Origin of the sequence: Weissella minor, from assembly GCF_001437425.1 — a bacterium.
GTDB classification, from domain to species: Bacteria; Bacillota; Bacilli; order Lactobacillales; family Lactobacillaceae; genus Weissella; species Weissella minor.
Genome location: NZ_JQCD01000031.1, coordinates 1 through 57,671, shown reverse-complemented (window position 1 = coordinate 57,671; position 57,671 = coordinate 1). Strand labels below are relative to the sequence as shown.

Annotated in this window: 50 protein-coding genes and 1 pseudogene (1 of these 51 running past the window's edge); 26 read left to right on the top strand and 25 right to left on the bottom strand. The window is 39.1% G+C overall.

Translation table 11 applies throughout. The annotated features are described in order from the left end of the window. Nucleotides 1-498: the 3' portion of an amino acid ABC transporter permease gene (locus IV67_RS07770; protein ID WP_057788745.1), read on the top strand. It extends 195 nt beyond the left edge of the window; only the last 498 of its 693 coding nucleotides appear in the window; the start codon falls outside the window, past its left edge; it ends in the stop codon at nt 496-498. 11 nt (nt 499-509) lie between these two features. Further along, the gene (locus IV67_RS07765; protein ID WP_057788743.1) at nt 510-1,244 is read left to right on the top strand and encodes an amino acid ABC transporter ATP-binding protein; all 735 of its coding nucleotides are present in this window, start codon (nt 510-512) and stop codon (nt 1,242-1,244) included. A 118-nt stretch (nt 1,245-1,362) separates the two neighbouring features. Here the strand turns inward: IV67_RS07765 and IV67_RS07760 are convergent, their stop codons facing one another. After that, on the bottom strand, nt 1,363-1,704 hold the full coding sequence (locus IV67_RS07760; RefSeq protein ID WP_057788742.1) for an ArsR/SmtB family transcription factor: 342 nt from the start codon (nt 1,702-1,704) through the stop codon (nt 1,363-1,365). Between the two features lie 162 nt (nt 1,705-1,866). Between IV67_RS07760 and IV67_RS07755 the strand changes: the two genes are divergently transcribed. Beyond that, nucleotides 1,867-3,735 carry a heavy metal translocating P-type ATPase gene (locus IV67_RS07755; RefSeq protein ID WP_201782742.1) on the top strand — a complete coding sequence of 623 codons (1,869 nt, stop codon included), beginning with the start codon at nt 1,867-1,869 and terminating at the stop codon, nt 3,733-3,735. 63 nt (nt 3,736-3,798) lie between these two features. Here the strand turns inward: IV67_RS07755 and IV67_RS07750 are convergent, their stop codons facing one another. From IV67_RS07750 to rlmD, 7 genes are all read right to left on the bottom strand, one after another. Then, nucleotides 3,799-5,757, bottom strand: coding sequence for a PTS fructose transporter subunit IIABC (locus tag IV67_RS07750; protein ID WP_057788740.1), 1,959 nt, complete (start codon nt 5,755-5,757; stop codon nt 3,799-3,801). Between the two features lie 2 nt (nt 5,758-5,759). Further along, nucleotides 5,760-6,674 carry a 1-phosphofructokinase gene (gene pfkB, locus IV67_RS07745; protein WP_057788738.1) on the bottom strand — a complete coding sequence of 305 codons (915 nt, stop codon included), beginning with the start codon at nt 6,672-6,674 and terminating at the stop codon, nt 5,760-5,762. A 1-nt stretch (nt 6,675) separates the two neighbouring features. After that, nucleotides 6,676-7,443: a DeoR/GlpR family DNA-binding transcription regulator gene (locus IV67_RS07740; protein ID WP_057788736.1), complete on the bottom strand. Its 768-nt coding sequence runs from the start codon at nt 7,441-7,443 to the stop codon at nt 6,676-6,678. Between the two features lie 157 nt (nt 7,444-7,600). Beyond that, nucleotides 7,601-8,194, bottom strand: a complete 594-nt coding sequence (locus tag IV67_RS07735) for a 5' nucleotidase, NT5C type (RefSeq protein ID WP_057788734.1) — start codon at nt 8,192-8,194, stop codon at nt 7,601-7,603. Between the two features lie 225 nt (nt 8,195-8,419). Next, nucleotides 8,420-8,992, bottom strand: coding sequence for a TetR/AcrR family transcriptional regulator (locus IV67_RS07730; protein WP_057788732.1), 573 nt, complete (start codon nt 8,990-8,992; stop codon nt 8,420-8,422). Between the two features lie 139 nt (nt 8,993-9,131). Then, nucleotides 9,132-10,013 carry a 3-hydroxyacyl-CoA dehydrogenase gene (locus IV67_RS07725; protein ID WP_057788730.1) on the bottom strand — a complete coding sequence of 294 codons (882 nt, stop codon included), beginning with the start codon at nt 10,011-10,013 and terminating at the stop codon, nt 9,132-9,134. A gap of 194 nt (nt 10,014-10,207) precedes the next feature. After that, nucleotides 10,208-11,653, bottom strand: a complete 1,446-nt coding sequence (rlmD, locus tag IV67_RS07720; RefSeq protein WP_083486712.1) for a 23S rRNA (uracil(1939)-C(5))-methyltransferase RlmD — start codon at nt 11,651-11,653, stop codon at nt 10,208-10,210. Between the two features lie 107 nt (nt 11,654-11,760). Between rlmD and IV67_RS07715 the strand changes: the two genes are divergently transcribed. Beyond that, nucleotides 11,761-12,501 (top strand): biosynthetic peptidoglycan transglycosylase, encoded by a 741-nt coding sequence (locus IV67_RS07715; RefSeq protein ID WP_057788728.1) that lies wholly within the window; start codon nt 11,761-11,763, stop codon nt 12,499-12,501. Nucleotides 12,502-12,716: 215 nt separating this feature from the next. Beyond that, nucleotides 12,717-14,270 (top strand): glutamine-hydrolyzing GMP synthase, encoded by a 1,554-nt coding sequence (gene guaA / locus IV67_RS07710; RefSeq protein ID WP_057788726.1) that lies wholly within the window; start codon nt 12,717-12,719, stop codon nt 14,268-14,270. A 95-nt stretch (nt 14,271-14,365) separates the two neighbouring features. Here the strand turns inward: guaA and spxB are convergent, their stop codons facing one another. The 6 genes from spxB to IV67_RS07680 all read right to left on the bottom strand — a co-directional run bounded on the left by spxB (nt 14,366) and on the right by IV67_RS07680 (nt 22,831). After that, nucleotides 14,366-16,186, bottom strand: a complete 1,821-nt coding sequence (gene spxB, locus IV67_RS07705; protein ID WP_057788724.1) for a pyruvate oxidase — start codon at nt 16,184-16,186, stop codon at nt 14,366-14,368. A gap of 375 nt (nt 16,187-16,561) precedes the next feature. Continuing rightward, nucleotides 16,562-18,787 carry a polyphosphate kinase 1 gene (ppk1, locus tag IV67_RS07700; protein ID WP_057788722.1) on the bottom strand — a complete coding sequence of 742 codons (2,226 nt, stop codon included), beginning with the start codon at nt 18,785-18,787 and terminating at the stop codon, nt 16,562-16,564. 2 nt (nt 18,788-18,789) lie between these two features. Then, entirely contained in the window at nt 18,790-20,163 is a 1,374-nt protein-coding gene (locus IV67_RS07695; protein ID WP_057788720.1) for a DUF2252 domain-containing protein, read from the bottom strand. 195 nt (nt 20,164-20,358) lie between these two features. Then, a complete protein-coding gene (locus IV67_RS07690) occupies nt 20,359-20,994 on the bottom strand; it encodes a YczE/YyaS/YitT family protein (RefSeq protein ID WP_057788718.1) in 636 nt (211 codons plus the stop codon). Then, nucleotides 20,984-21,646, bottom strand: a complete 663-nt coding sequence (locus tag IV67_RS07685; protein WP_083486711.1) for a cyclase family protein — start codon at nt 21,644-21,646, stop codon at nt 20,984-20,986. The genes IV67_RS07690 and IV67_RS07685 overlap by 11 nt, the downstream gene beginning before the upstream one ends. A gap of 33 nt (nt 21,647-21,679) precedes the next feature. Next, on the bottom strand, nt 21,680-22,831 hold the full coding sequence (locus IV67_RS07680) for an iron-containing alcohol dehydrogenase (protein WP_057788716.1): 1,152 nt from the start codon (nt 22,829-22,831) through the stop codon (nt 21,680-21,682). A gap of 151 nt (nt 22,832-22,982) precedes the next feature. On the opposite strand from IV67_RS07680, the gene IV67_RS09315 reads away from it, so the two are divergent. Further along, entirely contained in the window at nt 22,983-23,105 is a 123-nt protein-coding gene (locus tag IV67_RS09315; protein ID WP_236698273.1) for a MerR family DNA-binding transcriptional regulator, read from the top strand. Between the two features lie 12 nt (nt 23,106-23,117). After that, nucleotides 23,118-23,789, top strand: a pseudogene (locus tag IV67_RS07675) (MerR family transcriptional regulator); the annotation flags it as partial. A gap of 71 nt (nt 23,790-23,860) precedes the next feature. On the opposite strand, the gene IV67_RS07670 reads toward IV67_RS07675, so the two are convergent. Then, nucleotides 23,861-25,093, bottom strand: a complete 1,233-nt coding sequence (locus IV67_RS07670; RefSeq protein ID WP_057788712.1) for an MFS transporter — start codon at nt 25,091-25,093, stop codon at nt 23,861-23,863. A 217-nt stretch (nt 25,094-25,310) separates the two neighbouring features. Between IV67_RS07670 and IV67_RS07665 the strand changes: the two genes are divergently transcribed. After that, entirely contained in the window at nt 25,311-26,534 is a 1,224-nt protein-coding gene (locus IV67_RS07665; protein WP_057788710.1) for an MFS transporter, read from the top strand. 80 nt (nt 26,535-26,614) lie between these two features. Here the strand turns inward: IV67_RS07665 and IV67_RS07660 are convergent, their stop codons facing one another. Together IV67_RS07660 and IV67_RS07655 are read right to left on the bottom strand one after the other, a co-directional pair. Next, nucleotides 26,615-27,100: a methylated-DNA--[protein]-cysteine S-methyltransferase gene (locus tag IV67_RS07660; RefSeq protein WP_057788708.1), complete on the bottom strand. Its 486-nt coding sequence runs from the start codon at nt 27,098-27,100 to the stop codon at nt 26,615-26,617. A gap of 71 nt (nt 27,101-27,171) precedes the next feature. Then, the gene (locus IV67_RS07655; protein ID WP_057788706.1) at nt 27,172-27,762 is read right to left on the bottom strand and encodes a TVP38/TMEM64 family protein; all 591 of its coding nucleotides are present in this window, start codon (nt 27,760-27,762) and stop codon (nt 27,172-27,174) included. Nucleotides 27,763-27,900: 138 nt separating this feature from the next. On the opposite strand from IV67_RS07655, the gene IV67_RS07650 reads away from it, so the two are divergent. Next, the gene (locus IV67_RS07650) at nt 27,901-28,575 is read left to right on the top strand and encodes a DUF6198 family protein (protein ID WP_057788704.1); all 675 of its coding nucleotides are present in this window, start codon (nt 27,901-27,903) and stop codon (nt 28,573-28,575) included. Between the two features lie 57 nt (nt 28,576-28,632). After that, nucleotides 28,633-29,316, top strand: coding sequence for a ribonuclease H1 domain-containing protein (locus tag IV67_RS07645; RefSeq protein ID WP_057788703.1), 684 nt, complete (start codon nt 28,633-28,635; stop codon nt 29,314-29,316). A 220-nt stretch (nt 29,317-29,536) separates the two neighbouring features. Here the strand turns inward: IV67_RS07645 and IV67_RS07640 are convergent, their stop codons facing one another. Beyond that, nucleotides 29,537-30,883: a TrkH family potassium uptake protein gene (locus IV67_RS07640; protein WP_057788701.1), complete on the bottom strand. Its 1,347-nt coding sequence runs from the start codon at nt 30,881-30,883 to the stop codon at nt 29,537-29,539. Nucleotides 30,884-31,616: 733 nt separating this feature from the next. Here IV67_RS07640 and rlmH point away from each other — a divergent pair. Beyond that, a complete protein-coding gene (gene rlmH / locus IV67_RS07635; RefSeq protein ID WP_057788699.1) occupies nt 31,617-32,096 on the top strand; it encodes a 23S rRNA (pseudouridine(1915)-N(3))-methyltransferase RlmH in 480 nt (159 codons plus the stop codon). A 41-nt stretch (nt 32,097-32,137) separates the two neighbouring features. Here rlmH and IV67_RS07630 read toward each other — a convergent pair whose 3' ends face one another. Further along, nucleotides 32,138-33,496, bottom strand: coding sequence for an amino acid permease (locus IV67_RS07630; protein WP_057788697.1), 1,359 nt, complete (start codon nt 33,494-33,496; stop codon nt 32,138-32,140). Between the two features lie 297 nt (nt 33,497-33,793). Then, a complete protein-coding gene (locus tag IV67_RS07625) occupies nt 33,794-34,462 on the bottom strand; it encodes a potassium channel family protein (RefSeq protein ID WP_057788696.1) in 669 nt (222 codons plus the stop codon). Between the two features lie 226 nt (nt 34,463-34,688). Between IV67_RS07625 and IV67_RS07620 the strand changes: the two genes are divergently transcribed. Genes IV67_RS07620 through IV67_RS07600 form a run of 5 tightly spaced genes read left to right on the top strand, consistent with a single transcriptional unit; the run spans nt 34,689 to nt 39,973 of the window. Further along, entirely contained in the window at nt 34,689-36,719 is a 2,031-nt protein-coding gene (locus IV67_RS07620) for an NEAT domain-containing protein (RefSeq protein ID WP_057788694.1), read from the top strand. A gap of 9 nt (nt 36,720-36,728) precedes the next feature. Next, nucleotides 36,729-37,445, top strand: a complete 717-nt coding sequence (locus tag IV67_RS07615; protein WP_057788692.1) for an NEAT domain-containing protein — start codon at nt 36,729-36,731, stop codon at nt 37,443-37,445. Between the two features lies 1 nt (nt 37,446). Beyond that, nucleotides 37,447-38,337, top strand: a complete 891-nt coding sequence (locus tag IV67_RS07610) for an ABC transporter substrate-binding protein (protein WP_057788690.1) — start codon at nt 37,447-37,449, stop codon at nt 38,335-38,337. Between the two features lie 21 nt (nt 38,338-38,358). Beyond that, a complete protein-coding gene (locus tag IV67_RS07605) occupies nt 38,359-39,297 on the top strand; it encodes a FecCD family ABC transporter permease (protein WP_057788688.1) in 939 nt (312 codons plus the stop codon). Continuing rightward, nucleotides 39,290-39,973, top strand: a complete 684-nt coding sequence (locus IV67_RS07600; RefSeq protein ID WP_057788686.1) for an ABC transporter ATP-binding protein — start codon at nt 39,290-39,292, stop codon at nt 39,971-39,973. The genes IV67_RS07605 and IV67_RS07600 overlap by 8 nt, the downstream gene beginning before the upstream one ends. Before the next feature lie 77 nt (nt 39,974-40,050). Here IV67_RS07600 and lepB read toward each other — a convergent pair whose 3' ends face one another. The 4 genes from lepB to rpmH all read right to left on the bottom strand — a co-directional run bounded on the left by lepB (nt 40,051) and on the right by rpmH (nt 42,253). Beyond that, nucleotides 40,051-40,671, bottom strand: a complete 621-nt coding sequence (gene lepB / locus IV67_RS07595; RefSeq protein WP_057788684.1) for a signal peptidase I — start codon at nt 40,669-40,671, stop codon at nt 40,051-40,053. 118 nt (nt 40,672-40,789) lie between these two features. Then, nucleotides 40,790-41,626 carry a YidC/Oxa1 family membrane protein insertase gene (locus IV67_RS07590; RefSeq protein WP_057789114.1) on the bottom strand — a complete coding sequence of 279 codons (837 nt, stop codon included), beginning with the start codon at nt 41,624-41,626 and terminating at the stop codon, nt 40,790-40,792. A 6-nt stretch (nt 41,627-41,632) separates the two neighbouring features. Next, nucleotides 41,633-42,016: a ribonuclease P protein component gene (gene rnpA / locus IV67_RS07585; protein ID WP_057788682.1), complete on the bottom strand. Its 384-nt coding sequence runs from the start codon at nt 42,014-42,016 to the stop codon at nt 41,633-41,635. A gap of 102 nt (nt 42,017-42,118) precedes the next feature. After that, nucleotides 42,119-42,253 (bottom strand): 50S ribosomal protein L34, encoded by a 135-nt coding sequence (rpmH, locus tag IV67_RS07580; protein ID WP_057744688.1) that lies wholly within the window; start codon nt 42,251-42,253, stop codon nt 42,119-42,121. A 687-nt stretch (nt 42,254-42,940) separates the two neighbouring features. Here rpmH and dnaA point away from each other — a divergent pair. The 6 genes from dnaA to gyrA all read left to right on the top strand — a co-directional run bounded on the left by dnaA (nt 42,941) and on the right by gyrA (nt 51,794). Then, a complete protein-coding gene (gene dnaA / locus IV67_RS07575; RefSeq protein WP_057788680.1) occupies nt 42,941-44,347 on the top strand; it encodes a chromosomal replication initiator protein DnaA in 1,407 nt (468 codons plus the stop codon). Nucleotides 44,348-44,544: 197 nt separating this feature from the next. Beyond that, nucleotides 44,545-45,675 (top strand): DNA polymerase III subunit beta, encoded by a 1,131-nt coding sequence (gene dnaN / locus IV67_RS07570; protein ID WP_057788678.1) that lies wholly within the window; start codon nt 44,545-44,547, stop codon nt 45,673-45,675. 183 nt (nt 45,676-45,858) lie between these two features. Beyond that, complete coding sequence (gene yaaA / locus IV67_RS07565; protein ID WP_057788676.1) at nt 45,859-46,089, top strand: S4 domain-containing protein YaaA; 231 nt, start codon at nt 45,859-45,861, stop codon at nt 46,087-46,089. After that, the gene (gene recF, locus IV67_RS07560; protein WP_057788674.1) at nt 46,089-47,207 is read left to right on the top strand and encodes a DNA replication/repair protein RecF; all 1,119 of its coding nucleotides are present in this window, start codon (nt 46,089-46,091) and stop codon (nt 47,205-47,207) included. Before yaaA ends, recF begins: the two co-directional genes overlap by 1 nt. Nucleotides 47,208-47,224: 17 nt before the next feature. Next, nucleotides 47,225-49,168, top strand: a complete 1,944-nt coding sequence (gene gyrB, locus IV67_RS07555; protein ID WP_057788672.1) for a DNA topoisomerase (ATP-hydrolyzing) subunit B — start codon at nt 47,225-47,227, stop codon at nt 49,166-49,168. 46 nt (nt 49,169-49,214) lie between these two features. Next, nucleotides 49,215-51,794, top strand: a complete 2,580-nt coding sequence (gyrA, locus tag IV67_RS07550; RefSeq protein WP_057788670.1) for a DNA gyrase subunit A — start codon at nt 49,215-49,217, stop codon at nt 51,792-51,794. A 45-nt stretch (nt 51,795-51,839) separates the two neighbouring features. Here gyrA and IV67_RS07545 read toward each other — a convergent pair whose 3' ends face one another. Beyond that, nucleotides 51,840-52,292, bottom strand: a complete 453-nt coding sequence (locus IV67_RS07545) for a GNAT family N-acetyltransferase (RefSeq protein WP_057788668.1) — start codon at nt 52,290-52,292, stop codon at nt 51,840-51,842. A gap of 131 nt (nt 52,293-52,423) precedes the next feature. On the opposite strand from IV67_RS07545, the gene IV67_RS07540 reads away from it, so the two are divergent. From IV67_RS07540 to IV67_RS07525, 4 genes are all read left to right on the top strand, one after another. Next, nucleotides 52,424-54,601 carry an LTA synthase family protein gene (locus IV67_RS07540; RefSeq protein WP_057788665.1) on the top strand — a complete coding sequence of 726 codons (2,178 nt, stop codon included), beginning with the start codon at nt 52,424-52,426 and terminating at the stop codon, nt 54,599-54,601. A gap of 124 nt (nt 54,602-54,725) precedes the next feature. After that, nucleotides 54,726-55,178 carry a MerR family transcriptional regulator gene (locus IV67_RS07535; protein ID WP_057788663.1) on the top strand — a complete coding sequence of 151 codons (453 nt, stop codon included), beginning with the start codon at nt 54,726-54,728 and terminating at the stop codon, nt 55,176-55,178. Continuing rightward, entirely contained in the window at nt 55,179-56,435 is a 1,257-nt protein-coding gene (locus tag IV67_RS07530) for a hydroxymethylglutaryl-CoA reductase, degradative (RefSeq protein ID WP_057788661.1), read from the top strand. A gap of 1 nt (nt 56,436) precedes the next feature. After that, nucleotides 56,437-57,405 (top strand): hypothetical protein, encoded by a 969-nt coding sequence (locus IV67_RS07525; RefSeq protein ID WP_057788658.1) that lies wholly within the window; start codon nt 56,437-56,439, stop codon nt 57,403-57,405. The last annotated feature ends 266 nt before the right edge of the window (nt 57,406-57,671 follow it).

Below are 57,671 nucleotides of genomic sequence, written 5' to 3'. Positions count from 1 at the left end.
TATGTATGGGCATTCCGTTCAACCCCAATGCTAGTGCAGTTGTTCGTTGTCTTTTACGGGCTACCTAAACTCGGCATTGAGTGGTTACAACCATCTGCATGGGTCGCAGCCATCGCCGTCCTTTCACTAAACTCTGGGGCCTATGCCAGTGAAGCTATTCGTGCCGCTATTTCATCAATTCCTGGTACGCAACGCGAAGCCGCTCAGGCCTTGGGTATGACGGAAGGCCAAACATTTACCCGTATCATATTGCCGCAGGCAGCACGTGTCTCAATTCCAACACTGGCAAATTCTTTTATTTCATTAATCAAAGATACATCACTTGCTTCAACCGTAACTATTGTTGAAATGTTCTATCTCTCACAGCAGATGGCCGCTGTTACTTTCGAACCTTTGCAAATGTACCTATTGGTTGCTGCCATCTATGCCATCTTCGTTACTATTCTTTCAATCCCTCAGCGTTACATCCAACGTTGGGCTGATCGTTTCGTCAAATAAAGGGGTCTATCATGTTAAAACTAGAACACGTTAATAAGATTTATAAAGAGCATCAAGCCTTAAATGACATCAACGTAACTTTTAATCCAAATGAAACCACAGTCATTGTCGGACCTTCTGGATCTGGAAAGTCAACGTTGTTGCGTTCCCTCAATTTATTGGAGCATCCTGAAAATGGCATGTATACGCTTGACGACCGCACCATTGATTACAGTAAGCCGGTTAGTAAGGATACATTGCTTTGGATTCGCCACAAAACTGGCATGGTTTTCCAACAGCCACGTATGTTCGACCACTTAACCGTCATGGGTAATATGATTGAAGCACCGGTACACGTGCTTAAGCAAAGTAAAGCCGAAGCCATCGAACACGGTCACGAACTCCTCCAAGCCGTTGGGCTAGATGATACTGCCGACCGCTATCCTTATCAATTATCAGGTGGTCAAACGCAACGTATCGCCATTGCGCGTGCGTTAGCCATGCACCCAGACTACCTTTTGTTAGATGAACCAACGTCAGCCCTCGACCCTGAAATCGAAGCGCAAATTCTACGAATTTTAAAGCGCTTGGCTGAAAAGCATGAATCAATGATTATCGTGACCCACAATATGGAGTTCGCTAAAAATGCTGCTGATCGTATGCTCTTTCTTGAAGATGGTGCAATTGACTTCGACGGAACACCCGATGAGTTCTTCAACCATCCAACGGAACGAATTGATCGTTTCTTGAACGCCTATAAAATTTAAAACACACCTTTTCTTCATTAATAAGGAAAGAAAAAACTGTTATGCATGTAGATTGTCCTTTTTGGCAACCCATCAGCATAGCAGTTTTCTTTTTGTCTTGCGGATTTAATTAGCTTGTTTAATCATTTGATTCGGCTTGCCAAGGTTGCCCTTTAGCAATGTGGCCAACGTGTTCAAGGGTTTCATTAATAATATCAAGAACATGCGGATCATCCAAGCCATAGTAAATTGACTTACCCACGCGTTCCATCTTAATTAGATGTCCTTCACGTAATAATGCCAGTTGGTGTGAAATCGCAGATTGTTCCATATCTAATACTGAAACAATTTGACCTACATTTAATGAACCTTGCTCTAATATGTAGAGAATTTGTAAACGCGTTGGATTACTCAATAATTTAAAAATATCATGGGCAGCTTCTAATTCCGGTGCTGTAATCAATTTCAATTCCTCAGCCATCATGTTCCCCCTTTCTAAAAACGATAAATCTATCTTACCACACTAACAAAAAATCAGCATAATCTTTTAGGTTTACACATTGTAATCCCACATAACATATGATAAGATTTACACATGAAGAAGTATTCATGTATTAAAATAATTATTTAAAAGAGGTCTGTTATGAAAAAAACATTGGAAGGATTACGCTTAACAACAAGCCAGAAGAAAAGGGTGCTGGTTTTAACAACTAGTGTAATCGTCGGATTAATCGCTTTCTTATTAAACCCTGGCATGCTACAAACTGCCCTTTACTTTGTGGCTTATCTACTCGCTGGTGCACCGGTCTTAATTAATGCGTTAAAGCATTTCTCGCAAGGTGATTTCTTTGATGAGAATGCCTTAATGAGTATCGCAACCATTGGTGCTTTAATTTTAGGTCAGTATCCTGAAGCCATCGCTGTTATGTTATTCTTTGAAATCGGAGAATTAATTGAAGATACAGCCGTTGATCGTTCAAAGCGTTCAATTAGTGAATTGGTTGCCATCAAACCAGAATTTGCCAATCTTAAAGTTGGAGATAGTTACCAAGAAGTTGCCCCTGAAAAAGTTAACATTGGGGATACAATCTTAATTAAGCCCGGTGAAAAGATTCCGGTCGACGGAACTATTTTGACTGGTCAATCAAGCTTAAATACCGCAGCCTTAACAGGTGAATCATTGCCACGCGAAGTTGAACCTGACACAGACGTTTTAAGTGGTTCAATCAATCTTGATGGTACCCTAACCATGACGGTGACCCACGCCTATAATGATTCAACTGTTGCCAAGATTCTTGATTTAGTTCAGAACTCAGACAGTAACAAAGCTGATACCGAAAAGTTCATTACAAAATTTGCACATATCTACACACCTGTTGTTGTTCTATTTGCAGCATTATTGGCATTCGTGCCACCACTATTTTTCGGTGGTGTTTGGGCCGATTGGATCCAACGTGCGCTGGTCTTCTTAGTTATTTCTTGTCCATGTGCTTTGGTACTTTCAGTACCACTTGCCTTCTTCGCCGGTCTCGGTGCGACATCAAAAAATGGTGTCTTAATTAAAGGAAGTAACTATCTTGAAGCATTGAACGAAGTTGATACTGTCGTATTCGATAAAACTGGTACATTAACCCAAGGTAGCTTTACCGTTACCAAAGTAACACCTGTTTCAGGCATGACAAAGGATGACCTACTCGGTTATACGGCTGCAGTCGAACAAAATTCAACCCACCCAATCGCACGCTCAATCGTTAACAGTTTTGATGGTGATTTAAGTCAATACACCATCACCAATTCTGTTGAAACTTCAGGACATGGGGTTCAAGCTGACGTCAACGGACACGAAGTCATTGTCGGTAATGAAAAAGCCCTTGCCAACATTACCGTTGATATGCCTGAACTAGACAGTACAGGTACAACCATTCTTGTTGCCATTGACGGTCAATTTAGCGGTAGTATCATCGTTGCTGATGAACCAAAGCCTGACTCACAAACATCGATTAATGACTTGAAGCAATTAGACTTAGAAACAGTTATGCTAACTGGTGACAATCACGCGGTTGGGACCACTGTTGCTAACAAACTCGGTCTTAACAAAGTTGTCACTAACTTACTTCCAGCTGACAAAGTATCTGAAATTAAAAAGATTCAAGCCAATCAAAGCGACACTCAAAAAGTTGCCTTTGTTGGTGATGGTATCAATGATGCGCCGGTCCTTGTCCAAGCTGATGTTGGAATTGCCATGGGTGCCCTTGGATCAGATGCTGCGGTTGAAGCTGCTGATATGATTATCATGGATGATAAGCCTAGTCGTATCGCTTCAACCATTGATATTGCAAAACAGACACGTCGTATTGTTATGCAAAACATTGTTTTCGCCCTTGTTATCAAAGCTATCTTCTTAGCATTAGGTGCCTTTGGCCTCGCAAATATGTGGGAAGCTGTGTTCGCTGATGTTGGTGTTACATTGCTTGCCATCTTAAATTCAATGCGAATTCTACGTAAACATTAATCTTGTTTCATGTGAAACATAAAAAGCACACTTCTCTCTGAAGTGTGCTTTTTTGCTTACATTCTAATCATCGGCTCGCTTAATCAAGCCGTAGATAACTCCTGATACCAAGGCGCCAATTGCAATATATACAAGATACATTACTGGTGAACTCGTTAAGGCCACAACGAAGATACCACCATGTGGTGCAAGCAACTTAATCCCTGACATACCAACTAAACCACCAGCTAATGCCGAACCGACAACGAAACTTGGAATTGTACGTGCTGGATCAGCCGCTGCAAATGGAATTGCACCTTCAGTAATGAAACTTAATCCCATAACAATATTAGTTAGACCGGCTTCACGATTCTTTTTATTGAACTTGTTCTTAAAGAGTAAGGTTGCCACAAAAATGGCCAATGGTGGCACCATGCCACCTGCCATAACTGATGCCATGACTGGTGAACCACCGGTTGAAATAGTCTGAGCTAGAGTCCCTGTTCCAAAAACATAAGCCGCTTTATTAATTGGACCACCCATATCAATGGCCATCATGCCACCCAATAATGTTCCAAGAAGAATAGCATTAGTTCCATTCAAACTGTTCAAGAAATTATTTAATCCACTATTAATTGATGCCATTGGAATATTAATTAACAACATCAAGAAACCAGTAATAATTACCCCAAAGACTGGATAAAATAGAATTGATTTAATCCCGTCCAAGGCTTTTGGTAATTTAGCCAAAGCATACTTTAGCATAAGAACGACGCCACCAGCTAAGAATCCACCCACTAATGCGCCTAAAAATCCAGATGGCACAGGGAGTTGATTTGGATCTAATCCAACATTGTTAATATTGTATCCATTTGCTGCTAATGCACCCGCTAGGAATCCGACCACAAGCCCTGGCTTTTCAGCAATCGAATAGGCAATATAACCAGCTAAGACTGGGAGCATAAAATCAAATGCGGTACCACCAATTTGCTTAAAGAAAGCAGCAGCAGGATGATAAGTTCCTAAATTAGCCAATTGATCATGGGGGACACCTAATGACTGGTCAATCAAAAAGGCAATCGCGATTGCAATTCCACCACCAATAACGAAAGGCAGCATACTTGAAACACCACTCATTAAGTGACGATAAAAAGCCTTACCAATCGACATATGCTCTTGATTAGTTTGTACTTTCTGCCCACTTGTATCAGTTGTGGTTGCATGGTAAACCGGTGCTGAACCTTCAAGAACTTCATCAATCAAAGCTTCTGGATGTCTGATACCTTCAGCAACTGGCTTCATCACCAATTTTTTATCATCAAAACGGGCCATTTCAACCTTTTTATCAGCCGCAACAATCACCCCTTGGGCTTCTTTGATTTCAGCATCGGTTAAACGATTCGCCACTCCGCTAGCCCCATTCGTTTCAACCTTAATTCGAACGCCCATTTCAGTCGCTTGTTTCTTAAGCGCTTCTTCAGCCATATAAGTATGTGCGATACCAGTTGTACAAGCTGTTACCGCCACAATTAATGGTACATCTGGAGATTCTAAAGCAACCGATTGAACGGCATCAACATTTGATAAAGCTTCACCTTCTTCTGAGAATAGTTGCCGAATTTCGTCAGGAGAACTCGCCGTTAATAGCTTATCAGTAAAACCATCTTGTAAGAGATAACGTGACAAACTAGCTAAGGCTTCCAAATGCGTATTACTAGCTGTATCCGGCACCGCAATCATAAATAGCAATTTCACTGGTTGCCCATCTAATGCTTCATAATCTACACCTTGTTGCGAACGTGCAAAAACAATTGTTGGTGTTTTTACCGCGGAATTTTTAGCATGCGGAATCGCAATCCCATCACCTAACCCCGTTGTTGTCTGTTCTTCACGCGCTAAAATACCTGATAAAAAAGTATCTGGATCAGTGATGCGCCCTTGTTGATACAAGACGCTAATCATTTCTTTAAATGCTGCAAGTTTAGTCGTTGCCTGCAAATCTAAAATCATTGTTTGCGGCAATAATAAATCATTAATTCGCATGATTAGGACTCCTTCATATTTTGTAGCGTTACTTGATTAAATAGCTCATCAATCAATTGCTTCTCTGCAATATCAGCACTAAAAGCAGTCGCCGTTCCGCTCGCAACCGCATACTTAAAACATTCGCTGTTCGACATACCTTGCGATAAAGCACCAACAAAGCCTGCGATCATCGAATCCCCAGCACCCACTGAATTGACCACTTTTCCAACCAATGCAGGGGCATAATACATTTCATCATTTGAAAAAAACATCGCGCCATCCCCAGCCATGGAGATAATTGCATGCTGCGCACCATCTTGAATCAAACGTTCACCAGCTTTTTGCACATCAGATAAACTTTCAATCGGTTGTTGATATAATTCTGCAACTTCAGCCCGATTCGGTTTTACCAAAACAGGGCCTTGTGCCAAAGTTGCTTTTAGCGCATCGCCAGTTGTATCGATAATAAATTGTGCACCGCTTTTCTGAACTAAAGTTACCAAATTTTGATAAATATCAGTTGGTAATCCACGGGCCATACTGCCTGAGAAAATTACAGTGTCTACTGCCGTCAAAACTGAGAACTTCGCTTTAAACGCTTTTAACTCATCTTCTGAAATCGTCGGACCACCCGCATTAATTTCAGTCTCTTGGTTACCTTTGATTTTTATATTAATCCGACTTGCTTCACTTACCGGTGTGAAATCCAATGCATCACTTGCTAAAGTCTCACTGATATAGTTCCCAGTAAAACCACCTAAAAATCCCCACATTTTTGAAGGGATACCTTGGTTAGCTAATAGACGACTAACATTAATTCCTTTTCCGCCCGGAAAAAAATGAGTCCCCTGCGCACGATTCGTCGCACCAAATTCCAAGTCATCCACCTGGACAATATAGTCAATTGATGGATTTAAAGTTACTGTATAAATCATCCTACGCCTCCGAAATGATAACCTGCGTCTGTTTTCTAATTGCCTCAAGCTCGCTCTGATCCGTCTGATTCGTGACCAAAACCGCTTCATTAACATCATTTACTTTTACAAAATTAACCGCACCAATTTTACTGGCATCCGCTAACACATAATTCTTCCGACTTTGTGCCATCACAGCCCGTTTCATTGCAGCTTCTTCCATATCTGGTGTCGTCAAACCTGCTTCTGCCGTCACGCCATTAATCCCTAAAAAACTTCTATCAAACTGGAGTTGTTGAATTTGTTGTACGGCATTAGAACCAATCACTGCATTCGTTGCCAACTTAACACTGCCGCCAATGACCATCACAGCCACCGATAAATCAGCTAATTTGGCAGCATGATTGACCGAATTTGTCACCACTGTTACCTTTGGAACAACTTGGGCTAGTAACGGAATTAAACATGCGGTCGTCGTGCCCGCATCCAGATAAATTGTTTCACCACCACGCACTTGTAACGCTGCTTGCTGCGCAATGACTCGCTTCTCTTCCTGATGCAAACTTTGCTTTTCATTAATCGTTTGTTCATGCATTTGGCTTGCGTACTGTTCTGAAAGCACTGCACCCCCATGCACACGTGTCACTTGTCCTAGATTTTCTAAATCAGCTAAATCCCTACGAATCGTTGCTGGTGATACTAAAAGTAAGGCACTCAATTCACTGACTGATGCTTGCTGTCTTTTTTCCAAAAGCGCTAAAATTTTTTCATGCCGTTCAACAATAATCATAAATGTAACCCGAGTTTCTTTTATGTAAACGTTTTCTTTTATAAACAAACTATACTGTTTATTGCCCACTAATGCAACAAAGTGATGTTTTAAACAATCACATATAATCATAATCAAACAAAAAAATGAGTATCATTTCTGATACTCATTCATCGAATTATTCCCAATGGGCCTTGCTGAAGCTCTCTTTATCACCATGTAATTGGTATGCCTGCTTAGTATTCACCATTTCAATTGATTGACGGATATTTTGATTGTCAGCATATTGTGTTGCCACGTCCTTTAAAAAATTAACCAATTCTTGGGACCAAACCAATTTTGGATCATGACCATATTGCAACCAAAAACTATCTGTCGTCGCATCATCCCAAGCACTGGCGCCGTGGTAAGGACGATCATCAACTAAAATTCCACCAGCACCATGCGCCAATCCTTTATCATGTGCCATCACAACCCGCTTGTAAAATGGATTTTCTTCCCCGTCACCAAAGTATTCTTGCAACCACACGATTTTATCTTGCCAAGCACTCGCATTATGCCATGGCGCAGTTGATAAAATATACATTTCATAAATGTCCGCTAAGGTGTTCACTGCGTCAATTGCCCCTGGCATGGGTTTCAAATCTCGAAAAACACCAGGAATCTGATCTGGTTTTTGTACCTGTTCATGCGTCATATCAATGGCATTCAATACCGTTAATGTATCCACTAAGACATTATCCATATCTAAGAAAAGTTTTGGCTTATTCATTTCGTTCCCCTTTTGTAACCGCATTCATATTACCGCTATTATACCGATATTCGCCCATAAGGTGAAGCTTTATCGTCATACACCCTCCGAATAGGGACACCAAGCACAACCTCATGCAAGCGCCATCCTGCTTTTTTGTCCCTGCTACAAACTGGCATAACCCCACGATTCGACTTACCTTTCAAAAAAAAAATACCTACAACAAGGTAGGCATTTTATTAACGATTAATTTTCTTCAATTTGAGGTTGGACAATCGGTTGAATTTCCAACCACGTTGATTCGAATAGTGTTTTTAACAATGGGTCTTCCCACATATTCACAAACAAAGGATGGTAAAACATAATAAACGTTTGCATCACTGTTAAACCACGTTGATGTCTGAAGGTTTCCCACGCCATAATACTCTCAACAGATTCAGAAAAAGCAACCAAACGCTGATTCAATAACTCATGATGACTCTCTAAATACTCTTTGTATAACTTCGTCAATTCTGGTTCAGCCACAAAAGCAGCGTGTCGATTCTCGGCTAACAACCACAACCAGTCATGAAGACGCGTCCCACGTTCGTCTTCTGGAGCTCGATCATCTGTTTCAAAAACAGGTCGGTCAATTGCTCGTAACCAGTCAATGACAGTTGCTTCAAATAAGTCTTCTTTGTTCTTAAAATGCTTATACAATGCTGCTGATGTAATATCAAGCTTACGTGCAACATCAGCTAAACGCGCCTTATCATAACCTTTTTGATTCAACACGGAGCGTGCAGCCTCAAAAATCTGTTCCTGATTAACTTTTGCCATCTATTCCATACACCTACTATAAATACCGAAGTATTTACTCCTTACTTAAAATAACATTCCCAATTTTAAATATAGCACATTTTTGCATTAAAAAAAGCTCGAATACATCATTGATGTTATCCAAGCCTTTTCCTTTGTATTACTTCAAGAATTCTGGGTCAAGGTATTCTGGGTTAGGGTAAGTGTAGAATCCCTTACCTGTTTCAACACCAAGCAAACCTTCATCAATACGTTCCTTGAATTTCTTAGCAGCATATTGACTGGCTTCGTCTGACTTACCATTGTGAATTTCATAAGCAGTATTCAAACCAACAGTGTCATATACAGCAAATGGTCCCATTGGAGAACCAGTCGCAATCATCCATGTCTTATCAATATCTTGTGGTTCTGCAACACCCTTTACCCAAAGTTCAGTTGCGGCACCCAAGAATGGTACTAACATGGCATTCAAAATGTAACCATGTTGTTCCTTGTTAACCATGATTGGCACCATCTTGATTTCACGAGAGAAATCGATGAATGTTTCAGCCAAATCAGCATCTGTTTCTGGTCCAGCCATGATTTCGGCTGTGTTGTTACGCCAGATTGTGTTAGCGAAGTGGTAACCTAAGAACTTGTCTGCACGTCCTGTGAATTCGGCCAAATCAGATGCAAGCATTGTTGATGAGTTTGTCACAACAATTGTTTCAGGATCTGCAAGCTTGTCGAATTCTTCGTAGAAGTCTTTCTTTGTTTCGATGTTTTCTGGCAAAGCTTCAATCACTAAGTCCGCACCGCTAAGTGCATCTTCCAATGAAGTTGTGTATGTTAGATGTGCTTGGGCAGCGTCTAGTTCTTCTTGTGAAGCTTCGTAGTAATCCTTAACGGCTTCTTCCCAACGGGCAACACGTGCCTTGGCACGGTCCAATGAACCTTCTGAACGTCCCCAGATAATGGCATCTTTACCTGAAAAGGCTGCCATATATGCGATTTGTGAACCTAAAGTTCCACCACCAGCAACTGTAACTTTTTGATAACTCATGATATTTCCTCCACATATTCTTAATTCAATAAGATAATTGTAACACAATTATATACTTTGTGTAAGCGCTTCATGCTCGATGTATCACAAATGAAAATGCATTATTACACCCGTGTAATATCTCAACAATTTAAAAACAGCTAGCCGTATCCCCTTGACACGTCTAGCTGTTTTATTGTTTCATGTGAAACATTTTATTTCTTTGTAAACTTCACAATACCTTCCCAACGGGCTGTCTGAGGGAACATATCAATTGATTGAATATAGTCAACATAATAAACTTTCGATAGGTCGACTAAATCGCGCGCTAACGTCGATGCATTACATGAAATATAAACAAACTTATTTGGCTTTGTCTTTAAGATGGTTGCTCGTAATTCATCGCCTAATCCGGTGCGCGGTGGGTCTACAACTAGCGCATCCGCAACCCAACCTTGACGCGCCCACTCTGGTATCAATGCTTCCGCTTCACCAATATAGTAGTCCGCATTCTCAATTCCGTTAGCTTCTGCATTTTCATTTGCATCATCAACCGCTTCCGGTACAGTATCCATTCCACGAACTTCCCCTGCTTGATCAGCCAATGAAAGCCCAATCGTCCCAACTCCTGAATATGCATCAATTAACTTATCTGCATGTGTTAAATCAAGGGCTTCAATTGCTTCTTGGTAAAGGCGGGCTGTTTGCTTGGGATTCAATTGTAAGAAAGCACGTGGGGACAACATAAACTGCTTGCCATTAATGGTTTCCGTAATATACTCACTTCCCCACAAATGCTTTGTGGTGTCACCCCACACAAGTGATGTTTTCCCAGAATTGATATTTTGATGTACTGAAACAACTTCAGGCAATTCCTCATTAATTCGCGCAATTAATTGACGAGATTTTGGTAACTTTGTTGAATTTGTAACAAGAGTTAATTGCACTTCACCGCTTGATTCAGATACACGTGCAATCAGCGTTTTAACAATCCCTGAATTACGCTTTTCATCGTAAACTGGAATTTCCAATTCTTCCAATAAATCACGCACCTTACGGACAACCTTCAATGTCTCTGGGTTTTGCGTTGAAATTTCAGGCAAATCGACTAATTCATGTGATTGTCGTTTGTACATACCGACGGCCAAATGATCTCCTTGTTGACGAACAGGGAATTGGGCTTTATTTCGATACCCCTCAGGGTTTTCCATCCCAATCGTTGGGCGTAGGTCAATATCTTCATAACCACGTGGACGATATTTTTCTAATGCTTGACGGATAACATCTTCTTTAAACTCAAGTTGCGCATCATAACGTAAGTGGCCTAATTCAGCCCCACCAACTTCTTGATTGTCCTTAGGGACAACCCGGTCAGGTGATTTTTTCTTGATTTTTTTAATTCGCGCTTCAATAAACTTAGGGCTCACTTGTGTCACAACAACATCCACAATTTCACCGGGCAACGCATTTGGAATAAACGTAATTTTACGCTTATAATAGCCAATCCCTTCCCCATTAATGCCAAGCCGCTTAATTGTAATCAGGAGTTTGTCCCCAACTTCAACTTGTACATCTTGTGATGCCTTATTCCTAGCTTGCGTGCGATTAAAATTCTTTTTCTTATAGTCTGCCATTCGTTCTACAAAGGTCACTTTCTTCATTAATTTAGTATTTCTTATTTTAACATAGCACCTCTTTAAAAGCCGGACTAAAAAAGTTATCATTAAGCACATGATTATTTTTAATCAGTTATCATAGGGGGAGTACCATGAAGTTTTTTAAGAGTTTATTCAAATTTTTATTCGCCATTTTCATTATAGCACTTGTCGCTGGGGGAATCTATACATGGGTCGTTATTGATAATGCACCCACTATTTCAGAAGCACAACTGAAAGAGAAAGCCAATCCTGAAGGTATTCAAGACTATGTCACAGCTGATTCAATTCCGCAACAATACCGGGATGCTGTCACATCGACAGAAGATGCCACATTTGAAACCAATAACGGGGTTAACTCTGACGGGCTTAGAGCTTTAGTTGTCAGTAACGTAAAAGCCCTCTTTGGCAATGGCGTTGGTCGTGGTGGGTCTTCCATCACCCAACAACTCGTCAAACTAACTGCCTTTAAAAATAATGCTGAGCCGACGCCTAAACGTAAAATCCAAGAAATATATCTTGCAACCAAATTAACACGTGAGTATTCTAAGGATCAAATTTTTGAGTTTTATGTCAACAAAATCTTCCAAGGTTATAATCGCTATGGCGCAGAAACCATTTCAGAATTCTACTATCAAAAGCCCCTCAAAAAATTAAGTTTAGCGCAACAAGCGACCATTGCTGGGATTGGCCAAACACCGGTTGAATATGACTTATATAAGAATCCAAAAGCCGTTGAAGAACGACGTAACATCGTCTTACTTTCAATGTTCAATAACAACAAAATCACTGAAAAAGCGTATAACCAAGCTATTAACACTAAAATCGATGACGGTTTAGTGCTTCCAAATTAACACTCTTAGGTAAGACTTCAGTCCGAAGTCTTACCTTTTTTTCACCACAATCGGCTTGTTTTGTATAATATAATTCGAATTTTAATCATTTCGCATGTAAATAATCGCATGTTAGTCATATTAGCGTTGATAGTCACGAACAATTAACAAAAGAACAATTGGCTTAAGGCAGACATTCCCGTATAATAAAGACAATTATAAAAAAGGAGGCCACCATGGCGAACGAACAACAGCACGATACTATTCTTGTATTGGACTTTGGTTCACAGTACAACCAACTTATTTCACGACGCATTCGTGAATTGGGTGTCTATTCTGAACTTAAGCCACACACCTTGACCGCTGAACAAATTAAAGAAATCAATCCAAAGGGGATTGTTTTCTCAGGTGGACCTAACTCTGTTTATGCCGATGGCGCATTTACAATCGACCCCGAAATTTTCGAGCTTGGCTTGCCAATTTTGGGTGTCTGCTATGGGATGCAACTTATGGCCCATATGCTACCAGGTGGAAAAGTAATTGCAGCTGATAATACAGCTGAATACGGTGAAACAACTGTATCAATTACTGACCCAGAAACAGTTCTATTTGCAGACACGCCTGCCGAACAAACTGTTTTAATGTCACACGGTGACAAAATTGAAGCAATTCCTGATGGATTTGAAGTGGTTGCCACTTCAGAACAAACACCATTTGCTGCCATGGAAAACCGTGAACGCAATTTCTACGGTGTACAATTCCATCCAGAAGTCCGTCAAACGGAAAATGGGATGAAGATTCTTGAAAACTTCATCGACCATGCTGTTCATGCGGACCGCACTTGGTCAATGGACGACTTCATTGAAGAACAAATCCAAGCGATTCGCGCTAAGGTAGGCGACAAGAAGGTCCTACTTGGCCTCTCTGGTGGTGTTGATTCATCAGTCGTTGGTGTTCTATTGCACCGTGCCATTGGCGATCAATTAGTTTCTATCTTCGTTGACCACGGACTTCTTCGTAAGAATGAAGCTGGTGAAGTGATGGAAGCCCTTGGTGGTAAATTCGGTTTGAACATCATCAAGGTTGATGCACAAGACCGTTTCTTAGACAAGCTAGCTGGTGTCTCAGACCCTGAGCAAAAGCGTAAGATCATTGGTAATGAATTTATTCAAGTCTTTGATGAAGAAGCTACTAAGCTTGACGGTATTGATTTCCTAGCTCAAGGAACTTTGTATACTGACGTGATTGAGTCTGGTACTGATACAGCTCAAACAATCAAGTCTCACCACAATGTGGGTGGTCTTCCTGAAGACATGCAATTCCAACTAATTGAACCTTTGAACACACTCTTCAAGGATGAAGTTCGTGAATTAGGTGAAAAGCTTGGTATTCCACATGCTTTGGTATGGCGCCAACCATTCCCAGGACCTGGTCTTGGAATCCGTGTCCTTGGTGACATTACTGAAGGTAAGCTTGAAATCGTCCGTGAATCAGATGCAATTTTGCGTGAAGAAGTTGCAAAGCACGGTCTTGAAGATGAAATTTGGCAATATTTCACTGTCCTAACTGGTGTTCGTTCAGTTGGTGTTATGGGAGATATTCGTACCTATGATTACACGATTGCGATTCGTGCCATCACTTCAGTTGACGGTATGACTGCAGAATTCGCACGCATCCCTTGGGATGTCCTAAACGAAATCTCACGTCGTATTGTAAACGAAGTTGATCACATCAACCGCGTCGTCTATGATATTACAGCTAAGCCACCAGCAACTGTTGAGTGGGAATAATTTAAAAAGGCTCTAACCATTAGGCTAGAGCCTTTTTTATTGTCCAAAAAAAGAGGTCCTGAAAAATCAGGACCTCTTTTAAAGTTATTTACTAATTAGAAACTAAACTTGTTTCCATTTTCTTCCTTAATATACTTTGACTCTAGGCCTTCAGCTTCAAGGAATTCACGAAGTGGCACAAGCTCTTCAGCTTCGTACTTCGCCTTATATGCGTTAACAACATCTTCACCGTACAAGTTTGCATCAACCTTCAAAGTTTCAACAGGAATTGGACGATCCTTAGTAATCTTGGCATCAACCACAACCACACGACCTTGGTTATAGTAATCAACTGCTTCCTTCATTACACGATCAATGTCTTCAATTCGGCTAACAGTCAAACCAACCGCACCTTGTGCTTCGGCAATCTTAGCGTAATCGACATCAGTGAAATCAACACCAACATTATACTTGTTTGTGTCTTCATACTTGTTCTTAATGAAGCCATATTCAGTGTTAGTAAAAACAACGTTAATAACTGGCAAGTTATAACGTACGTTTGTCACAACGTCAGGGTATGACATTGAGAACGCACCGTCACCGATAAGGTTCCAAACTTGACGATCAGCATATGTCTTCTTTGCCGCAATACCACCTGGCAACGCAATTCCCATTGAAGCAAACAATGGTGATGTACGCCACATGTTCTTTGGTGTCATGTGTAAGTGACGTAGTGACATTTGTGTCACATTACCAACATCAGTTGAATAGATGGCATCTTCATCAGCATACTTATTGATAGCATTATAAACTTGGTAAGCCTGTAGGTCACCTTCGGTCTTTTGCTCCAACTTGTTCATGTAATCACGCCAGTTTTGTACGTTCTTAACGTTTGCATCCCACCAAGCTGATTCAGAAACTGCTTCAACCTTAGCTAAGATTGCTTCAACGGCTTCACCAGCATCACCAAGGATGGCAACATCAGTTGCATGACGCTTACCAAGCATAGCTGGGTTATTGTCAATTTGAACAAACTTATCAACGTTACGGAATGTTCCTTCAACTTCTGAGAATGGGAAGTTTGAACCAACAAACAAAACAGTATCAGCTTCAAGCACCATCTCGTTAGCTGGCTTCCAACCAACACGGAAAGTTGAACCTGTCAAAGCTTCAAAGTTCCATTCGAAAGTTTCAAAATTCTTACCCGTTGTGATAATTGGTGCCTTCACTTTACGAGCCAATTCTTGAACGGCTGCTCCATGTCCCATAGTTCCCATACCAGCATAAATAACTGGACGCTTAGCTTGGTTCAAAATTTCAGCAGCAGCTTCAATTTCAGCATCTTCTACTGGTGCTGACTTGTAGTTTTGGAAACCAAGCCCTGAAGAATACAATGGTGTTGAGTAAAGTGAATCTGCATCAACTTCAGCGAAACCAAAGTCAGCAGGTACTTCAAGTACGGCTACACCACGCTTAGCAATTGCTGTACGAATGGCATCATCAACCAAATGTGGCAATTGTTCGGGTGTTGCGACACGACGGTTATAAACGGCAATGTTTTCATACATTGGGTTTTGGTTCAATTCTTGGAATGAATCCATGTTCAATTCACGAACAGGCTTTGATCCCAAAATGGCCAATACTGGAATGTTATCCATCGCAGCATCATACAATCCGTTAATCAAATGAGTTGCACCTGGTCCACCAGAACCAACGGTAACACCAATGTTGCCACCGAACTTCTTTTGCATAACGGCGGCCATTGCACCAACTTCTTCGTGCTTAACTTGCAAGAATTCAATATTATTTTCAGGATCTCCAATAGCATTCATCAAACCACTTAGGGTTCCAGACGGAATACCATAAATAGTATCAACGCCCCAGCCTTCCATTACTTTCAAAGCCGCGAGTCCGGCTGACATTTTCTTATCAGTCATTTAAAAATCCTCCAAATATGTTGTGTAAACGTTTTCTTATAATTATTAATTCTATGGGACGCAACCGCTCTATGTCAACCTTTTTAGACGATATACTCACCTTAATATTCCGACTTTGTTCATATTTTTGTTCCATGTGAAACAGCCTACAAATCAACTCAATCGTTGGAGGATTTTAAAAAAAACGTATTATTTTTTCTCCAATCCATCAAAAACACTTACTTAAAATCACATTTATAATCCCACCCTTAAGCACGTTTCACTGTTTTAAATTTTGATACCTTATTTAAAAGATTTAAAATATTCAGTAAAAAAAGACCCAAAAAGTATGTACTTTTTGAGGCCTTTAGTTAATAAAACAACGTGGCTAACGGCTTATTTTATTAATAAAATCACAAATAAAATAATTACCATTATTAACAAGATTAAATTAATAATACGTGCTGTTCGCAGTTGTTTTTGTTGATTATTTTCTAACGAAGCATCATATTCAGTTGTTTCATGTGAAACAACTGGTTCAATTTTTGGCTCATCTTGCTCTCGATCAGAAATACGATTGATAAATGTTTGTTGTGCCGATTTTCCAGAAGGTATATCTCGCTTGAAATAGCGTCCATCCAAATTAAGGAATGAACCATCTACATCATCTTGACTATATAATTCGATAATATCCAACAACTCGTTTTGTACCTTCTCACCTAGGATAGGTGCAGCCAATTCAACACGATTATCCATATTACGGGTCATTAAGTCTGCCGATGAAATCCATAACTGCACTGGTTGATCTGAGAAAAATGCATAAATTCGATTGTGCTCAAGTAACTCACCCACAATGCTTGAAATCACAATATTCTCTTTTTCACCACAGATTCCCAACTTTAAACAACAAGCACCACGTACAATAATTCGAAATGGCACGCCAACTTTGGCCGCATCATAGATTGCTTCAATCACTTCTTGATCCGTCAAAGCATTGGTTTTTAAGAAAACATGTCCTTTTCCAGTTGCGATGAATCGTTCCGTTACTTTTTGAATATTCTGAATAACCATGTCTTCAATTCGATGTGGTGAAGCTGTTACCACTTCATAATGTGGTGGCTCAGCATCATCCGTCTCTAGGTAATTAAAGAAACGTGCAAGGTCATTCACATAGCGTTGATCACTTGAAAATAAATTCAAGTCGACAAATTGTCCTGCCGTCTTTTCATTATAATTTCCAGTTCCAATATGAACATAACCAGTTGGTTTATCACCTTCATTTTTCAAAACCAAACATGTCTTACTATGCACCTTCATGTTTTCTTTTCCAAAATAAACAAAACAACCGGCATCTTCCAATTCTTCCACAATATCTAGATTATGTTCCTCATCAAAACGAGCCCGTAATTCAACAATTGCAGAGACGTGAATCCCCTTTGCTGCAGCTTCCTTTAGCAATGCAATAACTTTAGAGTTATCAGCAACACGGTAAATTGTTTGCTTAATTGCAACGGTATTCGGATCGTTGATGGCCTCTCTTAGGAAAAGCAAAAATTGATTAAAACTATCATACGGATATTGAATCAACAAATCTTGCTGGTCCAAGTAATTAAATAATGAACCCGTCCCCGACCATTCGGCACTTTGATAAGGTGGGTACTTCAACTCAGTATGTTTTTTGCTGTAAATCTTTGAGAATTGAAATAAGAAAGTCAAATCTAACGGTCCTGGTACATTATAAACACCAGTTCCACGCACATGCGTTTGCTGAATTAATTGTTCAAAAATTCTAGATTCAGCATTAAATTCATGTTCTTGCTGCTGTATTTCAATTCGAGTTGTATTTCCGCGTTCTCGGGCTGCTAAGTATCTTTCCATTGTTTCAATGGTTCCGGCACTATCGTTGTCACCCATCTCAGCATCCATTTCAACATCTTTATCACGAGTAAGCCGGAAAGTTAGTGTTTCCAAAATTCTTGCATCTGGGAACAGTTGGTTAAGATTATTCCGAATAACATCTTCAAGGAGTGTAAAATAATCTCTCTCATTACGCTTAAGACGAACAAGTCGGCTAAGCTTTGGTGGTACTGGAATTAGTCGTACAGATGTTTTTCCAGCTTGCGCTAGTCGTACACAAATTGTAATCGCACCATCTTTAATCTCTGGTCGACTATGTTGTGCATCGAATGTAAGCACATTTAAGAAGGGCATTAGACGATGCCGGAAGTATTGATCAGCTTCTTCTTGATATTCAGCCGTTAACTGGTCGTATTGCTTTAGCGTAAAAATGTTACGCTCTTCAAAAATAGACAACAATTCGTATAACGTATCATATTGTTGTGAAATATTTTTATTATTTCGCGCATGAATTTGAACTAATAGTTCCTGGGGTGTTAATCCTGACTTGGGATCAATTCCGTCTTTTCCTAAATTGACCTGATTTTCAATACTTGGAATTCGAACATTGTAAAATTCATCTAAATTATTAGAAGCGATAGCTAAGAAGTTTAGCCTTTCCAAAAGCGGATTTTTTGAATCAGCAGCTAGATTGATAACCCGTCGATTGAAAAGCAACCAACTCAGATCTCGATTATAAAATTGACCTGTATATATATCTTTCATAGTTATTTTTCCTCAATAAAACTTTGATAATCATATTCAACTTGCTCTAAATAATTATTGGCAAAATCAACGAACGCTTGACTCATCCATGGCTGACTTTTTAAGTAACCAATAATCATGGGGAATGTTGGTGACTGACTATGGGCACGCGCCAACATAATGGTACAGATTAAAATATAGTCCTGATAAGACGACCAATTTAATTTCTCCAGTTTAATTGACCCCTTCATATCCTTGAACTGACGGACATAAAAGCTATGGTCATCCGTGTCAAATGAACCTAAGAAAGCATCCGACGCACTTTGTAGAATACGTTGACTATCGACAATATTTTCTCCCTGCGTGTGATGACGACTTTGGTAAATACTTGATTCTTCATATATTGGCAAAGCTTGTTTAATTTGCAAGACTAAATAATTTTCATCGGCATCAACCAACAACATTAAGTAGCACAGTGTTCCGACACTTCCCACACCAACACTATGTCGAACAATGTCAACGATATGAAAATCTTCCAAGAATAAACGGACATCACTACGTGTATGATCCACATAACTTCGATATCCATTAATCAACGACTGGTTATCCTTCTCACTAATGTGAATTGTTACGGGTTCGTTTTCAATGAACCGGCGTGTCCCATCAGCTTGTACTTCCGTGTATTTTTTAACAGCAGAATTTGAATCGCTATTTTTAGCTTTTTTTACACTTTTACGGACCAAGGTATCAAAAGAATCCTCAAAATGAGCTGTCGTATCTTCTAATTTACCAAAATTTTGCGTTAGATTATCAAGGGTGCTTGGTAAAGAAAACTTTTGAAGCGCTGGTAATTCACTCATATGTTCTAGTGTATCTCGGTATGTGTCCACAACCTTAACTAAGAATTTATTCACATCTTTTAATTCTAGCTCTTGCTGCTCTGCAACAAGCAAACAACTAACCAAGAATCGCTTTAGATCATACTCCCAGTGTCCAATCCGAGACTCATCAAAGTCATTCATATCAAATAACAATTGTCCTTCAGGGGAACCATAGAAACCAAAATTACCAAGATGGGCATCCCCGCCAATCAGTGCTTTGATTTGACTACTAGCCTGCTGATCCAAATCAAAATTCATAATATCAACGGTACCGCGGAAAAAAGCAAAAGCTGAACCGGACATACGCTCTCTTTTTGTTTCTAATAATTCTTTCAAAAGGAGTTCATTACGAACATTCATGATGCTCTCAACATCACGTTTTTGGGCTGTAAAATTGCTAATATGCTTTTCACTAGCATCCTCGCCCATAAGCCTTCCTTTTTCTATCAATTGCTCATTGCTTAAGGCCACGTCGGTCCCTTCAAAATTGTAGGGTGAATTTGGTCTATGTGACATATCACAGCCTCCTCAATAATCTTATTACTTGAATTGTACTATATTATGATTAGATAATCTGTAACCTTAACATTTCAATCGGTTTCTATATAAAACATACAGGCTTATTTTCATCAAAAAAGCCGAAAAAACTTTAGCCTTCAACTAAAAATTTTTTCGACTTATTTATTTTCAATGTTTCATATGAAACAATTTTTATGCCGTGATTCCAGCAAGTTTATATGAAAAACCAGATGTTACTTTCATTAGTCTATCAATAATTGGTCCAAAGGCAACAATTGATATAATTGTTCCGATTCCCCAAGGTCCACTCAAGATAAATCCTGCGATGAATAAAATTAAGTACACAATTGTTAGAGATACACCATAGCTTAGATGAAACCACTCACCCACTGATAAAGCAAAAATATCTGATGTTTGATAGCCCAAATCCATGGGAATATAGTAAGCCAAGGCTACACAAATTAAGATACTCCCCAGTAAAATATACAGACTATTCACAGCAATAGATGGCTGAAAATTAAACAACCGATCTACAATTGGGGTAAAAAAATCTATACACGGACCGATTCCAAAGCAAAAAGCAAATGTCCCAAAATTCACTAATTTTCGATTTAAGAAAAAGAACAGAACAAACATACTACCTTCAAATACTAGCGAAGCTACGCCCAAAGTTATGTTGAATGTATTAGATAATCCAAGTTCGAACATTGTCAAAGGATCTGAACCCCAATTCGCTTTGACAAAAAGGACAACACCCAAAGCACAAATTGGCACAGCAGGTAAAACTGCTAAACATTTGCGAACATATCTTAAGACTTTATTGCTCACTGCTTGCTACCTCAATTGCAACTGGTCGCACAGGAGACCCATCTGTATGCATGTTCAAAGGAAATGCTGATAAATAAAATTCGTCAGCCGTTAAGTCAGCAAAATGTGCCCAATTTTCCCCAATCATTAAATTATTTGAAGAAAACAAATCATGCACTGGGAAGTCCTCTCCACCAGTTGAATCGGCATTAATTGTATCAATTCCCAAGAACTTTGTACCTGCGTCCACTAAGGCTTGTGCCGCTTCACGATTAATATATGGATTGTTCAAAAAGTCATCAGTCCCGATCGTTTTGTCATTCCATCCTGTTTGAATCAACACAAACGGACGCTCTTTAATTAAAGGTAATGCCGCTTCGATATCAGCTAACGTAATTGCTTCTGAAGCACCTTTTTCAGGTACAACAATCTTCAAGCCTTTTCCAAAGAACATATCTAAATTCATTTTATCCACAAAATTTCCTTCGTTTGCAAAATGATAAGGGGCATCGACATGGGAACCAGACTGTGATCCCACAAAAACACCAAATAGATTATATCCTTCATTTTCGACCGTCGTTGCCACATCAATATTTGGTTGTGGGTCACCTGGGTAAATTGGGGTCTCGTTGCTCAATGGTAATGATAAATCCACAAAATTCTTAATCGTCATCTTTAATACTCCGTTTCTTTAAGGTCATGCTTGTTACAGGTTAAAGGCTTTTTTTAATATTTGAACATATGCATCTTCAGTTAACGGCTTGGCATTATCAGCAGTTAGGTCATTTTGCATCGCAGTCGTTGCGATGTCAGCAAAATCAGATGCATCAAATTTTTCAAATGAAGCTAAATCCGGGAAAGCAAATTGCTCAATAAATTCGTGCAACGCAATTACACCTTCACGTGCAACTTCATCTACCGATTTGCCATCCGCATTCACACCCATGGCTTCACCAACGTTTGCATATCGTTGCCAATCAGCATCCATACTGTATTCGACGATTGGTTCGAGCAACAATGCATTCGTAAGTCCGTGAGGTAAATCATATTTGGCACCCAATGTTTCGGATAGCGCATGAACCGCTCCCACATTGGCATTAATAAAGGCCATCCCCGCCATGGCTGATGCATTCAACATATTCTCACGTGCTTGAATATTTTCTGGGTCGTTAAAAGCAACTGGCAAATTGGCTTTAACAAGTCGAATTGCCTCCAAAGCTAAGGTATCTGAAATTGGGTTATGCGATTTGACTGTGTAAGCCTCAATCGCATGTGTTAGAACATCCATCCCTGGGCCAGCAGTCGTACTTTTAGGTAGTGTCACCGTCAAGTTAGGATCCAAAATAGCAACAGTTGGAATTAAATTAATTGGATCAAACATGGCCATTTTAAAATGTCTTTTCGTGTCATCAATGACCGCACAAAATGTCACCTCTGCCCCCGTCCCAGCGGTTGTTGGAATACAAATATTAGCCAGCATAGGTTGTTCTAAATCTCTGGCGTCCCAGTCTGAACATTTTCCACCATTCGTAATCAGGGCCGCAATTGCTTTAGCTTCATCTAGCGCTGAACCGCCACCTAAGCCAATAATGAGATCTACTTGATTATCAATGGCTAACTTAGCCCCTTCTTCACAGTCATAATCTCTTGGATTTGGCTGTACTTTCGAAAATTGAATGACATCAATCTGGTTATCCTTCAATTTTGTGATGATTTTATCAACCGTTTCGGATTCATTAAAGAATGGTGTACATACAAGCATTGCCACTTTAGACCCAAGTCCTTTTGCTTGCTCAGCCACTTCATCGATTGCCCCTACTCCTGAGATAATTCGTGTTTGATGATCAAAACTAAACATAGTTTGTTAACTCCTTCACTAATTTTTACAACAAAATCATTATGAACCTTACGGTTACAAGAGAGTAAAGCATAGAATTTGTATTTCATAAAAATAAATATGAATCATGCTAGATTAACTTGTAGATTGCACGCTAAAGGAGCATAAAATCATGGATAAAAAACTTTATAGCATTGGCGAATTCGCCAAACTTGTCGATGTTAAACGTCAAACCTTGCTTTGGTATGATGAAATAAATTTATTTAAACCCTATGAAATTAGTGAAAAGGGTTAGCGTTACTATACACTTGATCAATTAGAAAACTTTTCTGTCATTCGTAACCTAAAAGATTTAGGAATTTCTCTCGAAAAAATTAAAGAAATAATTGAATTTCGCACACCTACAACCATGCAAAAAATATTCAAAGAACAAATTAGCACTATCGATACCAATATTTCCCAATTAGAACGACAAAAAACGTCACTAAGTAATTGGTCTCAATTAATTGACCGTCTACCTACCTTACCGCTCGATACGGTATTTATTGAATACCAAGATGCAGCCTCCTTGTTAGTAAGTCATAATTTAACTGACCTTCCCGAAGAGTCACGCAGCTTAGAAATCACCAAATTAAATGAATATCGATCCCAATCAGCTCAAATTGCTGAAAGCTTAGGTGGGATTGTTTCTCTGGAAAATTTTAATAATAATCAAACAATCTATGATTATTTCTACCTACCGGCTTACCACCCCGCGGATAATTACACTAAACAAGCCGGTTATTTCGTATCAATTTATTATCAAGGTGACTACACCCAAACATTCCATGTCTATCAGAAAATTAGAGATTTTGCCGATGAAAATCAATTAGAATTAGGGGCTAAAATATTTGAACAAAGTCAAGTTGGTGAGCTGACAGCGTCTAATCCAGAGGCATATATCACAAAAATTTCCGTTCCAATTAAAAGTCATGCGTAACTAAATTTGTACCCTTAAGGCAAATAAAAAGGATGAATCTGCTCTAAAAAAGCAAATTCATCCTTTTTTCATCATACAGTCCGATTTAGGCGCCAATAAACAACTATTGAAATGATAACAACCATCAAACCATACCCAATAAAGATTGGGCTTGGATTGGAATGCATCAACGTTGCCAAACCACTCGCTAATGCAATCCCAATTGGATAGCTCGCAGTTGTCATAGTTCCAGCGACCGTAAATAAGGCCCCTCGCGCATCAGAATCAAAAGTCTGTTGATAAAATGTGTTTTTATATATTAACGCTGGTGCAACAATCAGCCCAATGATCATGAGTAAAATAGCAGTTGTTGGAACATTATTTGATACCCCGATTACTGAAAATAGCACACCATGTAGCCCAATTGCGCCAACAACAATCGATACTAACCATTTTGGATTTGGTTGCACCTTGCCCACCACGATTGACCCTAAAACAATGCCAATTGATGTCATAGATTCAAGTAATCCATATTGGCTTGCTCCGGCCATGAAGTGCTGTTTCACTAATATTGGCATAAGCACGGTCAGACCTGCCCAAAGTAACATATTCCACAAAAAATCCATTAGCAAAACATATAACAATGTGTGATTGCTCAAAATTGTATGAAATGCTTGTTTTAGATTATCAAAATATCCCTTATATTCATCTGCTTTTTCATTAACGTGGTCCCTTGAAACCATGATTAATTTTGAAACACGCCATATGCATAAGGCAACTACTATATAGAGAACCGCTACCAACATGTAAACTTTCAAACCGTAACCTAAAGCCATTACCATCCCCGATAATAATGAGCCAAAAATATACGTCATATCAAAACTCATCGTTGTTAGCGCATTTGCAACAACTCGTTCTTCACTCACCGGAAAAATATCTTGAATAAACATTGAATTTCCACCCATTAATAAGGGCTTTACTGCACCACTAATCACAAGTAATCCAATAAATATTGTAAAATCAAACATCGATTTGAGTGGATTGAACATTAAGAATAAAAAGACAGATGCATTTGTTAAATAGGCAAAAATCATCAAATTCGACTTTTTAAATTTATCCAAAAATCCACCTAAAAATGGTCCGATTACCAATGCTGGTAATTCTAATGCGCCTAGAACGATGGCGATCACCAATGGTGAATTAAATTTATTATATGCAATCCAAATCAAAGAAATATTTGCGATGCTAGCTGCTAAATTACTTAAAATAATACCAATATATAATGTTCTGAAAGCATTATTTTGTAATGCTTTTACGTAAGTCAAACCATGCCCTCCCAACTCAATCTATACTGTCTGCTTATCATTTTTAAATTAGATTTTTATTAGAGTATACTATATCATGTAAATTTAACAATCGACATTTTAAAACAGAGACACATCAGTATATTAATTGCATAATATACGTTCACATAGAATTGCATATTAGCCTAAATTATGATAAAACAATTAGATAATAATAAATATAGATTGGAAAAAAGCCATGCCCGCAATGTCAAAAAATTTAAAATTAAGATTAATTTGCTCTTTCTTTAATCGCATTGCATCTTTTGCAATTACACCATTCATGACGCTTTACTTTGCCGTAAACATCAATGTAAAAGCAGCCAGCTTAATTGCGATTACTCAAATCATTATCGCCTACTCTTCTAACTTTATCGGTGGTTATATCGGTGATCATTTCGATGAAAAAAAAGTTCTTTTCCGTGGCCAGACTGTGCATGCCTTGCTCCAATTTATGCTCGCCGGACTCATGTATATCCACGCCATCCCGACGACCATTGTTATCATGTACTTCATAAGTATTTTTGTCAGCAATCTTTATAAATCAACCTTTTCTTCACTGCTAGTGGCATCCGTGAATGAAGAGAACCGCAAACTATCCTTTACAATCGACTACCTTGGCCTCAACGTGGCTTTAGCTATTGGTATGATTCTTGGCGCTCTAACCTTTAATAATACCCAATACATTGTTTTTCTGGTTTCCGGCTTCATTATTCTATCAATTGGTTTTGTGTTGAATCACTGGTATGAATCTGATGCTCAAAACACTACCCAGACGATACCCCGTTTAGCGCTAAAAGAACAATTTAAAGAATTATTGCGTGGCTACAAGCAGCCTTTGCAAGATGCACCATTTAGAAATATGGCCATCGGTGTCTCTCTAACTTATTCTGTTCAACTAGCATTACCAAATGGTATTAGTGTCAATTTAAAAGAACAATTTCAGACCGTTACACTATTTAACAACATTCAATTAACCGGTATCAAAATGTTTACCTGGTTACAAATTGAAAATGTCGCGGCTATTCTACTTTTGACAATGGTGATTTTTGCGTACTTTTCAGTCAATATCTCATATAAACGCCTCATGGCAGTCATTATAATTTTTATCATTACTTATGCTTACATGTTTTTATCTCTAAATTGGGGCATTCTACTGACACTCGGTTTAATTGGTAGTATCTGTGAAGCTTTAATTATGCCCGAATTTCAGGCCATTCAATCTAAATTAATTCCTTTAGATAAAAAAGCGACCTATGTTTCTTTCAATCAACTTGGTTCTTATTTATCTCAACTCATTACCGCGATAGGACTATATGTATTAGCAGCTTTTGGCCCATCAATTGCTGCCATATTTTCTTTATTATTTGGTATTATCGGCATCCTTTTAGTTAAACCAATTTTGAAAAATAAAACTGTATAAACGCACGATTAAAACCCGACTGGTTAGACTTTCCTAACCAGTCGGGTTTTATTTTTTCAAAATCAATCACATCTCGACTTCTAACGCTCTAATTCTAACAAGCGCTTTTTCATTTCTAAACCGCCGCGATATCCTGAACCACCTTTGTTTTTTGAAACAATTCGATGGCATGGAACGACCATTAAAACTGGATTTCTTCCTATTGCTGTGCCAACTGCTCGTGCAGCTTTCGGTTTACCAATTGCATCTGCAATTTGTTGATAAGTTTGCGTTGTTCCATATGGAACATTTCTCAATGCACTCCAAACTGATTCTTGAAAGTCAGTTCCATGAATGTCACATTGAATCTCTTCCAACACATTTTGACCTTGAAAGTAGCTATTTAATCGTTGGGAAACAGACTTATTGAGCCCACTATCTTGAACTAATTCATATGTCGGATAAAATTTTTGAATTTCTTCCAATCCGGCATTTGGTGATCCAACAAAGGCCAACCCTTGGTCTGTTGAAGCAATAATTAATTCCGCATCAGCGACGCTAACCACATCATAATACAATCTATCCATATCCTAAACTCCCTATACTAAGTAAGAACCCCCTTAAAATCATTGATTTAAAGGGGGCCGTTATATTTTATTTAAACATACTTCATAAGCCAATCAGCACCGTATACCATGGCCATGCTATACGCCAAAATCGTTGCTGGCTTACATAATACAATAATGGCCGTAAATTCGCGCCATGTCATTTTCGTCAAGCTTGTTAATAATATTAGTGCATCATCCGGCGCAACTGGCGCCAAAATCAATAGCGCAAAGGTTATATGCCAACCTTTACTGTCCAATTTACTCATATATTTATCAATCGTCTTTTGACTGACAAATATATCAATAATTTTATGCCCATACCGACGTCCTAACCCGAATAGAATCAGCGATCCCGCAACAATTCCAACATAATTATAGATAAAACCCCAGAATGGACCAAAGACGATTACACCAACTCCCAAGGAAATTCCACCTGGTATAATCGGAACCACAACCTGTATAGTTTGAACTAGAATGAAGACAATCGGTCCCCAAATTCCCACGCGTAAAATCAATTCTTTTAATACATGCGGATCTGTGAAAGCCCCGGCTTGGTATAGCCGGTACCCTAAATAAAAGGTTAAGGCAATTCCAAAATAAGATATATAGTTTACAATTCTCTTTTTCGTCTTTAATGTCATAGCTCAGCCTTCCTCGCAAACATTCATTTAAGTAAGTATGGCGCTAAATTCTTCAATTTATCATAAATTTCAATATATATCTTATTTTTTTAGCCAATAGAGATAAAATTTGTTAGACTATCAACCAGGAGATAATATATGTACAATATAAACGGACAAACAAGACATTTAACAAATTTTCAAAGCATTCTATTTTTACTCATCGGATTACTTTTAAATGCGATTGGTAACGGTTTAACCGTCGCAACTAATATGGGATCTGCCCCATGGACTGCTGCAGCAGCCAATTTATCCAACGTAACCCACTTGCCAATTGATTATTTTCTATTTAGCTTTGGACTAATTGCTGCAATTGCAGTCACACTAATCTTACATCATTTTGATGCGGTCCGTTTCTTTAGAAACCTAGCTTTTGTCTTTATCTTTAGTATTGTCATCGGTGCAACTGCTACATACTTCAAACATTTAGGTGTCAACGACCTCGGATATTGGGTACGCCTAATATTAGATTTAGTAGGTATCACCATGATTGGTATGGGAATTTCCGTGACTCAACGTCTCGCAACATTCTTACACCCGCTAGACGATTTGACAAACGTTATGCGCTTTAGGTACTTCAAAGGAAATGTTGTCGTCGCACAAACACTTAACTTTGCCATTCCAATGCTAATTTCCCTTGTGATTTGGATTGTGACAAAAGAAATCGTTGCGGTTAATATCGGGACAATTTTCTCATTCTTATGCCAAGGTATGGTCATTGCACGCGCAGATCGCTATTTGATTCCACGCCTTGTTCATCGAAATAAACTATAAATGTTTAAATGAATCCAATTGGATTCATTTTTTCTTTTTCAATTGGAGGCTTCACCTATGAAAACATATGCCATTATCGGTAATCAATACGAAGGTTTATATACTGAACCATGGTCCAAAGTACAACCTTATACCCAAACCAAGCCCGCACCCAAATACAAAGGTTTTACAACAAAAAGCGCGGCCCAAGCATGGTTTGACGACCAAAAAAGTACAGCACGTCAATATACAACCGCATATGATGGTAGCTTCACTGCCGCTCCCAATCAGTTTTACATTTTTACAGACGGCGGTAACCGTAACACTGGAAATCATGCCGGTGGTCATGTTAACGATACTGATAAAGCAGCGTGGGCCATCGCAATCTATGCTGGAACTGATTTAAAAAACGCTGTCTACACAGATAGTAAAGGCTATTTAGGTCGAACGAACAATGAAATGGAGCTATCAGCACTCATTAACGCGCTATTACAAGCGCAACGTACCGATGCTCCAATCACTATTGTTAGTGATTCAAAATATGTCCTCGATGGTGTCACAAATTGGATGTACAATTGGCAAGCAAATGGTTGGCGCAAACAAAGTGGTGAAATCGCCAACTTAACTGCTTGGAAACAAATCTTTGAATTGGTCAAAACACTAAACGACCGGTTATCGTTTATTTGGGTTAAAGGTCACGCTACCAGCGATGGTAATATCCTTGTGGACCAATTGTTAAACGATGCCATGGATAATCTGTAAACTTGCAAAGGCTCGTCAGCATGACGGGCTTTTTTCTTTATCATAATATGTGAAGAATCGAACAAGAGGAAAAGACAGGAAACCGTTAGGCTTTACAAGAAAAACAAAAAGGCGAACAAAACTCTAAGCGCCTTTAAACAGATTAAAATTATTAAGTGAAACAATTCACATAATAGATATAAAAAAGACCTCAAAGGCTAATCCTTCAAGGTCTTTAATGCTATCCAATCATGATTTCTTCGGTTGGATATTGATGATGACTGCTACGTTCATGGATATTCAATACTGAAAACATAACCGTATACAAACCAACACGGCCGATAAACATAACAAACATAATGACAATTTTCCCAACAACGGACAAATCAGGCGTCAAACCTAATGAGAAACCGGTTGTTGAGAAGGCTGCAATCACTTCAAAAGTAATATATTCCAAGCCATGTCCATTCGGAACGGTTTCTGTAATGGACAAAATAAGCGATGCGACTAGTACAAACGCCAATGATAATACCGCTAACATCATGGCTTTAATGATATTAGATTGACTGATTTGTCGATCACCGTAAGTCACGTGTTCTTGACCAAGCAAAGCCGCAATCGATTGTCGCCACAAAATCCCCAATGTGGTCGTTTTAATACCACCAGACGTGGATCCAGGCGTTCCACCAACGAACATCAATACCATTAAAATAATTAATCCACCGCTTGAGATGGATGACATCGGCACAACTTCAAATCCGGCTGTACGTGGGACGATTGATAAGAACAACGTATCCATTAATCGATCTAAATTGGTCAACCCTGGTAGTGTGCTCAAACCGCGTTCAGTTAATAGGAAACCGAAGAAGCCAACCACAATTAACCAACCTGAGGTTGAAAGCGCGATTCGTGTATGCAAGCTTAAACGACGTCGTTGTCGTTTAACCAATGTCATTAAGTCTCGCCAAACCAAGAAACCTAATGAACCCGCTAAAATTAAGAACATCCAGACCGTTAATACATAAGGGTCATCTTGAAATATTGAAACCGGCTGTGGAAAGAACGTAAATCCCGCATTTCCAAAAGCCGAAATAGAGTGGGCCACACTGTAATAGACACCTTTGCCCCAACCAAAGCGTGGCACAAAGTCAAATGCCAACAAGAAGGCCCCAACCACTTGGATAATCGCTGATAATGAAAAGACATACGTCAACATAATTTTCACATCTGCTAAGTTTCGTAAATTAAGCGCATCTTGCATGAGCAAACGGGCTTTTAAGTCGATTCGTCTTCGCGTAATCGTTAATAGCAAAACCGTGAAGGTCATAAAACCTAATGCGCCGATTTCGATCATAATTAAAATAACAATTTGCCCGAACAGCGACCATGTACTGGCCGTTGGAAGCGTTGTTAAACCTGTAATCGCAGTTGCAGAAACTGCCGTAAATAAAGCATCAATAAACGACACCTGAACACCCGCATGATGTGCAATCGGCGTTTGCAAAATTAGAGCACCACTAACGATGATAATTAAAAAACCGAACGTTAAAATTTGGGGTGGGGTAAGTCGATCTAAAATTTTTTTCATGATTAAGTCACTCCCAACTATCACACTTATTATACAGAAGTTTTCCCAAAGTTATACACATCATTTGTAGAAAACTTGTGGAAAAAAGACTTATTCACACCATGCCTGTGGATAACTTGTGCACAACTTGTTCATTTTTACCCCGAACCCCACCTAATATGGGGATAATTATGCTGTGGATAACTTCAATACTAGTATTTGTGTCTTGCAAAATACTGATTTAAAAGCATTTTATTCCTGTGGATTAGCTTAAAACTAATGTTTTTTGTGGATAACTTTTCATCAATGTGGATAAAAGTGTTTTTGTTCGCTAATAAGTTTTAAATATGGACATTTGCTATTACAAAAACATAAAATGTATTGTACTTACGAACATTAACGCGTTTGTGAAGGTTTATTTTTGGTGGTAACTTAAAACTAGCAAAACCTAACTGGGGAAAACTGTGCATAACCTTAAAAATTGTTGGTTCTTTAAAAAAATATGGTAAGCTATAAGTACTTATTTAATCACTTTTACACGAGTTTTCCACAGGTTTTTATCGATATGTGGATAAGCAAAAAATAGACCATAAGGCAAACGCTTTGAGTGTTGATATAATGCTGTTTATAGCCTGTGTAAAGCAAATTTTGTTCGTGTGGATAAGTCTATTTTTATTAAATTATTAACAAGTTATCCACATTTATTAATTAACCAAAAATAAAGTAAAGATTTTTATAAAATAGAGGAGTTAAAATGAATATCAAAATCGTTTGTGTTGGGAAATTGAAAGAAAAATACCTAAAAGCAGGTATTGCAGAATATGCAAAACGCCTTCAAAAATTCGGGAAATTTGAAGTTATTGAAGTTCCTGATGAAAAAGCACCCGAACAACTTTCACAAGCTCAAATGGATCAAGTGATGGAAAAAGAAGGTGAACGTATTCTAAGTAAGATTAAAGATCGCGAGTACGTCTATGCATTGGCAATACTAGGTAAAGAACGTAGTAGTGAAGAACTGGCGGCGGAAATTGATCAGCTTGCACTACATGGAAAGTCTGACATAACATTTATTATCGGTGGCTCATTAGGGTTAGATCCTGCTGTTTTGAAGCGAGCAAATGCAGAAATCAGTTTTGGCCGTTTTACTTTGCCACACCAGTTAATGCGCCTTGTTTTAACGGAACAAATCTATCGAGCCTTTATGATTAACGAAGGTTCTCCTTATCATAAATAAATGCCTAAAAAAACGGTGTTCCAAATGGAACACCGTTTTTTTTAATTTTTACGACGCTTTTGCCAAATTGTATAACCAATCAGCATTAGCATGAAGTAAATCACCGTCGCAATCACCGAAATTTGGGTTGCCTTATTAAAGACCATCACAATTAATACTGCAACAAAGAAGAAAATAGTTGCATAACTTGAGATAGGGAACCAAGGCATCCGATACGTTGAAGTTTGACTACTTGGTGTCCGCTTATATTTGATATGCGTAATCATAATAATAATCCAGACAAAGATAAAGCTCATCGTAGCAACTCCCGTAATCAAGACGAAAATCTTAGTTGGGAAATAATAATTCAAAATCACAACAGCCAAGAACAAAGCTGATGAGGCTAACATACCGTTAACTGGCACATCTTGCTTTGACAACTTAGCAAATGCCTTAGGCGCTTGTTGATTCTGTCCAAGAATATATAATGTTCGTGATGTTGAAAAAATAGCAGAATTAGCGGCAGACAAGGCTGATGTCAAAACAACGAAATTAACAACATCTGCTGCTGCAGGAACACCTAGTCCAGCAAAGACTTGGACAAAAGGTGATTGAGCAGGGTCTAGTTGGTTCCATGGGAAGATTGACATAATAACAATCATTGATCCGACATAGAACAAACCAATACGAACAGGCACGGCATGAATCGCTTTGGGCAAGTCGACCTCTGGATGTTTTGTTTCACCAGCCGTTAGCCCAACCATTTCAATTCCTGTAAATGCAAAGATGACCATTGGGAAGGCAAGAATAAATCCGCTACCACCCGTTGCAAAGAAACCACCATTACTAAATAGATTCCCAAATGATGCCGTTGTTCCGTGTGTTTGGAAGCCAGAAGCAATCATCCATAAACCTGCGACAATTAAAGCCAAAATGGCAAAAATTTTGATACTTGCAAAGGCCGACTCTAACTCACCGAATAACCCAACGTGAATCAAATTAGCCAAAACCAGGATAATCACCGCAATTAACGGTGCCACCCACTGCGGTAATTGCGGGAACCAATACCGCATATAAATACCAACTGCCGTTAGGTCAGCCATGGCCAAGCTTGCCCAGCTCAGCCAATAGGCCCAACCAATCGCAAATTCCCAACGTTCACCTAGATACTCACGTACAAAATCAATAAATGATCTTAATTTAGGATTTGAGAGTAACAATTCTCCAACCGATCGCATCATAAGGTAAGCAAAGAATCCGGTTACCGCATAAGCCAAAATCAAGGCTGGACCAGCTGTGCGAATCGCTTCCCCTGAACCTAAGAACAATCCTGTTCCAATCGCACCACCAATTGCAATCATCTGCACGTGGCGCGATGTTAATCCGCGTGATAATTCACGCTCTTCTTCCTGATGCTCCATCAGATACCTCCTCTGTGCATAAGGACATAAAAAAAGTCCCTATGCCAAATAAATTTGACATAGGGACGTTAATAAACGCGGTTCCACCCTATTTTTTAGTACACGACTGGCACTAAACGACTTAATTCATAGGTATTATTTTATTCTCCTAAAGCTCCACTAAAACATCGTTAATTGCTCTTTTTCACCAGCCGAGCTCTCTTAAAATTAAACGGATTATTTAGCTTCTTTATTCATCAAATAAAACAATTTAGAAACGTATATTATCAGTATTTTTTTTATAAGTCAATACTTCTACTATTTAACATTATCAATTGTTTCTTCAAATCTTTGAACATTTTTATGTGTACCCACAACCGTAATCGTATCACCAATTTCAATCATCGTATCTGGGCCTGGCAACACCGTCACTTTACCTTGTGATTTAATAACTACAATTGTTAAGCCATACTTTTGTCGTACGTCTAATTCAGCAATGGTTTTATTGGTAAAGCGCAAATTAGCAACCTTAATTTCACCCAGCGCGTATTCATCCCCAAGATTAATAAAGCTCAACAAGTTCGGAGACATTAATTGTTCCGCTAAGCGCAGGGCCATTTCAGTTTCAGGCCGGACCACTTGATCAGCGCCCACTTTATCAAGCACACGCGCATGCAGCTTATTTTCCGCTTTAGCAATCACATTATGCACACCTAAATCCTTCAAGAGGATTGTCGTCAAAATCGAAGCTTGTTGATTATGACCAATACATACGACCACATGATCAAAACTAGTTAAATCCAGTTCAACGAGCGCCTCTTCTTCTTGCGCATCCGCAATCACGGCATGTGTCGCAATTTCCATGTAATCTTCAACACGTTCTGGGTCTTTGTCGATGGCCATCACTTCTTGATTTGCTTCAATCAACGCTTCCAACAATGAGCTACCAAAACGGCCCAAACCAATAATTGCATACGTTTGTTGCATAATTGTCTCCTTAATATATGTTTCCGTCAGTCTATTTTAACACCGTCCGATTTAAAAATCGCTGACCTGTTCGATAATCAAAAAACAAATCTTAGCAAAAATGACATTTAGGCCTAATGTGTCTAAAAAATCCTGTTTTTTTCACAAACAATAACCTATAATAAAAGTAGATGAAATTATTCACAAATATATAATAAATCTTTAGTAGGAGTAGGTTAAAAATACCATGAAAATTAAAAATACAATGGTTTTGCTATTTTCAAGTGCTGTTTTAGGTTCAACACTGATGGTGACAAATCCCCAAGTCAATCCTGTCATTCATGCCGATCAAGCTGTATCAACTGTTGCCAACACGACATTACCTGATGGTCACTATGTTGTACCGGTTCGTTACCAAAAGGAAAATACAAACGACCAATCAACGATGACCCAATATATGGGCACCCAAGTTACGATTGATATCGTTAATGGGCAAGCGAAATTAACGATTCCTGCCAAAAATAAAACAACGGCCGACATGCTTAAAAAGTTCACCGTGAGCGGTAAAACGGCCGTGCGCCAAGGGAATAACTTTGTGGTGACCGGCATCCCCGCAAATGGCTTATCAAAAGTGATTAAAGGGCATGTTGATGTTGAACTTCCTGGTGTCATCAAGGAATCACAACCTGTTGACCTTCAACTAACATTGCCAAAGCCAGCACCTGACCAAAATAAATCTGCTGAAGATGCTGCTAAGAAACAATCTGAAGCTGAACAACGCGCAGCGGATGCTAAAGCCAAATCTGAAGCTGAGCAAAAGGCGGCGGACGCCAAGGCAAAGTCTGAAGCCGAAAAACAAGCAGCGGATGCCAAAGCCAAATCTGAAGCTGAGAAAAAAGCAGCAGATGCTAAGGCAAAGTCTGAAAGTACAAAAAAACAAAATTCTAAAAAGCAAAGCTCAAAGAAGAGCACCAGTCAAAAGAAGCAAAGTTCAAAAAAGAACACCTCAAAGAAATCAACTTCGAATAAGTCTCAATCAAAAAAGACAAATTCAAAGAAATCAACTTCGAATAAGGTAAAGGAAGTAACTTATACAGCGCGCTATGTAAAGAGCGGTACATCTACAACGTCTACCATGAATCAATACATGAAGCCATCGGCAACGATGTATCAAAGAAATGGTGACCAATATGTTATTTTGCATGCAGCTGGTCCTCAACAAAATAAAATGATTCAAAGCATGACTTTGGAAGGTAAAGCCTCCACCGAACGTAGGGGTAATGATTTTTATTTCAATCTAGGTAAGCGTAATTTACAAACTAAAAAACAAGTTACCTTGAATGGGCGTGTTCATGTTGAACTTCCTGGTATCATCTCAGAACGTCAACCGTTTTCAATTAAATTGGGTGGCCGTCATGAAAAAAATAATGTACGGCAAACCAACCTCCCAACTGGAAAAGCAAAAGCTGCGCCTAACGAAGGGCGTGGCACATCAAGCACTTCAGTCGCACAAGGCGCTACGACACCAATGACAACACCAGCTGCTGCTGTTGCCGTCACAAATGGTGGTGTTTCAACTGCCAAAGACAGCTACTACAACTATGCAGCGCAATATTTGAAGCAAGGCACTAGCCAATCATCAGTTATGCAAAATTACATGCTTAACGCGGCCCACGTTGAAATTAACGGATCTATGGCTAAAGTAACCATTTTTGCTAAGGACGCCAAGTCGGCCCAAATGATTACTAACTTACGTTTGGGTGGCCAAACCGCACATCGCTCTGGTAATGGATTTACCTTTACGATTGCCAAGTCAGCCTTAAGCTCTATCATCACAGGTCATGTCGATGTCTCAATTCCAGGTGTCTTCTCAGAATCTCAACCATTCTCACTACGTTTAACACCTGGATTTAGTGGTGCACCTGCTGGTGGAAGTGCTAGCAATGATGCCAGTGCCGATCCAATGAGTGCTGCCTTTTCTGGAGGCAACGCCAACATGATGTCAGCAATGATGAATAGTAATGCACCTGCTGCCAGCTTGATGACTAACCAAGCCGGTAACAACAAAAACAATAATAATAACAATCATTCAAAGCAAAACAATGGTTCAAAACAAGCTAACAATGCCGATAACATTCAAGATGCAGATCCTGCAGCTCAAGCAGCTAACAAGCAAAAGTCAGATATGAATAATACCTTCTTATCAATCGGTGGTATTATCTCAGCTGTCCTTGGATATATCGGAACAACGCTCGGTTGGGCGCTATTCAAGGGTTAGAGGAGCGTTATGTATTTTAATAAAAAATATCTAGTTGTCCTTTTCCTAAGTAGTTTATTCATGCTAGTTGCATGGACACCCAACGTACATGCCGATAATTACACTGTTCCGCTTGCGGTCTTAAAAGATGGGACGGGACAAACTTCTTATGCTGCGTCGTATTTTTCAAATTCAGCTAATGTCGTCGATAATGGCGATGGAACTTATGTCGTGACATCAACCATCACTACTGATAAGAAACTCGGTAATTTCCCAGTTCAAATTTTAAGTATCGATGGCGGCGGTGCCAATGTCTCACAAGTCGACAATGGCGATTCACAAACAGTCACTTACAGTTATCAAACCAATGATTTAACTGAACGCCATAATGCAGTGATTAAAGTTGATGTCGATAATATTGACTACCATCATACGTACAATGTTGGTTTACAACTAGATGCTAGTTCAATTCCTGCTCCTGATGCTGAGAAATCATCATCTGAGTCCTCAGAAGACAATCAAAATGAAGCAGATGATGCTGATAAAAATGATCAATCTGAGGCTGCCAGTTCCGACACACAATCTAGTGACAGCGCAAGTGTTGCCGCTGCTTCAAAAAATACCGAAAATAATGCCAACACCAAAGATGATTCCCTTAAACAAATTGGGATGGTCATTGGTACAGGGCTTGGACTTGGTGTAGTCGGTGCCATTGGTACAATTTGGTTCAAATCAAGAAAGAAGTAACATGACAAAAAAGCAATTACGCCTATTATCATTATGCTTCGTGTTGTTGCTCATCCTCGGTGGCGGGTGGCTCTGGGTGGCTTATAGCCACGCCAATTCAGCTAATCAAGCAACCGAATTCAAACGCGTTGTAACGACAACGAATGCACAATCACAAGTATTTGATAAATTAGGTATTAAAAGTGTCGTTGGTGTTGCCACACCGGGATCAAAGCAAGACGTTCCTAAGCGTTATGCCGATTTACCTGAAGTGGGTAACCACGTATCACCAAATATTGAGAAAATTGTTTCACTTAAACCAGATGCCGTCTATGTTGACTCTGGTTTAGTAGACGATTATCAAAAGAAGTTGGCTAGTGATGATATTCATACCGAAGTCCTTAACTTCAAAACTGTGTCCGATTTGCAAAACAGCATTACCAGCCTTGGCGAAACTTTTGATAAACCAAAAGAAGCTAATGCCCTAAAGGAAACACTCGATTTACAAGACACTAAGACAGAACAACATCCAAAAGTACTACTTTTGATGGGGATGCCTGGTGGTTCTTACTTAGCTGGTACGAAATATAGCTATGTCGGAGACTTAATCGAACGTGCCGGTGGTACTGTTGTGACAACTAGCAAAGATAAAAGCGATTACGTCCAAGCCAATGTTGAAGACATTGCCCAAGAACAACCAGACGTCATTATCACAATGGCTCATGCGATGGATAAAAGCGTCTTTGAAAGTTTTACAAATCAATTTAAATCTGAACAATGGCAGGATATTAAAGCTGTCAAAAATAATCATGTTTACCAAGCTAAAGAACCTACTTTCAGTATGACCGCTAACTTGAACGCGCCTAAAGCATTTAAGCAAATTCAAGACTGGCTAGCTGAAGCAGACAATTAAAAAAAGGAGCGCTATCATATTATGCATAAAGCATATAATGGCATCCTAGCAGTCGCCCTTATCATTAGTGTAGGGGCGGCTTTATTGTTAGGAAGCACGCATCTATCACTTACCGCATTACTCCAAGGCGATCCGGATGCGCTAAAATTGGCAATTAATTATCGACTACCGCGTATTATTGTCGCCGTTGTTGGTGGCGCCATGATCGGCTTAAGCGGTAATCTACTACAATTAGTGCTTAGAAATCATCTAGTCGACGCTTCCATTTTAGGTATTATGAATGGATCTCAATTTTTAACACTTTGCCTAATTGTTTTAATTCCGGCCCTAACTCATTTAAATGTCGTCATTGCTGCTATTTGTGGCATGGTCCTTTTAATTGGTTGGCGTGTCGTCATTCCTAAGCAACGTTCAACGATGCAACTTATTTTGGTTGGGATTGCAACAGCCATGACTTTCCAATCACTCACACAATTAACCAGCGAAGGCTTCGGCGTTCCACTACCAAGCCTTAGTACGGTGACTTGGGGGCAGACTTGGCAATTATTAATTGTTCTCGTCCTTGGACTCATGTTGCTCATTATCGTTTGGCCTCAATTAAAATATTTTGCACTTTCATCAGAACAATTACGATTACTAAAAGTTCCTGAAAACCGTTTGCTTTATTTTGTTTTATGTATCGTAGGTATGTGGGCTGGAGCCGTTACAGGCTTGTTAGGCGTCATTTTCTTCCTCGGTGCTGTATTACCTCAAATGTCACGTTTAATGGCTCCACATGCTAAATCACAAGCCTTATTCGCACCGACAGCATTATGGGGGAGTTTACTTTTGTTAAATGCCGATACACTTGCTCGTACAATTGTTGCACCGACAGAATTACCAACAAGTGCCGTATTATTAGCTATTAGCGGCCCTTTATTTGTCTTATTATTAATTAAGGGAGGCAGAAAACATGCTTAATTTTGATCACGTTTCGTATGCCGTCAATGAAAAAAGCATTTTCACTGATATATCTGCCAGTTTAATTGATCATGAAATAACCTGCTTAATTGGCCCAAACGGCATCGGTAAATCTACTTTGTTTAAACTTATTATTGAGAGTTACCAACCGCAAAGCGGTACCATTACAGGTATTCCTGATAACATTGCACTACTAGCGCAACAAAACGAACTTTTTGAACCACTCACAGTTCGCGAATTATTAACAATTCAACGCGATACACTTGATACCGAGGTCTTAGAGTTATTGCATTTAACTGATTTACTCGATACACAAATCGACTATCTATCAGGTGGTCAACGTCAATTGGTCTGGCTGGGTTATGTGCTACATCAAGAACCTGACTTATTGCTGCTAGATGAACCCACAACATATTTAGATTTGAGATATCAACAAACCTTTTTAAACGCATTAACGGTATTGCAACGCAAACGTCAATTCACCGTCTTGATGATCTTACACGATCTCACACAAGCATATAATTACAGCGACAATATTTGGCTAATTAATCAGCAACAATTAACCATTGGAAAATCTCACGATATGCTTGATGAAACTTTACTATCCAAAACGTTTCAGTTACCATTAAAAATCATTACTGATGATGAACATGCATTGATTATTCCCAAAAACTGATGTGTTTCACATGAAACATTCTATATAAATTCAAACAAAAAAGCGTGTAACACCAAGTGTTACACGCTTTTTAATATTTATTCAAAGAAGTTCTTCCATTGCGTATTAACGGCTTCCTTCTTATCAGCATTATCCCAGAAAGGCACCTTAACAACACCTGTTACAGATGATGCGTCTACAAATCCCCAATAACGTGAATCATTAGAAACAGCTCGGTTATCACCTAGAACAAAGTATTGACCCTTAGGAATTTTAACTGTCTTATCCCGTTGCCAATCCATCTTGTTTCCCAATTGTTCCAAACTTGACCAGTTCCCGATTTCAACAGGTCCAGGGAAATTTGTCGCATATTGTTCACTTTCGTTAATGTAGTCTTGGTTAATCACCTTTCCATTAACTTTGATTTCACCATCTTTAGCACTGACTGTATCTCCAGGCATTCCAATAACACGCTTAACGTATTTCTTGTCATCCTTAACATCTGGATCTTGACCTTTGGCCTTAAATACAACAACGCTTCCATGGCGAACTTCACCATTAACTAACTGCATAACACGTTCGTTATTAGCCAGGTTGGGTGCCATTGATGTTCCATCAACACGAACTAATCCAGCAACATAATGATTAATCCCAATTGCAATCCCTAAACCAAGGGCAATTGGTATAATCCATGATAATACACTTTTTATAAATTTCATTTTGTGACCCCTTAAAATTTCATCACTTTATTTTATCACAATACAGCAACAAACTGTTTTAGACCTTAAATAAAAAAGGCTAGTTTAATTAAAAACCAACCTTGTTTTATTTTTTAGTTTAACGCTTTTTTGAACGCTTTGCCTTTCGAATGGCACGTTCACGCGCCTTTTCAGCATCTTTTTTAGCTTGACGCTGTGCACGTAGCTTAAATGGATTCTGTAAGGTCCAAGTTTGTGCTACTTGGAACGCATTTGAAACCACCCAGTAAAGTGAAAGCACTGATGGTACATTAATCGCAAAGAAGAAAATCATAAGTGGCATCAAGAATGTCATTGCCGTTGTCATGGTATTCTTTTCTGGTTGTCCCATCATCACAAGATATGATGAAAGGAACGTAAATGCAGCCGCCAAAATTGGCAAAATGAAGTAAGGATCACGATCACCTAATTGAACCCACAAAAAAGTTCCTTGTTGCAAAATTTTTGTTGTTTGAATGGCTGAATACAAAGCCATCAAAATTGGTAATTGAACCAACAATGGTAGGAAACTAGCAAACGGACTTACATTTGCTTCCTTATACAACGCCTTTTGTTCGGCTTGCATAGCCATCATTGATTCTTGATCACGTGATGAATATTTCTTCTGTAAAGCTTGTAACTGGGGTTGAATCTCTTGCATTTTAACCATTGATTCAGTTTGATTTGCCATCAAAGGCAAAATCAACAAACGAATCAAAATTGTATAAACAATAATTCCAAGTCCATAGCTATTACCTAACCATGATGACACACCCAAAATTGAACGTGAAACAGCACCAACAATGATACCACTCCATAATCCAGTTCCTGAGTTAGCAGGTCCCGTATACGTAACACCTGCAATCACCATGATGATTAACGCAATAACGGCAACTGGAAATGAACGCATCGCTATAAACTTCTTGACTGTATTCATCATCTATTAATTCTCCGTTATATCAGCTGACATCTCATCTTGTTGTTCATCAACAAAGAGATGCGCCAAATTAAATACATGTTCTAAATTCTTCTTAATAATCGCCATGTCTTGATCATGTGCACTCGGCCGTGCAATTACCAAAATATCCATATCCTGACGCAAACGTGGTTTAAATTCTAAAACACTTTGACGAATACGACGTTTAACCCAAACGCGTTCATGTCCTCGCAATCCCACTTTCTTAGAAATTGAAATGCCTAAGCGAAAATGGGTGGGTTGTTCACGTTTCATGGTATAAACAATAAACATTTTGTTGGCAACCGAGTTATGTTGATCAAAAACCTTTTGAAAATCAGCTTCTGTCTTAACACGATAACTTTTTCTCATTTTTTCCTCCATCAAGACAAAAAGAAAACGCGTGATGCAACCATTCCTGGCCGCACCACGCGAATCATTTATCAGTTATTCCTAATTGAAGGTATGACCTACTTAGGCTGACAATGCCTTACGGCCCTTTTGACGGCGACGTGCTAATACCTTACGTCCGTTGCTAGTGCTCATGCGCTTACGAAAACCATGTACACGTGAGCGATGACGCTTCTTAGGTTGATATGTACGCTTCATATGAATACACCTCTCATTCGTAGTTAGATTTGGCCTGCGGTTGGCAAGGCCAAACCACAATTCGTTCTCCATAATACCATTGGCAGAAAAACAATTCAAGTAAAACTCTCGTTTACATGTAAATTTATTATTTCAGCAATTTAGATTCTATTGTAACAAATTAATTTATAAAGAAAACTTAAAGGTGGCAAAAAAAATATATAAATGAAAAGTTATCCAAAAACTAACGCTCTGTTATGTGGACAAAGTAACCCAGCCTAACAGAGTGTTATGTAGTTTTTCCACAATATCCACAAGTTATCCACATTATCCACAGTGGTGGAAAGTTTTTATTTACCCCCTCTGTGAATATGTGGATAACTGCTGGAAAGACTGCTACACTAATAACAGGTTATCCACAAAAACCTCTGGAAAATTCATTTTTATCCGAGTTTTCCACAATCATCCACAAGTAGCGCTATTTTTTTTATCACACCCCTGTGGGAAGTCGGATAACTTTATCCACAGCCTGTGAATATCTCTTTTTGTTATTTAAAATCGCCACTATTCCTTATCTATAGCCTTTTCGGCTGTGGAAAACTCTGATTATCCCTGTTACAATTGTTGACTGTGATATGATTTATTCACAATTCAGATTGTGGAAAACTAATTTTTCACCAGCTAATTCTTTTTTAGGAGGTCATCCAAATGGATCCTATCCAACTTTGGAACGCCATTAAAGAGGATTTACGAAAGACAACATCCGAATTTTCATTCGCGACATTCATTGATAGTTTGACACCAGTCGCAGTTGTTGAGAATGAAAATAACACCGTTACCCTTCAACTAACCAGTAACCATGAAGATGTTGCAAATGAATGGCAAGGCGATACAAGTTCTTACCGTGAATCTTTCATTCAATCCGCAATGATGGCGACCATGTCTCTCAACGGACAACCAACATTTGTTTTACCGTCCGTTACATATATAGAACCACAACCAACTCAACTTAATTTTAGTTCAGAACAAGCAACAACCACATCAAATGAAACTGATGATGCCAGTGCGCTTGCCTCAAATTTCATCACAAAGGCGACTCTGAACCCAGAATTTCGTTTCGATACTTTTGTTTCATCAGATGAAAACCGTGAAGCTTATTCAGTTGCGCAAGCGGTTGCCGATAATCCTGGTACGCAGTGGAATCCACTTTTGATTTACGGTGGTGTTGGATTGGGAAAAACCCATTTAATGCAATCAATCGGAAATGCTGTCCTTGAGCGTTCACCAGAAGCAAAAGTAAAATTCATTACGACAGAAGATTTCATTAATGACTTTACTGAAGCCCTTCGTCGTGGACCTAAAGCGACCGAAGCTTTTAAACGTGAGTATCGTAGTACTGATTTATTAATGGTAGATGATGTTCAATTTTTAGCTGGTAAAGAAAAAATTCAAGAAGAATTTTTCAATACTTTTAATGCCATTACCCGTGAAAATAACCAAATTGTCCTAACGTCAGATAAGTTACCAAAAGAAATTCCTGGCTTAGAAATGCGTTTGGTAACCCGCTTTGGTCAAGGTTATTCAGCCAATATTACAAAACCAGACTTGCCAACCCGTGTGGCCATTTTACGTAATAAGTCTGAACAAGAAAATCTCAATATTCCAAATGATGTCATAGACGAAATTGCCGCAGCCGTTGATACAAACGTGCGTGATTTGGAAGGGGTTTTCAACCAAGTTGTTGGTAAAATGCGTTTCAGTAAAGCACCAATTACTGTTGAAACAGCTCGCGCAATTCTTGAAACAATGAGCTTTAAGCGCCAACGTGCCATTACTGTTCCCATTATTCAAGATACTGTCGCAACCTATTTTGATGTGACAGTCAGCGACTTAAATGGAAAAAAGCGTAATAAAGAAATTGTTGTCCCACGCCAGATTGCAATGTATCTAGCGCGAGAACTCACTCAAGATTCGCTTCCACAAATTGGACGTACATTTGGTGGTAAAGATCATACAACAGTGATGCATTCAACTGAAAAGATTGAAAAGCAAATTGCTGAAGATGAACAATTACAACGTCAAGTTGGTGAAATTCGCGAAAAATTACGTAATTAATGAAATAAGGCATGTGGATAAATGCGTCTTTATTAAAAAGTTATCCACACACTAATACACATAGACCAATAATTGGTATAATCGTTCTCACAGAGGTTATCCACAGTATCCACACCCCTTATTACTATTATTATTTTTTATATTTATAAATAAATCATGCATAAGCTACGCTGATACATGTTCATGAGGAGAGTAAAATGCAATTTACAATTAATCGTTCAGAATTTATAAAAGCAATGAATCACGTTAGTCGAGCTATTTCTTCTCGAACATCAATGCCAATTTTGACGGGTGTTAAATTAGAATTAGATGAGACAGGATTAACTTTAACCGGATCTAATACAGATATCTCAATTGAAACAAAGATTCCGTTTTCAGATGACCAAGCGCAATTAACTGAAACACAACCAGGCTCACTTGTTTTACCAGCCGCTTTTTTCTCAAATATTGTTAAGCGTTTGCCAGGTGAAACATTTACGTTGATTAATACTGATGGTTTGCAAGCCAAGATTACATCAGAGAGTGCAGAATTTGATATTAATGGTCAAGATGCACAAAGTTACCCACATTTACCTGAAATTGAAGTAACGAACCATTTAGTATTACCAGCTGAGACATTAACAGAAGTGATTAGTCAAACCGTTATTGCGGTATCAAAGCAATTAAGCCAACCCATTTTGACAGGGGTTCATTTCATCATTACAGGTGGAAATTTGACAGCAGTTGCCACAGATCGTCACCGTTTAGCACAACGAACAGTGACATTTGGTGAATCAGATGTTAATGCAGACATTATTGTGCCAGGACCATCATTGACACAACTTCAAGCGATGTTAGATGGTGTCGAGACAGTAGATGTACGTGTTGCTGAAAATCAAGTTATTTTCCAATTGGGTGAAAACACAGTTTTCTATTCACGTTTGTTAGAAGGAAACTATCCTGATGCCTCACGCTTGATTCCAACTGAAAAGCGTACAACATTAACAATTAATGCGCGTGACTTACTACAAACAATTGAACGTGCCGCTTTGTTAAGTCATGAAGGCCGCTCAAATGTGATTCAATTTATGGTGAGTGATAGTCGCTCAACTATTTCTTCAAATTCACCAGAAGTTGGTCGTGTTGAAGAAGAAATTTTTGCAGCTCAGACTTCAGGAGATGAACTAACAATTTCATTTAACCCTGATTACATGCGTGAAGCATTGAAGTCATTTGGAGATGAAGAAATTCAAATTGGATTCAAAACACCATTGGATCCATTTACGTTAGTACCAACAAATAATGAAACGAATTTCATTCAATTGATTACGCCAGTACGTACGTATTAAACAAACAAAAAAAGCCGAAAATTGCCTTTTGAGAAATATAAAGGGATTTTCGGCTTTTTTGTCGTATTTTATTGAAATTGTTTAGAATGCTCATATCGGCTTTTTAAGATTGTGGAAAGTGAAATTTAAGCGTATAATGGAAAGTAGATTTAATGTGTATAAAAACACAGAGGAGGGGTTCAATTGGCTGAAGAAATTAATATCCAAACACCGTACATTACATTAGGACAAGTGTTAAAAGAAACAAGTGTTGTTGAAACTGGTGGACAAGCAAAGTGGTACTTACGAGAAAACACAGTTTTGGTAAACCAAGAACCAGATGATCGTCGTGGGCGTAAGCTTTATCCTGGTGATATTGTGGCCGTACCAACTGGTGAACGTTTTGTAATCAATGGCATGGGTGCTACAGATTAATGAAGTTAACGGAGTTAACGTTAAAGAATTTTCGGAATTATCAAGATTTAAATGTGACGTTCTCGACCGGAGTTAATGTTTTTTTAGGTGCAAATGCACAAGGGAAGACGAATTTATTAGAAGCAATCTATGTTTTAGCGCTAACGCGTTCGCATCGAACCCACGTTGATAAAGAATTAATTTTGATGGGGGAACAAGAAGCACGTGTTGCAGGCGTTGTCGAAAAGGGAACAGGTAATGTGCCGCTTTCCCTAACTTTTACAAATAAGGGTAAAAAAGCGCGCGTTAACCATTTAAATCAGCCTAAATTAGCAGATTATATTGGTAATTTAAACGTTATTTTGTTTGCGCCAGAAGATTTGGAATTAGTAAAAGGGTCGCCTGCGGTTAGGCGTAATTTTATTGATCGTGAATTTAGTCAAATGAGCCCAAAATATTTATATGTTGCTAATCAATACCGTGCGACATTAAAGCAACGTAATCAGTATTTGAAGCAACTACAGAGTAAAAAGCAAAGTGATCTCTTGTTTTTAGAAGTATTAACAGAGCGTTTAGTCATATTTGCAGCCGAGTTAATTGAGCGGCGTCTCGTATTGTTACAAGAACTGAACGCAGCTGCACAACCAATTCAAGCAGAAATCACGCAAGACGATGAACAATTAGAAATCTCGTATATTTCGCAAATTTCTAATGTTCACGAATTGTCTGAAGATGATTTGAAACAAAAGCTAATGCAAGAGTTTGAACGCGTACAAAAGCGTGAAATTTTAGAAGGTGTGACCAAAGTTGGTCCGCATCGTGATGATTTACGTTTTAAAGTTAATGGCTATGATGTTGCGACATTTGGTTCGCAAGGTCAGCAACGAACAACGGCTTTAGCAGTTAAATTGGCTGAAATTGATTTAATGAAAAAACAGACAGGTGAATATCCAATTTTACTATTGGATGACGTTTTGTCTGAATTAGATGCACAGCGGCAAACACATTTGTTGAAGGCGATGCAAAATAAAGTGCAAACTTTTATTACAACGCCATCTTTGAGTGATGTCGCTAAGCAATTAATTGAAGATCCAAAAATTTTTAATGTACAAGCAGGTCATCTGCAAGAAAATGACTGATAAGAAGGGAAGAGAGAATGGCTGAAGAAGATACACAAATGCATACACAAGCTGATGATTATGATGCCAGTCAGATTCAAGTTCTTGAAGGACTTGAAGCGGTTCGTAAGCGTCCGGGGATGTATATTGGAACAACGACCAGTCAAGGATTACACCATCTAGTATGGGAAATTGTCGACAATGGTATTGATGAAGCTTTAGCTGGATTTGCAGACCATATTACCGTTACGGTTGAAAAAGATAATTCAATCACTGTGACTGACAATGGTCGTGGAATTCCAATTGACGTTCAAGAAAAGACTGGAAAGTCAGCACTTGAGACTGTTTTCACTGTGTTGCACGCCGGTGGTAAATTCGGTGGTGGCGGTTATAAAGTTTCTGGTGGATTGCATGGTGTTGGAGCATCCGTTGTTAACGCATTGTCAACAGAACTAGATGTTGTCGTTGTGCGTGATGATAAGGCCTATGCCATGGACTTTGCCTATGGACATGTGAATCAAACTATTCATGAAATTGATGTAAATGGTTTGCCTGTTTCACGTGGAACAATTGTTCATTTCACTCCGGATCCTGACATTTTCCAAGAAACGACTGAATTTGATATTAAAACACTGACGAACCGTGTTCGTGAATTGGCTTTCTTGAATAAGGGACTCCGAATTTCAATTACGGATAATCGTCCAGCTGAACCAGTGGTCGAATCATTTCACTTTGAAGGTGGAATTAAAGAATATGTTGAATACCTTGATGTAAATAAGGATGTTTTATTTGCTGATCCAGTCTATGTTGAAGGAACAGAAAATGAAATTGCGGTGGAAGTGTCATTGCAATACACAGATGACTTCCACTCAAATATGATGTCATTTGCTAATAATATCCATACGTATGAAGGTGGAACTCACGAAACCGGATTTAAGGCTGCTTTGACACGTGTGATTAATGACTATGCACGTAAGAATGGCTTGTTGAAGGATGGGGATGAATCACTATCTGGAGAAGACGTACGTGAAGGTTTGACTGCGATTGTTTCTGTGAAACATCCAGATCCACAATTTGAAGGTCAAACGAAGACAAAGTTGGGGAATTCTGACGCACGTACTGCGGTAGATCGCATGTTCTCAGAAACATTTTCACGCTTTATGCTAGAAAACCCAGCAACAGCTAAAGAAATTGTTGAAAAGGGATTGCTAGCGAATAAGGCGCGTAAGGCTGCTAAGCGTGCGCGTGAAGCAACTCGTAAGAAGAGCGGACTTGAAATTTCTAATTTGCCAGGTAAATTGGCTGACAATACATCAAAAGATCCTGAAATTTCAGAATTATTCATTGTTGAGGGAGATTCTGCCGGAGGTTCAGCCAAGCAAGGTCGTGAACGTTTGACACAAGCAATCTTGCCAATTCGTGGAAAGATTTTGAATGTTGAAAAGGCAAGTATTGATAAGATTTTGGCCAACGAAGAAATCCGTTCATTGTTTACAGCAATGGGGACTGGTTTCGGTGAAGAATTTGATGTCACTAAGGCCAAGTATCATAAGTTAATTATTATGACCGATGCCGATGTCGATGGTGCGCATATTCGAACACTATTATTGACATTGATTTACCGTTATATGCGTCCTTTGCTTGAGATGGGATATGTGTACATCGCACAACCACCTCTTTATCAAGTGCGTCAAGGAAAGTATGTTCAATATCTAGATTCAGATGAGGAATTGAACGCTTTGTTGCCAACTTTGAATGCTTCACCAAAGCCTGTTATCCAACGATATAAGGGACTTGGTGAGATGGATGCTAGCCAATTGTGGGAAACAACGATGGATCCAGAAAATCGTCGTTTGTTGCGTGTCCAATTAGATGATGGGGTTGAAGCTGACCGCGTCTTTTCAATGTTGATGGGTGATAAGGTTGAACCACGACGTGAATTTATTGAACAAAATGCCCAATATGCGGAGTTAGATATTTAATACGTTTTGACGTATATCAATCATCAGATGATAGAAGGGGTAGAGAATGTCTGAAGAAAAGCAACACGATAGTCGCATTACAACGGCCAATCTGGGTGAACAAATGCAAACGTCCTTCTTGGACTATGCCATGTCAGTTATCGTCGCACGTGCATTGCCAGATGTACGTGATGGCTTGAAGCCAGTTCATCGCCGTATTTTGTATGGTATGAATGAATTGGGTGTGACACCAGATAAGGCGCATAAAAAGTCGGCACGTATCGTCGGGGATGTTATGGGTAAGTATCACCCCCACGGTGATTCTGCTATTTATGAATCAATGGTTCGTATGGCCCAAGACTTTAGTTATCGCTATATGCTTGTTGATGGTCATGGAAACTTCGGTTCAATTGACGGTGATTCAGCCGCTGCGATGCGTTATACTGAAGCCCGTTTGAGTAAGATTTCAGTGGAAATGCTACGTGATATCAATAAGGATACCGTTAACTTTATTGATAACTATGATGGAACTGATCGTGAACCAGAAGTCTTGCCAGCCCGTTTCCCAAATCTATTAGTCAATGGAACTAATGGAATTGCTGTGGGTATGGCGACGAATATTCCACCACATAATTTGGGTGAAGTGATTTCAGCCATTCACATGTTGATGGATAATCCTGAGGTCACAACGACTGAATTAATGGAAGCAGTTCCCGGTCCGGATTTCCCGACTGGTGGTATTGTTATGGGGAAGACCGGCATTCGTAAAGCTTACGAGACCGGTAAGGGTCATATTACAGTTCGTGCGAAGGTTGATATTGAGACTGAAAAGTCTGGACATGAACGAATTATCGTGACTGAATTACCATATATGGTCAATAAGGCCCGTTTGATTGAGCGTATTGCGGACTTAGGTCGTGATAAGCGCATTGAAGGAATTACTGGTGTAAATGATGAGTCCGACAAGGAAGGTTATCGTATCGCCATTGATGTGCGACGTGATGTTTCAGCATCAGTCGTGCTAAATAATTTGTACAAGCAAACATTGTTACAAACGAACTTTAGCTTTAATATGTTGGCCGTTCAAAAGGGTAAGCCAAAATTGTTTGGTTTGAAAGAAATTTTGGTTGCCTACCTTGAGCATCAACAAGAAGTTATTCGTCGTCGTACTGAGTTTGATTTGCAAAAAGCTGAGGCACGTGCACACATCTTGGAAGGTTTGCGCATTGCTTTGGATCATATTGATGAAATCATTACGATTATTCGTGGTTCAAAGACAGCTGAAATTGCTAAAAGTCAATTGATTAACAACTATGCTTTGTCAGATAAGCAAGCACAGGCCATTTTGGATATGCGTTTGGTTCGTTTGACTGGTTTGGAACGTGACAAGGTTGAGGATGAATACCAAGACTTAGTTGCTAAGATTGCTGACTTTAAGGATATTTTGGCCAAACCAGAACGCATTGATGCCATTATTTATCAAGAATTGTTAGAAATCCAAGATAAATTTGGTGATGATCGTCGGACTGAGTTGCAAGTTGGTGATGTCTTGTCAATTGAAGATGAAGATTTGATTGAAGAAGAGGATGTCATTATTTCTTTGACTCGTGCTGGATATATCAAGCGTATGGCTCAAAGTGAATTCCGTGCACAAAACCGTGGTGGTCGTGGTGTCCAAGGTATGGGTGTTAACGATGATGACTTTATTGATCAAATGGTTTCATCATCAACCCACGATACATTGCTATTCTTTACGAATGCTGGACGTGTTTATCGTCTAAAGGGTTATGAAGTACCAGAATATAGTCGTACTGCTAAGGGGATTCCAGTGGTTAACTTGTTGGGACTAGATTCTGAAGAGAGTATTCAAACCGTTATCAGTGTTCAAGGGGATGCATCTGAAAGTGAAGATTATTTGTTCTTTACGACCCGTCAAGGCGTTGTGAAGCGGACCCCTGTTGCTGAATTTGGTAATATTCGAACAAGTGGATTACGAGCAATTAATCTTCGCGATGAAGATGAATTAATTAATGTGCTTGTTGCGGATGCCGAGAGTAACATTTTGATTGGTACGCATAATGGATATGCCGTGTCATTTAATTCAACTGATGTACGATCAATGGGTCGTACCGCAGCTGGAGTTCGTGGAATTAATTTGCGTGAAGGTGACTTTGTTATCGGGGCACAAGCATTGCGTGATGATCAATATGTCTTAGTAATCACGGAAAATGGTTACGGTAAGAAGACACCAGTTGGTGAATACCCAATTAAGGGGCGTGGTGGTAAAGGAATTAAGACTGCTCAAATTACTGAAAAGAACGGACCTGTTGCAGGTATTGCTGTTGTTGATAATGATGAAGATGTCATGTTGACGACTAATATGGGTGTGATGATTCGATTCAGTGTTGATGCAGTTTCCGAAACAGGCCGTGCGACGCAAGGTGTTCGTTTGATTCGTCTTGATGGTGAATCAAAGGTAGCTACATTTACAACAGTTGATCCTGAAGAAGAACTTGATGAAGCAGCAGTTGCGATGGAGTCTGACACTGAAGTGGTAGATTCAGAACAACCAGCTGACGCAGTTCATACACAAGATGATCAAGTAGAAGCATTACTTGATCGTGCAATGGATGACCAAGATTCATAAGGATAAAATAAAAAGGACCTCATTTATAAAAATGAAGTCCTTTTTTTATGCCTTAATTGTTTTTGTCATTTGAATATGTGGGATACCGGCCTCTTCAAATTGTTGTCCAACCGGAATAAAGCCTAATTGTTCATAAAAGTGTTGCGCCGGTAATTGCGCATCAAGGGTAATTGATGCGACCGGAATATCTGTTGTGAGCGTCTCAAGAACTGACTCTAGTAATTGTGAAGCAAGATGTTGACCACGATAGTCAATTAAAGTGGCAACGCGTTGAATTTTAGCTTGTTGAATGTCAGTATTGATGGCAACACGACAAGTTGTAACAGGGAGATCTTTCAAATATCCAACGAAATGAATTGTTGATGCATCAAATTTATCGAATTCCAATTCGGCAGGAATTTTTTGTTCGTGTACAAAAACAGCGTTTCGAATCGATTTGGCATCTGTTTGGATATTGGAAAGACCGGTAGCATGTTTAATTAGTAATTTTTTTGTCATTTTGTGAGCTCCGTTATGAAATTTTTAACTTTGAGGGTCTAAAATAGAATGGTTATAACATTTCAGACATATTGGTAGATTATAGCGTATACTGGACTAGTTATAAAAAAATAAAAAGGAATCAAGTTCTTATGAAACAGAAGCGTCTTTCTGATTGGCTTAAATCGAGAATGGGCTTTATTACCATGCTGGTTTTGCTAGTGTGGGCTAAAACTCAGATGGCCAATATCATGGATTTCAAATTATACGAAGGTGCTTCCTTTGTGCAATGGATTACCATGGTGATCAATCCAATCCCAATTGCCTTCTTAACAATTGGCCTTGCCTTGTATTTTAAATCACCTAAATTATTTTATCCCATATCCTTAATTTTATATATTGCAAATTTGGCGTTAATTCAGTTGAATGTGATTTATTATCGTGAATTCACTGACTTTATGTCGGTTTCAGTAATGCTAGGTTATGACAAAGTAAATCAGGGACTTGGCGCATCAGGTTTTGCCTTAAGTAATATTCATGATATTTTCTTCTGGTTAGATCTGGTTATATTTATTGGGCTATTCTTATTTAAGAAATTAAAATTAAATACACAAGCAGTCAGCCGTTTGAAAGCCTTTAGTGTGACAAGCTTTTCATTATTGGCGTGCATGACGGTATTGATGGTAAGTGAAATGGAACGTCCGCAATTAATTACACGTCAATTTGATAGTAAGATGTTGGTTAAATATCTTGGAATTGATGTGTATACTGCATTTGATGCAGTACGTGCACGTAACGTTTCAGAACTGAAAAATAGTGCTAAAAGCTCAGACATTGATAAGGTTCGTGAGTACATTAATGAACACAATGTGCCAGCAAGTGCTGAATATAAAGGAATTGCCAAAGGACGAAATGTCTTTGTGATTCACTTAGAATCAACGCAGCAATTCTCACTCGATTTGAAAATAAATGATCAAGAAGTGACACCGTTCCTAAACAGTGTTTATCATTCAAAGGATACGATTGGTTTTGATAATTTCTTCAATCAAGTCGGACAAGGAAAAACGTCTGATGCTGAGAATATGCTAGAAACATCTACCTTTGGATTGCCACAAGGGTCATTATTTGCAACGCAAGGAAGTAATCATACGTTCCAAGCAATGCCAAGTATCCTAAAGCAGGAGCAGGGATATTCTTCAGCGGTATTCCACGGAAACAATGCTAGTTTCTGGAATCGAAATAATGTCTATAAGAATATGGGATATCAGTATTTCTTTGACGCCAGTTATTTTGATACATCTGGAGATAAAGCCACTGGTTATGGTCTAAAGGATAAGTTGTTGTTTGCGGATTCAGTACCATATTTGGAGCGTTTGCAACAACCGTTCTACGCTAAATATATTACAGTCACGAATCACTTCCCATTTACTTTGGACGATGAGGATAAAGATCCTAATTTCCAGACGAGTGATAGTGGCTCAAAAGTTGTTGATGGCTACTTTGAATCAAATCGTTATATGGATGAGTCCATTAATGAATTCTTTGAGTATCTGAAGAAATCTGGTTTGTATGACAACTCGATTGTTGTACTTTATGGTGACCATTATGGTATTTCAAATTCAGAGAATAAGTCATTGGCACCTGTTTTGGGCAAGGACCCAGATAATTGGACGGCAAATGATAATACGCAATTGCAGCGTGTACCATTTATGATTCATATTCCTGGCTATCAAAAGGGGCACATTAATCATACGTATGGTGGTGAAATTGATGTCATGCCAACTTTGTTGCACTTATTAGGTGTCGAGGATACCAAAAAGTATGTCCAACTAGGTCAAGATCTTTTGAGTAATAAGCGGACACAGGTCGTTGCTATGCGTGATGGTGACTTCGTCACACCAGAGTACAGCTACGTCAATTCGGTTATCTATGATAATAAGATCGATAAAGCCATTGAAGAGCCAAGTCAGGAACTAAAGGCGCAAATTGAAAAGGACAAAGAGATTGCGCATAAGCAGTTGAGCATGTCTGATTCTATTAATCAAAAGGATCTTTTGCGTTTCTACACACCTGAAGGATTTAAACCTGTTGAAGCGAAAGACTACAACTATTCAAATGGTTTGGAGAAGTTGAAGGAATTGGAGAAACAACGTGGTGATAATTCGCGTGATTTGTATACCATCAATGGGAATAAATCAACGAAGTCTCTTTATGAGACAGATGCACCACAATACGGAACACCAAGGTCTAATAGTTCACGTATTCAACAAGTTAACCCGGATCAAGGGGATGGCACTGAAAGCCATGAAAGTATTCAACCAAATCCATAACAATTAAAGGTCAGCTAACTTTGCGTTGGTTGGCTTTTTTTGATAAGGTCTTGTAAAATTAAGAACGATGTTAACTTGTTTAACAAAGATGGTAACCTACAGAAAATGAATGAGGTTCGTTGAGATGGCATATGTTGATAAACGAAAGGTTTTAGAAAATGTCTTTAAACCTGACATTTTTAAGTTTAGAATTGGTGAATTATCACAAATGACAGGCGTATCAACCCGTCAATTACGATATTGGGAAAGTAAAGACATCATTCAGTCATTGCATCGTGATGGTACACAAGATGCGCGCGTATATGACTATGAGACTTTCCATAAAGTACAAGCAATTAAATATTTTTTGGATGAAGGATACACTTTGAGAGCCTCTGTGCAACGAACAAATGAAATTTTTGATTTATTTAAAAAGACACATGCTATTATCGGCAATGCTGTCCGTGGCATTGAAGAAATTAATGGTGAAACCATGGTTGATTTAGGTGTGTTTGATGAGGAGCAACAGACACGTTTATGGGCGTCAATTGATGATGAGAAAAAAGTTCATTATCACGTCCGAGCAGAGGGTGAATAGATGAATTGGAATGGCTTTTATAAGTTAAGTTGGACCGAGCGGATTAATGCTTTGTTGTTGCAAAAACTGATTACTTTTCCGCAAGCAGAATTAATGCGTGCTAACTATGATGAAATTGGAAATCAACAAATTGAAAACTATTTATATAGTTTTGGTGTGCCAACCGGCTTGTTGACCGATATCGTCATTGATGGTGTGCATCGGACAATTCCTATGGCCACTGAAGAACCGAGCGTTGTTGCGGCCGCCAATAACGGTGCACGCATGATGAATGCGGGGGATGGTGTACAAACAGAATTTGAAACGCGATTGATTCGTGGGCAAATTGTTGTGACTGACTTAGATGATACAGATGCCTTTGTTGCATTGGTCGTTGATGACGAAACTAAGATTTTAAGCTTAGCTAATCAAGCTCATCCTTCAATGGCTCAGCGTGGCGGTGGTGCAAAAGAGGTTGTCACAGAATTATTGGATGAACAAACTGTGGCAGTCGATATTTTGGTTGATCCTTGTGATGCGATGGGCGCAAATGTTGTGAATACAATGGCGGAGGCAGTTAGTGCGTCTTTTCGTGAACAAGGTTATGATGTGCTCATGGGGATTTTATCGAATTACGCGACGGAAGCTTTAATCACGGCGAAAGTTAGCGTTCCTGTTGCTAGCTTAAAAACAAAGCAAGGAACGCCTGGGTTAACAGTTGCGCAGCGGATTGAGAAGGCAAGCCGGGTGGAATCTTTGAGCCCCTATCGGGCAGTAACGGCTAATAAAGGGATTATGAATGGGGTTGAGGCCGTGGTCTTAGCCAGTGGTAATGATACGCGGGCTGTGAATGCTGGCTTCCACGCGTACGCCGCGCAATCAGGTCAATACCAAGGGATGGTAGATTGGCGTGTCGATGAAACAGAGACCCATTTGCTTGGCGAGATTACGATGCCGGCTATGGTTGGTGTGGTTGGTGGGTCCATTGGTATCGTGCCTGCTGTTAAAATGAATCAAGCGTTAATGGCTAATCCAGATGCTAAACAACTCAGTGCATACCTTGCTGGCGTGGCACTAGCCCAAAACTTAGCGGCTTTACGTGCACTCGTATCTAGTGGTATTCAAGCGGGTCATATGGCGTTACAAGCTAAATCGTTAGCAGTTCAAGTTGGTGCGAAGGCTGATGAAATTCCAACAATTGTACAAGGTTTAAAAACGGCGGGGACGATTAATCGTGTGACGGCCGAAAAATTATTAGATGAGTTAAGAGGAGAATAGTATGCATTTTTCAGATGAAACATTGAAATTATTGGATCAAGCGAATGCGATTTATCCCGGTTCGATTGTTTTACATGGTTCAGGGGAAGCTAGTGGGATGATTAACCATGATCAAATTACATCAGATGTACTTGGTAGCCGCATGGCATTACAAGTAACTGATGTAACTGCCCCTGACTTTACGGCAACACATGAGCTATTGCATATGTTGTTAGCATTGAACGGTTTCCCACAAGTCTTTTTCCAATTGAAGGCACCAAATGATGATGACTTAACAGAACAAATGATGGTTATGGCCAGTTACTTGTATCGTCCAGCCTTGCATGCCATTATTTATCAAGAACAATTTAAACATGGCATGATTGACAACGATGTTGTTGCTGCCTATGTTGCGGGCATTAATCACGAACTAACGCCAGAGTCTAATGAAGCAGATAATGCGCAAGCTGCTTTGCGGATTATGTTGCTTTTGGATGCGCAGGTATTCTTTAACGCGATTGATGCAAAACTTGGGGATGCCGCTGTGGCGGAATTGCAAAAGCTGTATCCAGTTGCCTGGAAATCAGCCAAGATAATTTTTGAAGCGATGAAAGTTGATACCATTAAGGATAGTCTTAGTTTGCATCGTGCAGTTATCGCTGCTTTTGATAATTTTGATGCGCAAATGGCAGAACTAAACTTACCATTGTTGCACGCAAAAGAATTTGCAACATTGACACCAGTGTTGTCTGAACGTCAATTGCGCCTGAGTGTTAACCAAGTCTTTACGATTAAGCATGTGGACTGGTTGGATGAAACGACCATGCAACCAGCATATGTTGGTTTAAGTAAACAAGATGAACAAAATAGTTTCGTCTTGCCGGCACCAGAAGACGAAAGTGAGCGCGCAAAGTTCTTTAAAGAGCTGTATCAACTTTCTGTATCTGAATTATTTGATCAAATTAAACAGCCTTATACCCTTCGAGACTAGGCAAAATAAACAAGTAAGCAAACAAATTAAATTTGTTTGCTTTTTTTGTTGACAAATCGTCGAACCATCTGTAATATAGTTTGAGTTCTCTTCTTGAAAGAAACAACGAACGTTTTAAATAACGTTTTGAAAAAATAAAAAAAGTTGTTGACTTTTCTAACTTATTAAAGTAGAATTAATCAAGTTGGGTCGTGAGGAACAAGTTGTTCCTCGTCTAACAAAGTAGATCATTGAAAACTGAATATCGTTTCGATATAAACAAATGT

Excerpts from the sequence above, each read along its gene's own strand:
- IV67_RS07765 (WP_057788743.1), top strand. The coding sequence starts at position 510 with ATGTTAAAACTAGAACACGTTAATAAGATTTATAAAGAGCATCAAGCC.
- IV67_RS07760 (WP_057788742.1), bottom strand. The coding sequence starts at position 1,704 with ATGGCTGAGGAATTGAAATTGATTACAGCACCGGAATTAGAAGCTGCC.
- IV67_RS07755 (WP_201782742.1), top strand. The coding sequence starts at position 1,867 with ATGAAAAAAACATTGGAAGGATTACGCTTAACAACAAGCCAGAAGAAA.
- IV67_RS07750 (WP_057788740.1), bottom strand. The coding sequence starts at position 5,757 with ATGCGAATTAATGATTTATTATTGCCGCAAACAATGATTTTAGATTTG.
- pfkB (WP_057788738.1), bottom strand. The coding sequence starts at position 6,674 with ATGATTTATACAGTAACTTTAAATCCATCAATTGACTATATTGTCCAG.
- IV67_RS07740 (WP_057788736.1), bottom strand. The coding sequence starts at position 7,443 with ATGATTATTGTTGAACGGCATGAAAAAATTTTAGCGCTTTTGGAAAAA.
- IV67_RS07735 (WP_057788734.1), bottom strand. The coding sequence starts at position 8,194 with ATGAATAAGCCAAAACTTTTCTTAGATATGGATAATGTCTTAGTGGAT.
- IV67_RS07730 (WP_057788732.1), bottom strand. The coding sequence starts at position 8,992 with ATGGCAAAAGTTAATCAGGAACAGATTTTTGAGGCTGCACGCTCCGTG.
- IV67_RS07725 (WP_057788730.1), bottom strand. The coding sequence starts at position 10,013 with ATGAGTTATCAAAAAGTTACAGTTGCTGGTGGTGGAACTTTAGGTTCA.
- rlmD (WP_083486712.1), bottom strand. The coding sequence starts at position 11,653 with ATGAAGAAAGTGACCTTTGTAGAACGAATGGCAGACTATAAGAAAAAG.
- IV67_RS07715 (WP_057788728.1), top strand. The coding sequence starts at position 11,761 with ATGAAGTTTTTTAAGAGTTTATTCAAATTTTTATTCGCCATTTTCATT.
- guaA (WP_057788726.1), top strand. The coding sequence starts at position 12,717 with ATGGCGAACGAACAACAGCACGATACTATTCTTGTATTGGACTTTGGT.
- spxB (WP_057788724.1), bottom strand. The coding sequence starts at position 16,186 with ATGACTGATAAGAAAATGTCAGCCGGACTCGCGGCTTTGAAAGTAATG.
- ppk1 (WP_057788722.1), bottom strand. The coding sequence starts at position 18,787 with ATGAAAGATATATATACAGGTCAATTTTATAATCGAGATCTGAGTTGG.
- IV67_RS07695 (WP_057788720.1), bottom strand. The coding sequence starts at position 20,163 with ATGTCACATAGACCAAATTCACCCTACAATTTTGAAGGGACCGACGTG.
- IV67_RS07685 (WP_083486711.1), bottom strand. The coding sequence starts at position 21,646 with ATGACGATTAAGAATTTTGTGGATTTATCATTACCATTGAGCAACGAG.
- IV67_RS07680 (WP_057788716.1), bottom strand. The coding sequence starts at position 22,831 with ATGTTTAGTTTTGATCATCAAACACGAATTATCTCAGGAGTAGGGGCA.
- IV67_RS09315 (WP_236698273.1), top strand. The coding sequence starts at position 22,983 with ATGGATAAAAAACTTTATAGCATTGGCGAATTCGCCAAACTTGTCGAT.
- IV67_RS07665 (WP_057788710.1), top strand. The coding sequence starts at position 25,311 with ATGCCCGCAATGTCAAAAAATTTAAAATTAAGATTAATTTGCTCTTTC.
- IV67_RS07660 (WP_057788708.1), bottom strand. The coding sequence starts at position 27,100 with ATGGATAGATTGTATTATGATGTGGTTAGCGTCGCTGATGCGGAATTA.
- IV67_RS07655 (WP_057788706.1), bottom strand. The coding sequence starts at position 27,762 with ATGACATTAAAGACGAAAAAGAGAATTGTAAACTATATATCTTATTTT.
- IV67_RS07650 (WP_057788704.1), top strand. The coding sequence starts at position 27,901 with ATGTACAATATAAACGGACAAACAAGACATTTAACAAATTTTCAAAGC.
- IV67_RS07645 (WP_057788703.1), top strand. The coding sequence starts at position 28,633 with ATGAAAACATATGCCATTATCGGTAATCAATACGAAGGTTTATATACT.
- IV67_RS07640 (WP_057788701.1), bottom strand. The coding sequence starts at position 30,883 with ATGAAAAAAATTTTAGATCGACTTACCCCACCCCAAATTTTAACGTTC.
- rlmH (WP_057788699.1), top strand. The coding sequence starts at position 31,617 with ATGAATATCAAAATCGTTTGTGTTGGGAAATTGAAAGAAAAATACCTA.
- IV67_RS07630 (WP_057788697.1), bottom strand. The coding sequence starts at position 33,496 with ATGGAGCATCAGGAAGAAGAGCGTGAATTATCACGCGGATTAACATCG.
- IV67_RS07625 (WP_057788696.1), bottom strand. The coding sequence starts at position 34,462 with ATGCAACAAACGTATGCAATTATTGGTTTGGGCCGTTTTGGTAGCTCA.
- IV67_RS07620 (WP_057788694.1), top strand. The coding sequence starts at position 34,689 with ATGAAAATTAAAAATACAATGGTTTTGCTATTTTCAAGTGCTGTTTTA.
- IV67_RS07615 (WP_057788692.1), top strand. The coding sequence starts at position 36,729 with ATGTATTTTAATAAAAAATATCTAGTTGTCCTTTTCCTAAGTAGTTTA.
- IV67_RS07610 (WP_057788690.1), top strand. The coding sequence starts at position 37,447 with ATGACAAAAAAGCAATTACGCCTATTATCATTATGCTTCGTGTTGTTG.
- IV67_RS07605 (WP_057788688.1), top strand. The coding sequence starts at position 38,359 with ATGCATAAAGCATATAATGGCATCCTAGCAGTCGCCCTTATCATTAGT.
- IV67_RS07600 (WP_057788686.1), top strand. The coding sequence starts at position 39,290 with ATGCTTAATTTTGATCACGTTTCGTATGCCGTCAATGAAAAAAGCATT.
- lepB (WP_057788684.1), bottom strand. The coding sequence starts at position 40,671 with ATGAAATTTATAAAAAGTGTATTATCATGGATTATACCAATTGCCCTT.
- IV67_RS07590 (WP_057789114.1), bottom strand. The coding sequence starts at position 41,626 with ATGAATACAGTCAAGAAGTTTATAGCGATGCGTTCATTTCCAGTTGCC.
- rnpA (WP_057788682.1), bottom strand. The coding sequence starts at position 42,016 with ATGAGAAAAAGTTATCGTGTTAAGACAGAAGCTGATTTTCAAAAGGTT.
- rpmH (WP_057744688.1), bottom strand. The coding sequence starts at position 42,253 with ATGAAGCGTACATATCAACCTAAGAAGCGTCATCGCTCACGTGTACAT.
- dnaA (WP_057788680.1), top strand. The coding sequence starts at position 42,941 with ATGGATCCTATCCAACTTTGGAACGCCATTAAAGAGGATTTACGAAAG.
- dnaN (WP_057788678.1), top strand. The coding sequence starts at position 44,545 with ATGCAATTTACAATTAATCGTTCAGAATTTATAAAAGCAATGAATCAC.
- recF (WP_057788674.1), top strand. The coding sequence starts at position 46,089 with ATGAAGTTAACGGAGTTAACGTTAAAGAATTTTCGGAATTATCAAGAT.
- gyrB (WP_057788672.1), top strand. The coding sequence starts at position 47,225 with ATGGCTGAAGAAGATACACAAATGCATACACAAGCTGATGATTATGAT.
- gyrA (WP_057788670.1), top strand. The coding sequence starts at position 49,215 with ATGTCTGAAGAAAAGCAACACGATAGTCGCATTACAACGGCCAATCTG.
- IV67_RS07545 (WP_057788668.1), bottom strand. The coding sequence starts at position 52,292 with ATGACAAAAAAATTACTAATTAAACATGCTACCGGTCTTTCCAATATC.
- IV67_RS07540 (WP_057788665.1), top strand. The coding sequence starts at position 52,424 with ATGAAACAGAAGCGTCTTTCTGATTGGCTTAAATCGAGAATGGGCTTT.
- IV67_RS07535 (WP_057788663.1), top strand. The coding sequence starts at position 54,726 with ATGGCATATGTTGATAAACGAAAGGTTTTAGAAAATGTCTTTAAACCT.
- IV67_RS07530 (WP_057788661.1), top strand. The coding sequence starts at position 55,179 with ATGAATTGGAATGGCTTTTATAAGTTAAGTTGGACCGAGCGGATTAAT.
- IV67_RS07525 (WP_057788658.1), top strand. The coding sequence starts at position 56,437 with ATGCATTTTTCAGATGAAACATTGAAATTATTGGATCAAGCGAATGCG.